The following is a 57,671-nucleotide window of genomic DNA, read 5'->3' as shown; positions in this document are numbered from 1 at the left end:
TTTATGAAACAGAAATTTCCTCATTTTTCGTCGAGTCAGTTTCCAGATTTACAAGAAGAGCGTATGTTGCAGACGATTACATGCAATTTAACAGCTGATGGTTTGTTACATATGAGAGAGGAAGAAATATTGAGGCAAGTTCTTCAATATTCACATGAAGGATTGTTTGAGAAGCATCATTTTTTAGAGATGCTTTCTAAGGCATGCAAAACAAATGTGCAATGGAGTATTTCTCTAGCATATCAATTAGTTAGATATAAAGAAGTGAGTAAAGAAGTGTGGTTTGTATTAATGCGGGAGTGGCGAAATTATCGACAATTAACAAATGAGCAAATACAAGAGATTTTACCACTGTTACATCAATTTGTTCGACATGCTACTTATCATTGGCTTATTAGTAGTTTTCTGTATGAAAAAAGCAATCGTTTAGAAGAATTTCAAGAAGAAACAATTCGGGCAGTAAAACAACTTGCTTTTTCGTTGTTTCCTCATGTAATGAAAGGAGAGCAAGGAAGAAGAAAAGAGCAAACGGATTACTACAATGAGGCTGTTCAGCATCCGGTAGGGAAAATAACAGCAGTTTTATTAAAGTTGCTTGCATATGAACATTTATATGATCGTAATATACATGCGTATTTATATTTATTTGAAGAGCAGATGCGAAAAAAAACATACTACGTAAATATAATGATTGCTAGGTTAACAGCTGATTTAACATTTTTATATCATATCGAGAAGCAATGGTGTAGAAAGTATATGATTCCATATTTAGATTTGCAGCAAAGTGAAGAGGAAACAAAATATGCGTGGGCTGGTTTTGTAAATACTCAAATTAATTTGCCTTTATTCATACAAACAAAGAAATACATTTCTTTTGCGGTTTGCAATTTACATTTGTTAAATAAACAAACACAAGAGGTATTTATGAAATGGCTAAGTTTAGTCTTTTTAAAGTGTATTTTATATTGGGATGAAAAAATAGACTGGTTGTACACTCTTTTTATACAGGAAGAAGAGGTAAGAAAAATAAAGTTTATAGAAAATGTATCATATTATGTAAAAACATTGAGTATAAAAGAACAACAAAAATTTTGGCAAGATTGGCTTGCGAATTTTTTAATAGAACGCCCCAAAATGAGTATGGTATCAGAGAGAGAGTATATCATATTTCTGAGATTTGTATTATATATGGATGCTATTGCTGAAAAAGGGATTGAAGCCGTTTTATCGTATTTTTCTATCTCTTCACTGTATGAGGAAAAACAGGAATTGAAATGTTTGTTCAAACAGATGCTAGAAAAGAGTGAGCTAATTCGTCAAAAACCTTGTATATATGCAAAATTATTCTTCATTTTATTAACAAAGATAAATGATGCAGGGTGTATTGAAAATGAAGTGATTTATCTTCGGCAATTATTTGATGATACAAAGCTCGAAAATATGCTATTTGAGTGTATTCAAAATGAGATGATGCGTATTGGAATGATAAATCAAAATATAAACGATTCGCCTTTATCATTGTGAAATATACGATGCAGCGGGAGAGGGAAATTCAAAAAATAATAAAAAAGTGTTGACATGGTTAAAAATAACACTTTATAATACAAATCAATACTTAATAAAAATAAAGCATTGAAGGGAACAGAGTAGTGTTTATCTCCCTGTTAAAGAGAGCTGATGGTTGGTGGAAATCAGTACAAAGGTAAACGTGAATTACAGTCCTGGAGCATCTTTTTCGTAGTAAAGGCAGATGTCTTTATGAAGGAAAAGACGGTCAATATGATCGTTAACAAAGAAGAGAGGTAGACATATATGTCTACAACTAGGGTGGTACCGCGATAATAATCGTCCCTACTGATTGGATCAGTAGGGACTTTTTGCATATATGCGGACCTACATGAAAATAAAATAATAAGCGCGATGATAGGAAAAAAGAGTAGTGGTTGTTTCCCTGTAACAGAGAGCTGGTGGTTGCTGCGAACCAGTACACAAACAAGCATGAATTACAATCCTGGAGCATCTTTTTCGTAGTAAAGGCAGATGTCTTTATGAAGGGAAAGACGGTCAATACGATCGTTAACAAAAATGAGAGGTAGACACATTTGTCTGCAACTAGGGTGGTACCGCGATAATAATCGTCCCTACTGATTGGATCAGTAGGGGTTTTTTGTATATTTCATACAAGGAATCGTTACCAAACTTGCTTTGTTACAAATGTTAGGTTCAGAAAATAGGGAATTTTCAATCCCTTATTATATATTTTCAAAAGATAAAAGGAGGAATTTTCAATGGGAAATCATGAATTAGAACAATTACGTAAACAGGTGGATGAAATTAATTTACAACTTCTGCACTTATTAAATGAGCGTGCAAAGGTTGTTCAAGAAATTGGTCAACAAAAGAAAATGCAAGGTACGAAACGCTTCGATCCTGTTCGTGAGCGTGAAGTACTTGATATGATTGCTGAACAAAATGAAGGGCCATTTGAAACATCTACAGTGCAACATATTTTCAAAACAATTTTTAAAGCAAGCTTAGAATTACAAGAAGATGATAATCGTAAAGCATTATTAGTTTCACGTAAAAAGAAACAAGAAAATACAATTGTTGATGTAAAGGGTGAATTATTAGGCAGTGGCGCACAAACGTTTATTATGGGACCTTGCGCAGTTGAAAGTTTAGATCAAGTTCGTCAAGTTGCTCAAGCGATGAAAGAACAAGGTATAAAATTAATGCGCGGCGGTGCCTTCAAACCGAGAACATCTCCTTATGATTTCCAAGGATTAGGAGTGGAAGGTTTACAAATTTTACGTCAAGTAGCAGACGAGTTTGACTTAGCGATTATTAGCGAGATTTTAAATCCAAATGATGTAGAAATGGCACTTGATTACGTTGATGTTATTCAAGTCGGCGCTCGCAATATGCAAAATTTTGATTTATTAAGAGCCGTTGGAAAAGTAAATAAACCAGTATTATTAAAACGTGGTTTAGCAGCGACAATTGATGAGTTTGTAAATGCAGCAGAATACATTATTGCACAAGGAAATGATCAAATTATTTTATGTGAGCGCGGTATTCGCACATACGAAAGAGCAACGCGTAATACACTTGATATTTCAGCAGTACCGATTTTAAAGAAAGAAACGCATTTACCGGTTGTTGTGGATGTAACACATTCAACAGGACGAAAAGATTTACTTCTTCCAACTGCGAAAGCAGCACTAGCAATCGGTGCAGATGCAGTTATGGCAGAAGTGCATCCAGACCCAGCGGTTGCATTATCAGATTCTGCACAGCAAATGGATATTCCACAGTTCCATGCATTCATGGAAGAGTTAAAAGGATTTAAAAATAAGTTATCATAATTAAATAGATATTGTGTTGAAAGGGAAACAGTAGCATTTATCTTCCTGTAACAGAGAGCTGATGGCTGGTGGAAATTAGTACAAAGGTAAACGTGAATTACAACCCTGGAGCATCTTTTTCGTAGTAAAGGCAGATGTCTTTATGAAGGGAAAGACGGTCAATATGATCGTTAACAATAAAGAGAAATAGACATACTTGTCTATAATTAGGGTGGTACCGCGATATCATCGCCCCTACTGATTTAATTCAGTAGGGGTTTTTTTATAAAGTGAAACTTTCATCAGTGGAAGTCTTTCTGACCGTTAGGGCGAGATAAAATCGTAAAGGAGAAACAAAAATGAGATATATAACAGCTGGAGAATCACATGGTCCGCAGTTGACAGTTATTTTGGAGGGGGTTCCTTCTGGTCTTTCTTTAACTGCAGAAGATATAAATACAGAGTTATTAAGACGACAAAAAGGTCACGGCCGCGGAAGACGTATGCAAATTGAAACGGATACTGTTGAAATTGTAAGCGGCGTGCGTCATGGTTATACGCTTGGATCACCAATTACATTGGTTGTGAAAAATGATGATTTTAAACATTGGACAAAAGTCATGGGAGCTGAATCTATTTCTGAACAAGAAAGTAAAGAAATGAAACGAACGATTACAAAACCACGCCCAGGGCATGCCGATTTAAATGGAGCAATTAAATATGGCCATCGTGATATACGTAATGTATTAGAGCGTTCTTCTGCTAGAGAGACAACCGTTAGAGTAGCGGCAGGAGCTGTTGCAAAAAAGGTTTTAACAGAATTGGGAGTAACTATCGCAGGGCATGTGCTTGAAATTGGTGGTGTGAAAGTTAATCAAGTTCCACACATCTCATTAGCAGAGATGCAGATTGTTTCAGAAAACTCACCTGTTCGCTGCTTAGATCAAGAAGCAGAGCAAGCGATGATGGAAGCAATTGATGCAGCGAAAAGTAATGGAGATTCCATTGGTGGCATTGTTGAGGTAATTGCTGAAGGAATGCCGGTTGGTGTTGGTAGTTACGTTCATTATGACCGCAAATTAGATGCAAAATTAGCTGCAGCCATCATGAGTATTAATGCATTTAAGGGAGCTGAAATTGGCATTGGTTTTGATGCAGCAAGAAAGCCAGGAAGTGCTGTACATGATGAAATCGTATGGGATAAAGAAACGGGTTACACAAGAAAAACGAATAACGCTGGTGGATTAGAAGGCGGAATGACAACGGGCATGCCAATTATTGTGAGAGGTGTAATGAAACCAATTCCTACATTATATAAACCACTTGCAAGTGTAGATATTGATACGAAGGAAGCATTTCAAGCAAGTATTGAACGTTCAGATAGCTGTGCAGTACCAGCAGCAAGTGTCGTAGCAGAAGCAGTTGTCGCTTGGGAGCTGGCAACTGCATTAGTAGAACAGTTTGGGAAAGATCGTATGGATCTTATTCAACAAAATATTGCTCAGCATAAAAAGTACGCAAAAGAATTTTAAAAAGGAGGAACTTTTATGAAAGTAAAAGAACAATTAGCAACGCTGCAACCCTATAAACCGGGTAAATCAGCAAAACAAATGCAAGAAGATTATGGTGTTCATTCATTTGTAAAATTAGCTTCAAATGAAAATCCATTTGGCTGTTCACCTCTTGTAATAGAAGGATTACAAGAAGAGTGGAATGAACATGCTTTATATCCGGACGGAGGAGCGATTGAACTCCGTCAAACGATTGCGGAAAAACTACATGTTAAGAAGGAAGAAATTTTATGTGGAAGTGGGCTTGATGAAGTCATTCAAATCATTAGCCGAACGCTGCTTTGCCAAGGAGATAACGTTGTTACGGCTGGAGAAACATTCCCGCAATATCGTCATCATGCGATAATTGAGGGGTGTAAAGTGAAAGAAGTTCCGCTCCAAGATGGAGTCTACAATTTGGACGAAATTGCGTCAGTCATGGATGAAAAAACAAAGATTGTTTGGATTTGTAACCCAAATAATCCAACAGGAACATATGTCAATGACCGAAAATTACGTGAATTTATGAAGAAGGTTCATAAAGAAACATTGGTTGTCATTGATGAAGCATATTATGAATATGTCACTGCGAGTGATTTTCCAGATACAATTTCATTGCTGAAAGAGTATAGGAACCTTCTTATATTAAGAACTTTCTCCAAAGCATACGGATTAGCAGCATTTCGAGTTGGTTATGCAATTGGAAATGAAACAATAATCGAGAAATTGAATGTCGTTCGTCTTCCGTTTAATGTGTCTTCACTCGCACAAAAAGCTACAGTACTTGCATGGAATGATGAATCATTTTTACAAAAGACAATTCGGGCAAATCGAGAAGGCCTGGAGCAATATGAGAGCTTTTGCAAAAAAAATGAGATTCCGTTTTATTCATCTCAAACGAATTTTATCTTTATACCGTTAGAAGGTGCGCAAACAGTTTATGAACTTTGTGCACACGCTGGGTATATCATTCGTCCGTTCCTAAATGGTGTTCGGATTACAATTGGCACGAGTGAGCAAAATGAAGGAGTGATTGCAGTGTTAAAACAACACTTTAATAATAGCAGGTCTCGAGATGAGGCGCATGTGTAAAAAAGTTGTATTGATTGGAACAGGATTAATTGGTGGTTCACTTGCCTTAGCAATTAAGCGAGAACATAGTGTGACCATTACGGGTTATGATATTCAAAGTGAACAAGCGGAACGTGCAAAACGATTGAATGTAATCGATGAGGTAGGAGTGGACTTAAAGGCAATGTGTGAAGAAGCGCATTTGATTATCTTTGCATCTCCTGTCGAAGAAACAACTAAGTTACTTAGAAAACTTGCTTCATTCCAATTACGTGAAGATGTTATTGTGACGGATGTTGGAAGTACAAAAGGAACAATTATGAAGGAAGCAGAAAAGTTACTGACAAACGGTGTTACGTTTATTGGTGGACACCCGATGGCAGGATCTCATAAAACGGGTGTAGAAAGTGCAAAGGCACATTTATTTGAAAATGCATACTACATTTTAACGCCAATGAATACTGTTCAGACGGAGAAAGTCGAACAATTAAAAGATTGGTTAAAGGGAACGCATTCACATTTTCTAGTGTTAAATACAGAGGAACATGATTATGTAACAGGTGTTGTGAGTCATTTTCCTCATTTAATTGCTGCAGGATTAGTCAAACAAGTAGAAAAACATGCGGGTGATAATCCATTAATTCATATGTTGGCAGCTGGCGGTTTTAAAGATATTACCCGTATTGCTTCAAGTAGTCCAAAAATGTGGAGCGATATTGTAAGACAAAACCGTCCGCATTTATTACAGTTATTAGAGGAATGGATTATGGAAATGAAGCAATTACAGCATACAGTCGCAGAAGGAGATGCCGAAGTACTACACACTTACTTTGCAAATGCAAAAGAATATCGTGATTCCATGCCAGTTCGTAAAAGTGGGGCGATTCCTGCTTATCATGATCTATACGTTGATGTTTTAGATAAAATAGGGGCGTTAGCGCATATTACAAGCATACTTGCAAGACAAGAGATTAGTATTACGAACTTGCAAATACTAGAAGCGCGTGAAGGATTACTCGGGGTGTTACGTATTAGCTTTCAAACAGAAGAAGACCGTATGAAAGCAACGCAATCTTTACAGCATGAAGAGTATCAAACATATGAAAGTATATAAATGAAAGAAGGTGCCGTAGTAAATATGGAAACTATACAAACAGCTATAGAAGGCTTGCAAGGAACGATCGTTATTCCAGGTGATAAATCAATTTCACATCGTTCTGTTATGTTTGGCGCAATCGCTCACGGAAAAACAACGATTAAAGGCTTTTTACCAGGAGCAGACTGTTTAAGTACGATCTCTTGTTTTCGTGAAATGGGTGTATCGATAACGCAAAATGGAGATGAGGTAGAAGTAATTGGAACAGGAATTGAAGGTTTACAAGAAGCAGAGCGTATACTTGATGTTGGAAACTCTGGTACAACGATTCGTTTATTGCTTGGAATACTAGCGAATACAAACCTTCATTTTTGCTTGCAAGGTGATGCTTCAATCGGAAAACGACCAATGAAACGTGTTACAAAACCGCTTAGTCTAATGGGAGCAATAATTGATGGAAGAGAATGCGGAACGTACACACCGCTAACGATACGAGGAGGAAATCTTCAAGCAATTGATTATATTTCACCTGTTGCAAGTGCTCAAGTGAAATCTGCTATTTTATTAGCAGGTCTAGGAGCGCAGGGTGTAACAAGTGTTACAGAACCTCATATATCACGAGATCATACGGAAAGAATGCTTCAAGCATTTGGTGTACAAGTAAAACGAGATGGAACAAAAGTTTCAATAGAAGGTGGGCAACAGCTTATAGGAACGAACATTCATGTACCAGGAGACATTTCCTCGGCTGCATTTTTCCTAGTAAGTGGTGCCATCACTCCGAATAGCAAACTTACATTAAAAAATGTTGGAATCAATCCAACAAGAACGGGAATTATTGATGTTCTTACAAAAATGGGAGCAAAGTTAACCATTGAACAATGTGATACAGATGCTGCAGAACCTGTTGCTGATCTTATAATTGAAACATCACAGTTAAAAGGGATTGAGATTGGCGGCGATATGATTCCAAGATTAATTGATGAAATTCCAATTATCGCTCTTGCAGCAACACAAGCAGAAGGGATTACTATTATCAAAGATGCACATGAATTAAAGGTGAAGGAAACAAATCGAATTGATACAGTTGTAGAAGAACTAACAAAATTAGGAGCACGTATCGAAGCGACGGATGATGGTATGATTATTTATGGGAAAACATCATTAAAGGGAAATACAGTAAATAGTCATGGTGATCATCGAATTGGAATGATGCTTGCAGTAGCTGGCTGCATTGCAAATGGAGAGACAATGATCCAGGATGCAGAAGCTGTTGGAGTATCGTATCCAAACTTTTTTGAAGAGATTGAGAAGTTGAAGGTAAAAACCCGGTAGATTGATATAGAATCTACCGGGTTTTTGTTTGTAAAGTTTGTATTTTTATATTTTTCTGATTAGTATGTTATATTTAATGTATTGTACATGCGCAGTTAGCGATACGATGAGGGGAGAAGAATAGCATGGAAGTTATTCAATTATCGGAAGAACAACACCGAGAGGCACTCAGACTATCTGAATACGCCTTTCAATATAACGTACCAGAAGATCAAATTGAAAAACGTCTGCAGCTTTTTAAAAAATACCATCAAATATTTGGGATATTAGAAGAAAAAGAGATTGCGGCAAAATTACACCTTATCCCGCTTGAAATATTTTTAGGTGAAGAAAAATTTAAAATGGGTGGAATTGCAGGGGTAGCTACATATCCAGAATTTAGACGAAACGGTTATGTAAAAAAACTATTAAAACATGTTTTAGATACGATGAGACAAGATGGTTATAGCGTTTCAATGCTACACCCATTTTCTGTTTCTTTTTACAGGAAGTATGGATGGGAGTTGTTTGCGAATCACCTTGTATGTTCATTATCAAAAGCTGATTTAATAATGAAAGAACACGTACAAGGAAGAATAAAACGTTTTAATAAGGAATCACATTTGAAAGAGATTGAAATCGTATATGAGCAATTTGGGAAGAAATATTCTGGTATGTTAGTTCGTAATCAGGATTTCTGGTTGGATTTTGTTTATAGTGATCTGCATGCAGCGGTTTATTATAATCAAGTTGATGAGCCTACAGGTTATATGCTTTATAAAATAGAGAGTTCTAAGATGAAAGTAGAAGAATTTGTGCCGTTAAACAGTGAAGCTAGAACGGGTTTATGGAATTTTATTTGCCAGCATGATTCAATGATTAAAGAACTTGAGATAGTTGTTCATGAAAAAGAACCATTGCTGTTTTCACTGCAAGAGCCTCGTATTAAGGCTGAAATAAAACCTTACTTTATGGTTAGAATCGTAGATGTTGAGCGTTTTTTTAAGCAATATCCATTTGTATGGGAGAACAACGAAGAAGAGCTTATTTTACATATTTCTGATTCATTTGCACCTTGGAATAATCAGACAATCATATTCCGAGATAAAGAAGTAGTAATGGTAAGCAAAGAAGAAGCTGAAACATTGAAAGAAAGAGGTATACAACTAAATATTAATGCCTTGTCTACAGTTCTTTTCGGCTATAAAAGTCCATGGGAATTAAATCAAATAGGTACCATTTTTGGAACCGAAAAAGACATAAAACAATTTGAAAACCTAATTCCTTCCGAGCAACCATTTTTTTATGATTTCTTTTAATTGTTGTAAATAGATAAAGAATGTAAAAAGTGCTACGTGAAAGCAGCGCTTTTTACGTTCTTAAAATTAAGCGGTTCATCAATATCTTCTATATATTAAAGGAATATGATGGAAATGATAGATGATTTGTGGATGTGTTATCGATAAGTGAATGGGTGGATATGACCAGATGAATGGCGTTACAACTCCTACAACAGGACTTGCCGTATGAAAAGCGGCAACGTGAACGGAAGGGGTTACTACAGGAGTACCAGCAACAACCTTTGTTGGAAAGAGGTTCATGATAAGTTCACTCCAATGGATCATGTATGAAATAATATATTCATTTGTTTGTTTGAAATGTGCAGGTTAATTTTCGTTAGGATTGTAAAGGTTCTGCTTCTTATTTGTAATTTTTATATTCAGGAAGTGGTTATTTCACTTTTACTCCAAATTTATAATTTTTTTTATCAAAAACCTTTATCTTCTTGTTATAGGAATGCTGTGTAAGAACTGCTAAATATTTCGAATTGCTAATTTAAAACTCTTTTGAAAAAAAATAACACGATTTATGATATAACAAAGAAATATAGGATGGAATTGAGGAGGTAAGTATATGGATGTTTCACATATTGTTGAAAGAATTAATGAACTTTTTAATGTAACAAGTAAGGAAATCTATTCTAGTGAATCTGGGATTACATACCATGCAGATAAAAAAATTAAAAAATTAGGATACTGTGTTAATCTAACGCTTGAAACTATAGAGGAAGCAAGAATTCATGGAGTTGATATGATGGTGACACACCACGATGCATGGGATGAAATATATGGATTAAAAGAGGCATGCATAGAAAAACTAGCAGAGTATGGTATAAGTCACTACTATAATCACTTGCCACTTGATGACTGTAACTTTGGAACAAATGATAGTTTATTAAAAAAATTGAATTTAGAAAATGTTAAAAGAACCCACGAATGGGAAGGGTTATATTTTGGTAGAATCGCAGAATATGATGAAGAAATTGAACTTAATGAATTAGTAAAAAATATTGAAAATCTACTTGAAGAACCAGTTAAATTTTGGCGGTTTAATGACAAAAAGGTGAAGCGAGTGGGCTTAGTCTGTGGTAATGGAGGGTCAACAACTTGCCTTAAGGAAGCAGTTGAAAATAAGTGTGACGTATACATTACAGGTGAATGTAATTTGTATACGATTCAATATGCTAAGTTTAAAGGGATAAATCTTATCATTGGGAGTCATACTTTCACAGAATTCTTTGGAATTCAAAGTTTAGCATTGAAATTGAATGAGAATAAAAAAGAACTTGAAGTAGTGAGACTTAATGAAGAGCATTATGAAGCGAATATAAAATAAGACATAGATAACGCTTTTATATGCTGCCGTTATGAGATTTAATTAAACTTTTTTGTAAATAATACATATAGATATGCTATAAGAGAATCCATTTTGATTATTCTTGATATGCTCCCCATTAGGTAGACAGATAAAAAAATCTGTTTATCTAAGGGGAGTATTTCTTATGACTCGAATGAAATATTCTAAAGCTGAGAAATTAGCGATTTTAGCTCTTTATAAAGATGGTCATCATTCAATAGCTGACATACTGCTAAATTTTCGGTTGATCCTGGGACAATTAGGGATTGGAAGAGAAGGTATGAAGTGAATGGTGAGGATGGCCTAGGGGAGGCGCTTTCTTGGAAGCGTTATTCAAAAGAGTTAAAGTTAGCAGCCGTCAATGATTATCTATCAGGACACTATTCGTTAAGCAAGTTTATCCAAAAATACAATATATCCAGTACTGCAGTTTTGAGAAAATGGATTAAAAAGTATAATAGTCATAGAGAATTAAATGATACCGGTAAAGGAATGACAAACTCTATGACAGATAGAAGAAAAACAACATTAGAAGAACGAATTCAAATTGTGAATTACTGTATACAACATTAGAAAAATTATCAGCTCACAGCCAAAAGCCATGAAGTTTCTTATCAACAAGTATATCAATGGGTAAAGAAGTTTGAAGCACATGGTGAAGAAGCGCTACAAGATAAACGCGGTCGAAAGAAAGAGGAAAATGAATTAACAGATGAAGAAAAATTTAAACTGGAAATGAAACGTTTAGAGCGAGAAAATGAACGATTACGTGCAGAAAATGCTTTTTTTAAGTTAGAAGAATTCGAAAGGAGGCGTCGTTAACAAGCGTTCGTCTACAAAATAAATATAGAGCGATTCAAGATTTACATGCGAACGAAAATCTACCAGTAATCCTTTTATGCAAGATTGCCGGTGTATCTCGTGCTGCTTATCATAAGTGGCTACAGCGTACGCCAACAGCTAGAAAATTAGAGAATGAACATCCATTGATTCATAGCATGTCACGTGTAGGAAAATGTATAGATAATGGACCAATGGAGTCGTTTTTGGGAACGTTGAAATGTGAAAAATATTACCTAAATAAGTATGAAACATTTGAAGCGTTATAACAAGCAATAGATGATTATATCCAGTTTTACAATAACGAACGTTACCAAGAAAGATTAAACGGCTTAAGCCCATTAGAATACAGGGTTCAAGCCGCTTAAAGTATTTTTATTATTTCCAATGTCTACTTGACAGGGAGCTGTTCAAAGATTGATTAAAATGGATTCTTTCTTTGTGATTGGGTGTTCAGTTTTTATAAAAAAGTTTGATTACTTTAATTGGCTTTATTCGAGACACGCTCCCATCTGTTGCATAAAGAATAATTGATAGTTAAACGCTTTTTAATCTTTTCGCGGGGTTTCCAGCTACAATTGTATTAGCTGGTACATCTTTTGTTACAACAGAACCAGCAGCAACAATTGAATTATCGCCAATAGTTACTCCAGCTAAAATTACACAACTTCCACCAATCCATACGTCATTACCTATTGAAATTGGTATGCCGTAACCACTCTTATTCCTATCCTTGGGTTCAATTGAATGCCCAGCAGTATATATACCTACATTTGGTCCAATCATACAATTATGTCCAACTCTAACTTCTGCCATATCTAAAATAGTACAATTATATCCAGCATAAAAGTTATCGCCAACGTGAATATTATAACCTAAGTCACAATGGAAATTATGTTCAATACTAGGGTTTACTCCTATACTTCCAAACAACTCTTTAAGAATTTCTTCTTTCAGTTTGAAATCTTCTATATCACTATTGTTAAATCTTCGAACAAGTTTCTGAGCACGTAAGTTTTTCCATTTTAATTCTTGCGTACCTCGTTCATAATAAATTTTCTCTTTATCACTCACACCTAATCTCCTCCTTTTAACGTAAAACAAATGATATCATCATTTAATAATCTGTATATTAATTCAATTAACAATCATTAGATAAAAAATCTAAGGTAAAAGCATCGCGCGAACCCATAATTTTACGATACATAAATAGAATCCATAAAAAATTAGCCAAAATGGCTTCTTATCTAACAGATTTAATTTTAATTTTCATACAAAAGATTGGTTACTTCTATTATTGTTAAATAGATACTTTAAAGGAATACCGTATTTTCATTTTTAATTCAGTATCATGTTTAACGTTGCGGTCGCTTTAGGCCATCCAACGTAAAAGGCCATATGTGTTATCAAAGCAATAATTTCCTTTTCTTTAATTCCATTTTTTTTTGCTAATTGTAGATGAAATGGCAGTTGTTCAGTATTGCCAATACTAATTAGGGCAGACAGTGTAATCAAACTTCTTTCTTTTGATGTTAAAGTAGGATCTCTCCATACTTTTTCGAATAATATGTTTTCACCGTAATCAACAAAATCGGGAGCAATTTCTCTCATTTTCTTTGGTATATTGGATTCGATGCGATCATTCACTATTCTTTTTCCTCCTTCATATTTACCATTTGTGCTATTCCTTGACCGAATGACCAGTTTTCAGCAGATGTCTCGTTTAATGTAATAAAAATATCAGTTGTAGAGATGTTTAAATGATTATAAAGAGTTTCCGCGATTGATTGATACAAATTCCTTTTCTGATTTATTGTTCTTCCTGGTCCACATGTAATGGAAACATGTATCATTTTATCTGTTCTCTCTTTTTCACCTTTTAAGAGATAGTGAGGATCATAAAAAAGATGATTAGATCGGTAAGGTAAAAACATGTGAAAGTAATCATTTTCTGGGATTTTAAAATGCTCAATCAATGAATGATGAATATTATTGCTTACCTTTTTTAGCTCTTCTTTATTCAATTGACCATCTGGATAATAAATATTAACAAACGGCATATTTTCACTCCCTTTCTTATGACCTTATTTTACTTCCGTAATCTCGATTTGTATAATTGAAAATAAATTATATAATTATCAATAAAATCGATAAAGATGAGGTGTGAGAATGGAAATAAAAGAGTTAAATACATTTAAAATGATTGTAGAAGAAGGTACTTTTTCACTGGCAGCAAAAAAATTAAACTATGCCCAATCAACCGTAACCACACATATAAAAAAACTAGAGAATGAACTTGGTTTCCCTCTATTTGAACGAGGGTGGGATGCTCGATTAACAGATGAAGGTACTTTATTCGCAGAAGAAGTAGATAGCTTGTTAATGCATTGGGATTATTCAATATCTCAAGCACAACGTATAAGTAATGAGGAAAAAGGAACATTAAGAATAGGATTAACAGAATCCATTGCAAAAAAATTAATTCCATCTATATTAAGCTATTTAGATACTGAGAAGCCGTATATACATTGTGATTTTGTTATAGGAAACACAGCACTTTTATCACAAATATTAGAACAAAATAAAATTGATTTTGCTGTTTGTGGAAACAAGAAGAATAGTTCCAATGTGAATTTCACTCCACTATACAATGAACAAATCGAATTTATTGTCAATAACCCTCATCATCCAATTTTACATAAAGAGTCAGTTAAAATATCTGATATCATTAATTACCCTATTTTAATTGGAGAGAATAGTTGTTATTATTATCAATCTGTGAATGCTTTCTTATCAGAAAATAATTTATCTTTTAAAAGAGTTTACAATTGTAGTGCATTACATCTTATTCCACAAATGCTTTTTGGAAATGCAATAGGTATTATTCCTAAGGGAACTATTTTAAACAAAGGTAATATATCATTTAATGTTAAAGGATTTAATCCTCAAATGCCTATAGGATTATTAATTTCTTCTAAAAAAAGAAACTATTTAAATCAGACAAAACAGCAACTTATGAAATTGATTGAATCGTTATTGTTATAAATAATGATTTAGCTATTAATTATCTACATTTGTTTGATTAATTTTTCAAAACAGCTTATTTTTTTAGGGTATTCGGATTATCGTGTGGGAAACCACTTAAAGTTAAATTGTTGCTCATATCATCCTAAATCGGAAAATCGTGTGGATACTCCATTAAAAGAATAAAAGAAGCAATTTTACTTGTCATTCGTATTCAAATAACTGTTTACCTTTTGTAGTATTTGTTGCATTGAAATAAAATTTAATAAAAAGTATCGGGCGAACCCATATTTTACGATAAATAAAAAGAAGCCATTTTGAAAAAAGAATAATTAAAATGGCGTCTTTTCTTCTTGAATGAACATTTCGTTTTATAAAAAAGTTTGATTAAAACTCACTTAGAATTCTTTAATCGAAAAGGAATAAAACGGTGCAACTTTTTAGTAAACGGTATAACTTTCTTTAAAACGGTACATCTTTTTTATAAACAGTACGACTTTATTTCAAAGCTACAATAGACTACAAATATTAGACATATCTAAAATGTGTGGTCCTTTTAATTTCAACTGTTTCACTTATCTAACCTAAATATAATTATAAGTAGCGCTTTTTATGTTCTTAAAATTAAGCGGTTCATCAATATCTTCTATATATTGAAGGAATGTGATGGAAATGATAGATGATTTGTGGATGTGTTACCGATAAGTGAATAGGTGGATATGGCCAGATGAATGGCGTTACAACTCCTACAACAGGACTTGCCGTATGAAAAGCGGCAACGTGAACGGAAGGGGTTACTACAGGAGTACCAGCAACAACCCTTGTTGGAAAGAGGTTCATGATAAGTTCACTCCAAAAGGTTATATATGCAATAGTATATTCTTTTGTTTGATTAAAATGTGCAAGTGAAATTTAGTTAAGCTTATAGAAGTTCTACTCTCTGTTTGTAATCTTCATATTCATTCAAGTGGCAGGTGTTTCGCTTTTACTCCCTATACATAAAAGAGTTCAATTGTCCATCGCTTATTCCTAAAAATTTTATATCTATCTTATATTTTTGTTTATTTTTAATATTTTTTATTTTATAATTATTTTAATTAAATTATATTTCTTATCTGGAGGTGGCGATGAAAAATTATAGATTTTATTCATTTTGGATAGCTCAAACAAGCATTTCGTTAGCTGATGTCGTATACATCATGGTCATTACGACTTACATTTATCAGAAAACGGAATCTGTATTATTCGCTTCTTTATTTCCCTTTTTTAAGGCCCTTACAAGATTACTAGCTGGCTTTTCAGCACCACTAATCCTACAAAATACTTCAATGTCAAAAGCACTTGTAAACTTACAAATTACTAAAACCATTTTGATTACTTTATTACTATTAGGATTTACATTCTTAACTTCTCATATTTATATTTTATTCGCTTATATATTGATACTTTCTTTCGTAGAAGGATGGGGAAGTCCCTTGTTAAATTCTATAGTCCCCCAAATTATTTTAAAGGAAGAACTCGTGAAAGCTAATAGCTTGTTAAGCATTTCCAATCAAGCGGTACAAATTGGCGGTTATACTCTGACAGGATTTATTGTCGTAAAAATAGGACATACTCCTACTTTACTAATAACGGCTGTCTTGTTATGGATTTCTATTGTTTGTTTGTATATAGCAATTCGCTTTCTTTATGATCAGATGACACAAAATCAAGATGCATCCAAATGGACTCTCATGAAGGAAGGGTGGATTCACCTTTGGAGTAACTCAACTCTGCGATTAGTTACGTTAATGGATGTAATTGAAGGGATTGCAGGGCAAATATGGGTTGGTACGATTACATTGGTTTATGTAAAAGAAATACTTCATAAAGGAGAACAATGGTGGGGCTATATTAATGCTTGCTATTATATCGGTACAATTGTAGGAGGGGTTATAACAATATATTTAGCAAAAAAGATTCAAAAAAATCTTATACTCAGTATGGCAGCGGGATCTTTTTTATTTAGCATTTTTACTTTATTATATGGGCTTAGTAGTATTCCTTTCTTATCCCTTGTACTCTGTATTGCGATGGGACCGGCATATCAAATACGAGATGTTGCGCAGCAAACTGCATTTCAAACAAATATAGATGTGTCATTACTTCCAAAAGTATATGCATCTCGCGGCGTTCTATTATCAACGATTTCGAGTCTTTCTATTTTTATAATTGCGCTCATAGCTGAATACTTAGGTATCAGAATGGTGTATATATTTGGCGCTGTACTTATTTGTATATCAGCGGGGTTATCTTTTGTTTTACTTAAAACAAAAAATGAGGAAATAAACGTTCATAATACAATTGGATAGAGCCGAGAAAATACGAATTTACAATGTTAAAGAAATCCTAATTTCTCGTTTATAAAACCGAGAAATTAGGATTTAGTTATTTTTGAAATGCTAAAGTGAAACTTCCATCAGTGGGGGTTTTACTGTCCGTTAATGCGGGGTAAACTTTTTAGCCGAAAGCTTGAGCAGCAATACCATAAAGTGTACCATTTCTTCTTGGTAATTGAATTGAGTTTTTAATCATTATTGGTGGTTGGCTTACTTTTTTAAATCCACATTGTTCTAAGTATGTTATAAATGAACTTTGCCCATCAAGCACATCTATTCTAAGTTTTCCTTTGTAGCTTGTAGCAAGGTGATGAATGATATGAGTTGCTACATCATGATTAAGTGCTACAATGGGGCCAAGAATTAAATGAATTGGTCCCTCTATGCTTAATCCATAGCCAATTAAATCTCCATTTTTTGCTCTGACTACTACTCCTTGTTTTGCTTGTTTAATTCTAGATTTAAGGAACAATTTTCTATCTGCTCCGACTGCATGTTGATCCAATTTATGTACATCATTAAAATGAGTATCAGTTAACGGAACAATGTCGTAATCATGATTTTTTTTGATGTGGTAAAATGAATTATTGTTATCACTTATTAATTTATGTATACAAGTAACGGATTGAAACCCTAATTTTTTATAAAGAGGATAGCCTTCTTCAGTTGCAGCTAACATAATTGTGACATTATTAGGTATTGAATCAATACAAGCTTGTATAACCTTCTTACCTAATCCATATCCTCTGTAATTTTCATTCACAATTACCATTCCTATAGAAGCTAACTTATTTCCATAAGGAATAAGGGCTGCGCTTGAAATAATTTCACCTTGCTCTGTTTTATGCCCATATATAGTACCTGCTGACATAATGGTATAGATTTCATCCTCGTCATAATCCCAACCAACTGAAGCTGAAAGAGCAATAAGACTAAGTATATCTTCTTTATAAAAATTGTATATTTGAAACTCAATTTGACTCTGCACAACAATCCCTCCGCCTTCAATAGGTCTTAATTCATGATAATTTAATTTCACGAAAAATTCAAAAAATAAAATGTCGAAAAACTAGATAAATACAACTAATAGAATTAGTTGTATTTAAATATTCCTTTAGTGGTGTAAAGATGAGTCAATTGTTTACTTATAATAGTTTTCTTCATATCAATAACTTTAGTTATTTAATTTTTTGTTTTTGTGGAAAAGATACGAAAAAAAGTTTTGAAAAGCTTTTTATACGAAAATAGAGGAGAATATTTATAAATAGACTCATATCTCCAAGCATCAAAATTGGAAGTTTTGCGTTGTATCTTTAAAACATTGGAACCATTTCGATTGTTACGATAACTCATACATTAACATCTCCTTTGATCACTTTTTAATTGATACTGATATTTTATGGGAAATAATGTATAATTTACATGCAATTAATAAGTTGTTTTAGTTAGATTACTTTCATTTTATTGTTAAATAAGTGGGTTGAGTTTATAAAAATAAAGGGGAGTTGCATATGGATCAAGTTGATTCAAAGATATTAGAGTTACTACAAAATCACGGTCGGATGTCAATGGTGGACTTGGGAAAAGAAGTAAATATGACTCAGCCAGCCGTTAAGGAAAGGGTTCGGAAGTTAGAAGATAAGGGGATTATTGAGAATTATCAAGCTGTTGTCTCACGAAAAAAGTTAGGGAAAGATACAACTGCATTTATTCTTTTTCAAGCAAATAACTGTAATCAATTTGTTGAGTTTTGTAGACAGTCACCGCATGTCATTGATTTATACAGAATAAGCGGACAATATAATTACTTGCTAAAAGTGGCTACAAGTTCTCCGGAATCACTAGAGACTTTTAGCGATTCATGTAATAAGTATGGTCGTCCAACCATTTTGATGGTATTGTCTACGCGTTTTGAACAAAAAGTTATGCTTCCTGAGGTTCTTTCAAATAGTAATATACATTCATAGGAAGAGAATCGTGTTTAGACGACATTAAATGTATAGTATAGTGAAGCGAAATTTATGAAAGAAAGACGAGGAAATTACTGCTGAAATCTCTTTGATTTCCTTGTAGAAAATGAATCTATAGTCGCTATAAGTGTTACATAAAAGGATGAATAATTGAAGCGTTAAATCACACATAAATTTTTCTATCGCCGAATACGAATTTAATAGTGGTGATAGGGATGGCCAAAAGAAAAACAAAAAATGGCTATAAATTTGTAGTTTTTGAAGTGCCCAATTGATGAAGAGGAAAAACAGAAGCTATACGAAGGATACAAGGAGCTGTTATATAAATTGTTTTTCACACAGGGGAATATAGAAAATCCAAAAAGTATAATGCCTAATTATGCTCTATAGTAAAGTTTTTTACGTACAAAAGAAAAGACACTCCTACGAGTGTCACCATCATATTGCATTCGAGGTTTAAAAAAGGGACGAAAAAGTATTCCTTTTTCAAATTAAATTTAACATATTATGGTATATATAGTAAATTGAGAAATATTTTATAAAAAATTCCTAATGTTTAGTATAGATATTTTTCACTATATATATAGTAGAAAAAGAGATGTTTATTTATATTCCTAAAAAATATTAAAACTTCATTTACAGCAGATTTAAAGCAATGTTTGGAGAGCTTTAACTTCATTAACTATAACCTGGCCCAAATAGGAGAAAAGGAAAATTTTTATGTCATTGATAATAATCAGGAACACTCTATTAGAACTTCTGTTAAATTGCTAACAGAGGTTCTTCTATTCTTGGAAAAGAATTTGTAATCTCTTTAGTATGTCCCTGAAATTCAATTTAATACTTTATTATACTTAGAAGGTGTATGTGTATGATGAAGATGTATCTAGGTTTATTTAATTCAAAGTTTAGGTTTCTATTGAATCTGAATTAAAAAAAAATAATTTTCTATTGGATTTCCTTATTGATAGTTAATCTATGATTGCCTTCCATCTAAGTTCTACTATATAATGGCTATAGTCTAAAATAAGTGAGTTGCAAACTGCGACTTTTAGGACATTCAGTGAGAAAACGCTGGATGCAGCGGTATTACTAGGAGGAACTACATGATTACAGTAAGTAACGTAAGTTTACGTTTTGCAGATCGTGTTTGACTCCGAGTGTAATTTATCGCTCACAAATGCTTATATATCAACGGACAGATTACGTTCATCTTTTTAGCTAGTCGCAAGCTATAAAGGAGGAGTAATCGATGAAGAAAAAACGCAGTCGTTATCTAAACGACGAAGAGTTAGAGTTAGTTGGTGAGGCGAAACATGACTATGTCGGATCATGGGATCAAGCGATATCATCATTTATGAAAGACTGTGAATTGCGTGGTCTCAGAGAGGCAACTTTATTTTATTACGAAAAAGAAATGCGGATGATTTTTCGATACTTAGAAGAGCAAGAATTAATCGATTTACCACCGTATAAGTTTACGAAGACAAACGTAGAAGATAACATAATACTCTACATGAAGAATATAAAAAAGCTTTCTGCAGCAACGATTAATATCCGATTACGTGCGTTTAGGACGGTTGTAAAATGGTTGTATGAAAAGGAAATGATTCCGAATTATCCGATGAAAAACGTTAAGTTACTTAAGGATAGAACAAAGGAAATCATCACGTTTACTCCTCAGCAACTAACACGCTTTTTTAATGCGATAGATAAAACGACATGGACAGGCGTACGTAATTACGCAATATGTATCGTGTTACTTGAATGTGGATTACGTCAGAACGAGTTGTTAAATCTCGAAGTTACTGACGTTTTGTGGGAAGAAAATACGATATTGGTGAAACATACTAAAACCTATCGCATGCGTAAAGTTCCAATCACTGAGGAAACGAAAGCAGCGATTAAACGTTGGTTAAACATTAGAGGAGAATCGTATACAAATCAATTGTTTTGTAATATAGCGGGAGAACCATTAACACAACGTGGGATATACCAGATGATCGCTCGTTATGGCAAAGAGGCGAAAATAGAAAACGTAAGAGTTAGTCCGCATACATTTCGTCACACATGCGCTAAGTTATACTTAAAAAACGGAGGAGATTTATTTTCGCTACAACATATTCTTGGACATACTGACATTGCTATGACGAGACGGTATGTACAATTCATGTACGATGATGTAGCCGCGCTTCATAAACAATTTACTCCGCTTAAGTCGATAAAATTATAGATAGTATAAGAATAAAACGTCACTTTTATAGTGGCGTTATTTGTTTTTTTAAGTACGCAAGATTATAAACTATATTATGTGGAAGAAATATTGTATTGGTCTTAAGTTATTTAAATAATATTGGATTTGTTAAATAGGATTACAGCGTTAGATTTATAAGGAGACTTATAAAACGACTTATAAAATGAATAAAATAAATAATTATAAGTCTATTGACTTATAATTATAGAAGTATTATATTTAATTTATCAAGTAAAATTATATGGAAAGGAGGTAGGACAAATGATAATACTGGAATACATAATTAAACTAAAAGAAATGAAGAAAAAAGATGTTGCTGCAATTGCAGAAGTATACCCGCAAGTATTAAATGATTGGTTAAAACAAAGAAGACCTATTCCAAAAGATAAGTTAATTAAGTTGTCAGATTACTTCGATATTCCAATGGAATACTTTGAAAAAGAATCTAATGCGCAAAACCAAATTGCTGTTAATAGCTTGTTAAATAAGAGTGAAAAGGTCGAAAAACCGTCGAAGTATAATGATGTTATTCCACTGGTATTGGATGATCTTGAAAAGTTACTAAGGAATGATACTCAAGTGGAAAGCTTGTTGATTGATGGGTACAACGTCTCTGATAGAGTGCTGGAGGTCTTAACAGATTTAGCCCTTTTGCTTAACATATATGCAAAAGAAGATGTAAGTAAAATTTTTATAATTGAAAATTTCTTTACCATGTTATTGATGCGTGATACTTCATGGGAAAAAAATGTTGAAGAAAGCAACGATGAACTTTGGAAGGATTTGTTTATTGTCTTAAAAAAACATAAAGTCATATAGCGTTAAGATTTTTAACGCTATTTTTCGAATAAATAACCACCAAAAATAAACATATAAAAGGGGAATTGTCAGAAGAAATGGGGGGGGATTAATTAGATGGACGCATACAACTTATTAATCAGATTCGGCAGATTCTTGGATCAAGGACATGAATTTGAACCAGAAATAGTATTAGCAACAATTGAATTCATTAACAAAAAACTACAATGGACACCTGTAGAGGACTTTTTCAGGGTATTTCCACCGATTAAAGAATTTGAAGATGATGGTTCATGGGACTATAAGTCAACATTAGAATACATAAAAGAAAACTATGGTGAACGATTCGGAAAGGACGACTTTATAGATTTGCTTATGACGCATTGTTATGAAAATAGGTATGTAAGGGAATTGGATTGGCCTTTATGCTTGCCACATCAGCATTGAGGAAACGACAAACAGGCATTGATATGGTTACTGAGTTTTTTACTTACCACAATAAATAAGGAGAAAGAAGATAACTACATCTAATACATTAAATCAATCTAAATCACTACTATTTTTTTAATATATAAAAACACAAAATAACATGCTGAAATGAATAGTATCCATATCTGTCTAAAAAACTGACAATTTCAGATGCTATTCTGCATGTTTTATATACCATATTATATTTCTCTTGTTCCTTTAAAATAAAACATATAGGTAATCTATATTGAAATTATAAGTTCATACAGGATAAATGTCAATAAAAAATTGATGGGAGAACAATATATGAGACAACGTTTATTTAAAATGTATAACTTTGATCGTAACTGTATAGAAAATGGAACTATTAATCCAGAAAATCTTGATCAATACGTAACTACTCTAAATGATAGTTTCCTACTGTTTGCACTTGAAAAATATAAAGATGAAACATTAGAAGACGGTCAATTTATTACTGAGATAATTAAGGTAATGCTACCAGCAAATGAGGATGATGCTAAACATGAGTGGGAAAAAGGACTAATATTCAACGGATACGAATATTATGCTTGGTTTGCCACAACGAATGGTATGAAGAAGGAAAATGGTGCTGGTAAGTGTGAAACAATATTTATACGTGAAGATTACACAAGATTTGCACAGGAATTTGAACACCTAATATCATTGGGGAAGTTTAAGGAGATAGCTGATAGCGGTGAAGAAATCTGTATCAACAAGGACGTTCTTAGCCGCATATCATTAGCAACAAGTAGCTCCTGTATGGCTGGTGATATGCCTAATACTATCGTACTGCCACAACCACAATACAGAATCATAAAGGACTACAAGACTGTTAAAAAGGTAATAAAACGAAAAGATGATAAGGATGTAATTGATTATGATTTAGTAGATCACCATTTCGATGACAAAATTGATGTTTTTGATGGTGGAGGGGTTGCTACTCCTAATGTATTCATGCAGATTCAAGAGGAATTAAAGTTAAAATATCCAGTAGAATTCGCAATCATTCGAGGCTATGGCGTTGCAATGAAAGGCATGATTACCAAGTTTAATATTATAGGCTACCTAGATGAGGTCTATAAAGGGGACACACCGTATTATAGAAAAGTGAATGGTCAGTATCAGTTACTTGATATGTGGAAAGAATGGCAAACTGTAACTGATAATACAATCCTATTAAATGAGAGCATGGTTAAATTAGCTAAGTATTACGATGCTAAGAAAGATGAGAACTGGAGTACATATAAGAAAAGATTAAGTAATGTTGATGCTAAGTATAGGGACATTGTTAACAAACTATACGTAACGAAGGTTAACAAGCATGATGAAGAGATTGAAGACTATCGAAGAACAAACTATCAGCTAATCAATGCACTAGCAATTAGCAAATGGGACTACATTCAACTCATCAAGGAGGATGTACGTACATACAAAAAAATAGTATCACCATTTGAAAGGGACACTACGGATGAATGGATAATTAATGCGGATGCGATTAGATTATTTTTCAAAAATATTGTTAATCATGTGGATGATGAAGAGATAGATCGTGTGAATCTTAACATTGCAACAAAGACACACGAACTACTAAATATATCCGAAGAATTCGTTAAATTGAAAACTGTGAAAAATAATCTAGCGTCAATTGTTAAAAAGAGAAGTAGAGATATTGCGTGTGGAAAGTTCACAATCAAAGCTAAGTATCAATACATAGGGATATGCCCAATCTCATACATAAACTTTGCAATGTATCGTGATCAAGGTGACGAAGGATTGCAATCTGGTCAATTTTATAGTGGAGACTGTAATAATGGGGATGTACGTACAATAGCTCGCAATCCACTATGTGCATATAGCGAGGTACATAATGTAACTTTTGTGAGAAATAAATTGTTTGATAATTGGTTAAGCTCATGTCGTGAACTTATCTATTTCAATCAGAAGTCAGATATTTTGTCACTGATGTCTGGAGCTGATACAGACGGAGATGCAATTATGTCAATAGATAACGAAATGATTAAACGCTCTGTAGTTGTACCACAAGATGGTAAATACTTCATCAATACAGATGACGGTCAAGCGGTAAAGATGAAATACACAACTGAAAATAGATTCATATCAACGTACAGAGCAAGTGGTAATCTAATTGGTTCTATTTCTTTGAAATCAGCATACATTAACTCTTTAGCTCAACATTCTCCTGCTTTTTATGATACTGTCAACGATACATTTTTTAGAAAGTATGACGTTGGTGTTGAGCAGGGTGAACGCGAAGCATATATTCAAGAGAAACTTGATAATGGTGAGTGGACATTTACACGTAATCCGGATATTAGTGAACGGCATAGGAAGTATGTTAAGAAGAGATTCTATGAGTATGAAAAGGATATATATATTGTACTGTACAACTCAATGGTTGCGATAGATGCTCCCAAAACTCTGTATTTTCCTAGTAATGAAGACATGAAGATTCTTGATGATAAGTATTATAAAAAGGCTGCATTCCTTAAATATAAGGAGAATGAGGATGATGTGAATGACGATCAATATAAAAATACATTTGGGTTACTAGATTCGATGACTTGGATTGTGGAGAATAGACTATTGGATAAGATAAAAGCCACATCTAAAAAATTTGAGGATAGATCAGACATTATACAAAGTGAACTGGTAAATGTAGAATACGATGTTAACCGATACAGTGTTTGTTTAGATGAGATAAGTGATTTATACAGTAAGTATACTAATGAGCGTGAGGAGGCTAATAGACGTTATATGAGCTTAAAAGGAAAGGAAAATAAACGTATAAACAGATTAGAGCGTGAGGGACGAATGGATAATTTTGAGGATGCTCAGCATAAGTTTAACTTATGCAAGTTTAGAGCTGACAGAAATACTGCTTACAAGGTGATTGACGCTAAGTATTTACCGATTGCTGACGTTATTATTAGTAAATATGACATGTCTACAGTAGCAAATGTACTCGGTAATCTTAAAAACTGTACAGAAGGCTTCATTATTAATCTATTCTATCCAGTGTTCGAGTATCTAAATAGCAAACTGAATTGTAATAGATACGTATATAAAAAGGGTGTCAACGGAGATATCAAATATCTGCATGAAAACTATATTAAGATTCCGGTTGCTAACGTAAATAACCGTGGTATTGTGCGTAAGTTACATATTATTGATAAGCAAAGATTAAAGCTTATTGATGTGAAAGCTGATATTCGTGCTAAAGTACTTAATGATAACACTATTGATGTCATTGAAACAGAATTTAACAACAATGGAAAAATTACATTTGATGTAAAGGTTAAAGAAAATAGGGTTATATTAACACTCGATGGAGTTGATTTGCTAGGAGTGTTTAATGATCAGACACAGATTGATGAGTATAACTTATTTAATTGTAGCAAAGTCAAAGCTGAAATGTTAGTTGACATTGCTAAAAGTAGGAAGAGTTTAAAACTAACTGTTACTGAAATTGTTGCATAAAAATGGGGGTGGTAAGCCCCATTTTTATGCAGTGAACATATCAACTAGGAGGAAATAAACGTGAATTATGATGTGTTAAATATATTATTACAATACGATGATGCTGAATCAAAAGTATTTATGCCGAATGAAACTTTTGAAGATTTAAAGAGTGCTATTACTAATAGCCCGCATATTGGATTTGCATATTCTTATATTTACTTTATTACTTGGCAGTATAGATATGTTAAACACATGGGTAATGATGGACTAATTAACAATTGTAAAATAAAGGAGATTCTTGGCTATAATCCAACTACAAAAGGACTTGACTATCTTACTAAAAAGAATGGTCTACTTGATAAATTAGAATATACAAAAACTGTAAAGGATTTCCCTGTTTCGTGGGAATATAAAGAATTAGAAGGATTGGAATTTAGTATGCTTTCTGAACATGAAGAGTTATTAGGGTTTTGGAAATTACCTAGAAAGTATACTATTAAATTTCCTGTAAAAGCATTTTACCGACACTCTAATGATGAAGAAATGAAAAATGAATATAATGAAGGTTATGAAGACGGAACGTTTTATGATGTAAGCAATACTCATATGATTCCATTTGAGGTATTCATGTATTGTATGAGTAATAAAGAAGTAAGTTGTACTGGATTCTATTTGTATTCGTACTTGAAATATAAGAATGATAAATATAGAGCTGGATATGACGTTTCACTTGATAAATTGGCAGATGAAACCGGTATCAGTAGAAGTACAATTAATAGATACCTTGATTCATTGAAAAAGTTTAATCTTATCAGATTTATAATCAACCAAGAATTTGTAATAGGATTATCAGAAGAATATAGACGTGCCAATACATACAGTGTTAATGAATATTTTGCATTTGAGGATTTACCACAAAAGTACATCACAAGAAATGTAATAGATAGTAAGACATATTTTAAACGATTAGAGGAATCAGAACGGATAAAACAACAAGTTGATGAACGAATGGATTTCTTACCAGCTAACTTCTAACTAAAAAATAAAAAAGTTACATTTTGGAACTATATATAATCTTACATAATTGTTTTTTTGAAAAAGTTATAAATTGATACTATATATAATACTATATTTTAAATTATAATAAATATAGTTAAATATATAATACTATATTATATATAGTGTCAAAACGTAACTTTTTTGATTTTCAATTAAATATACCTTTTATTAGAAATAACGGCGTACTATTTGGTACGTCTTTTTTATTTAACGAATAGCTATATAGAAATGATTAGGGTGCTACCGCACCCATTTTTGTGAAGTATATCCGTAAAGTTTAAATTTGCAACAAGTAACTGTTTACTGAACTGCTTGCTGGAGATTTGGATACCTAGAAAAGGAGGGAAATGAATGGAGGATTAGGATATAACGTCAGTAGTGTTTGATTTAATATACAATTACTAAAAATATCATGATTGTAATACATAAGCTATAAATAGATTCAAATTTGAATTTATTTATCCAAGCTAAATTTGGATTGATAAATTGAGGTTTGACAGAGAGGTCAGAGTTGGTGAAAGGCGGCTCAAAGGAGTGTCGTGATGATATGCCTTCAATTTATCAGTGTAGAGAGACTCCTATTTTGGGAGTCTTTTTGTATTTATTAATATAAAAATTGGAGGAGAAATATAGATGGAAAATAAATTTAGAGAAGACACAATTTTAGTTGATGAAAAGGAATTGTATCCGATTCCAAACTATCCGGGATATTTTGCAGATATTGAAGAAGGAAGAGTGTTTAATACATTCACTGAGAAGTGGTTAGGTGAAGGTTCTAAAGGTTCTAAGCGCACAGGATATATTTATATTACAATGAAGGATGCTAACGGTAAAAAAAGTCCTATCAGTTTGCATGCTGCTATTTTCACAGCTTATATGGGAATAACGAAAGATTTCTATTTGGATAAAGGAATGACGTTACATCATATTTCAGGTGATAAGACAGATAACAGTTATTTTAATTTAATTCCTGTGTTACATAAGCATCAATATAATGATATTGAAACAAAGAAACGATTAAAAAGTAGAAGTACACGAAGATTAACACCATCAGAAAAAGACGACTTGGAAACTGCATGGGAATCATTAGAGAATCCAAAACGATCTGATTTTGTAAATGAATGGTCTGATAAACTAGATGTTTCGTGGCGAACAATTGATAATTATGTTAAAAGATATCTTATTGATGAATACATAGAGGATTAAGATTTAATCATTAACATATACATAAGTCTATTAATCTCCGAATATAGATTAATAGAGGTGATAGATTTATGGGAAAACGTAAGCCTAAAGAATATAAAGTGTTCTTTATTGAAAGTGAAGAAAAAATTAGTGATGAAGAATTGTTAGAAAGATACAGAAGATATGAAAATTTGTTATATCGACTTCTTTTTAAAGGAGAATTTAGAAAATCAAAAGAGGATAAATTCAATACCTGACCCTGCTGTATGGCGGTGTCTTGTTTATATAAAAAGAAAAGACACCCGCTAACGAGTGTCACTACCAAATTACTTTCGAGGTTTGATAAGGGACGAATGAAAAAGTAGCCTTTTTCAAATATAATTTAACATATTATGGAATGTTTAGTGAATTGATAAAAATTATACGGAAGATTTAGTATAAATACTTTTCACTATCAGTATAGTGGAAAATAATGATGTGTTTTTTGTTCAAAATAAAAAAAGGAACTCAATATGAGCACCCTTTTTTAACTATAAGATCACTTATGTATTTAGGACTTTCATCCTATGAATATTTTATTAGATTTATCCCATAATTGTATAATTTTTAATATGGAGAAAAAACTAATGCATAAAATTAAGAAGCTACCCCAAAGTTTTACGTATACATTTAGATTTTTTCTAAAAAAGATTATATTAGCAATAAGTGCTATGATAAAAGAAATAGCGAATATAGTTCCATAGTGAGCCACAAAATGATTAACGTTTGAATCACCAATGTTAATGTTAAAATTCATAAAAAATTCCTTTCTATCCTACAACTAGTTTAAATGTCTGATACATACAAAACAGCATAACGAGCGCTGCTATTTTACCAGCAATTGATTCATTTATCACTTTCATAAGGATGATTTTAACAAGTAACCCTATAAATAGTGGGACAAATAGTATAATTGCAAGTTTCATAGCCATGTTGTTTATGATTGGATGAAGTGGTTCAAAGTTTATTTGCATGATTTTCTACCTTTCTATTTATAATCTATTTATTTTTATAATACAATTATATGTTTTTTGTCTACTAAAAAAGGAAAAAGATGAGTGAAATTCAAGTTTATTACCATTTTATATGTTAATATATAAATAAAAAGTAAGATGGTGGTAATAAATGTATATACGAAAAGAACCGAAATTTATTAAAACTGTTGCATATATGGACGAGAAAGTAAAAGAGTATATAGATACCAAGTGTACATTCCGCAATATAACCTTTACACAATGTGAAGAACTAATTAAGAAATTAAGAAATAATCACTCTGATGAGCAATTATACCTCTTAAGAGATAGTTTAGAGATTGAGAATGAAATGAATAAACAAACTGGACTATTACAGTCTATGTTAAATATTATAAGTACAGTTCTTCTTGGGATGACTGTTACTATATTTACTTTTTTTACTGCGAATTTTCAAATTATCTTCAATTTATTTGGAAAGGCAACTTTAGATTTAACTCCTGACAAAGATAAAGTAAAAACAATTAATGAAATACAAAAAATGTTAACTGATTCAGTTAACATTTCTCTTGATCAAGTGTTAGGGAAATTATTTATAGGTTTACTTATAGGTGTAATTGGTATGTGTTATTTTGTAAATAAGGCGCACAATCAGATTAGTAGAAAAGCTTTGTTCTATCATAAAATAATTGAGAGGAGTATTGAACTTCAAGTGCCTAGGCAAGTAAATGAAGAAAATTAGCATCCTTTTATTTGGGTGCTTTTTTATTTTAGATAGGTTTTTCATGTAGCACATGATATATCCTTATTTACTGTTTAAAATCTCATTCATTATTTCTTTTATACTTTTTAAGTTTGATTGATTAATATGTGAAAAATGGTAATTTTCATTTCTAACAAGCATATTTTTTACTTTTGAATTTAGAAAGGGAAATACATGTCCTGCATAATCATCAAGGGATTTGCAATTAATGTCTTCTTCCATGAAAATACTATATTTACATGTCAGTTCTAATAGTGGATTACCTTCATAATCAAACTTATTTTTAGATTCGATAATTTCTATAAGTGCATTATTATCTTTAAAATAAATTTTGTCTTTGATATTTAGATCATAAGAAATGATGACAGCTATACCTATTGCATTAATCATATATTTCCTCCTTTAGTAGTCATATTTACTAAATTATACCAAGTTATGTTGAAAGTAAATAGTGAAAGGGAAACTGATGCATGGTTGCTCTTTTATTATGTAAAAAGTGTATAAGTCGTGTGAGAGTTGAAAAAAAGTATATTATCTTTCTCAATGTACATATTAAGTAAAGTGTTTAATATCATACATAAAAGGCGGGGTAATATGAGTGAAAATAAGAAAAATGAAGAATTAAATAAGGTGAAGAAGTATTATTTTAATGAGGATAATCAACCAGTAGCTGGTATAGAGTTAACTTTGCCGCCTGATATAGGAAGCTTGTTAGACCCGAAATCAGTTAATGATGAAAGTAGAGATATTGATAATGAATAAGTTTAATCTAAGCATCCATTCGGGTGCTTTTTATTATGTCTAAATAAGTGAGGTGAAAGACAATGACTAACTTCTATAAAATAAAACGCTGAAAGAGTAAGCGATCAAGGATACTAAAGCGTGATGAGTATCGTTGTCAGGAATGTAAACGATATGGAAGGAACAAAGAAGCTACAACTGTACATCATATCCATCCATTAAGTAATAGACCCGAGTTACGTTTAACAACATGGAATCTAATTAGTCTCTGCAATAAATGTCACGAAAAGATGCATGATCGAGTGACAGATGAGTTGACAGGGCTAGGAAAGCAATGGCAAGAAAGAGTAGAAAGGATGAGTGGAAATGGATAAAATCAATACAGATTTGCAAAGGAAGATTAATGCGCTTGGTCTTCTGTCTGTAGGAACTACAATACATAATGAATATCTTAAGGAACGTGATGTAGTAGGAAGTGATGTAAGTCATTTCGAGTATTACAAAATGTATGGTAAACAACCTATGTTTTATTCAAGAGAATATCTTATCAGTTCAACAATCGAAGAACTATTGAAGAAGGATAAAAAGAATTATCAACAATTCTGTCCTTCTTTTTTTGTTCCATTAAAAAGAAAGTTTGGTGTAGAAATTAAGATTGTGGGAGAAGAAACGTATCCCCCTAGCTAAGTTTTAAAAATAAAACCACTCTGGGGAACGAGGAGGGGAGGTTTTTCCAATAGAGCAAATGCTAGAGAAAAAGGGGTGATGACATGGCGAAAACGAAACGAGCAGTCGAAAATGAAATAAAACGAAAAATGAAAGAACTTGGAATTTACAAAAAAGAGTATGATCAAGTTATTAAAATTTATGCTGGAATGTTATATCAATACCAAATATTTGAAAATAAATTTGAAGAGTCAGGATTTCAAATCACAGAATCGTACACAAATAAAGCTGGTGCCACAAATGAAAGGAAAGTCCCACTTCTGACGGCGATGGAGAGTTTAAGGAAAGATATTGCTTCCTATTCGGATCGTCTTTGTTTGAATCCTAAATCTCTTGAAACAGTAACTGTTGAAAATAATACAAAATCTAAATTAGCAAGTGTGTTGAATAGACTTGAATAAAAAATACAAAAATTATGATTTAGTAATGGAATATGCCAAAAGTATTGTTGAAGGAAAAAAGTTAGCAAATAAAGAACAAATTCAAGGTTGTGAACGTTTTTTCAACGATTTAGAGAATCCTGAGTATGAATTTAATCCAAAAGATGCTGAATTTGTTATAGGAATCATTGAAAAAACATTTGTACATGCTCAAGGTGAGATGTTAGATGGTACGCCATTACGTGGAACGCCTTTTTTGTTAGAACCATTCCATAAATACCAGGTTTATAATTTGCTTGGTTTTTATCATAAAGGAACAAAAATTAGACGCTTTAAAGAAGCGTTTATTTATATTCCACGGAAAAATATAAAAACATCGTTTGCTGCTGCATTAGCTTGGGCTTTGGGTTTATTGAATCGAAAGTCAGGGAGTAAAGTTTATATTGTGGCTGCTGCGTTGAAACAATCGCTTGAAAGTTTCAACTTTATTAATTTCAACTTAGATCAAATGGGAGAAAAAGAAAATTTCCGCGTTATCGATAACAATCAAGAACATTCTATTTCTGGTGATCTTGGTGATGGTTCTCTTTATATTCAAGCGCTGGCGGCAAATCCTGATAAACAGGATTCATTAAACTGTAATATTGCAATTGCCGATGAGTTACACGCTTATAAAACGCCAAAACAATATAACATCATCAAAGAAGCCATGAAAGCTTATACAAATAAGCTAATGATTGGTATAACAACAGCCGGAGATGATATGACAAGCTTTTGTTACCAGCGCTTACAGTATTGTAAAAAGATACTTGATGGCACTGTGAAAGACGAAGCTTATTTTGTATTCATTGCAAAGGCTGATGAGGATGAAAAGGGAAATGTGGACTACACAAATCCAATTGAACATCAAAAAGCAAATCCTGCTTACGGTGTTTCTATTCGTCCAAATGACATTATGAACGATGCATTACAAGCGCAAAACGATCCACAACAACGAAAGGACTTTTTAGCGAAATCATTAAACATTTATACTTCTGCAATTCGTGCTTATTTCAACTTGGATGAGTTTAAAGCTTCTGATAAAAAGTATAATTGGACGCTTGAAGAATTATCTAAGTTAAAAATTGATTGGTTTGGCGGTGCTGACTTATCAAAAATGCATGATTTAACGGCAGCCGCTTTATATGGAAATTATCAAGGAGTAGATATTGTTATTACTCATGCATGGTTCCCAATTGTGGCTGCGACTCAAAAAGCTGAAGATGATAACATTCCATTATTCGGCTGGAAAGATGATGGTTGGTTGACAATGTGTAATACACCAACTGTAAATCATTCCGATATTGTTAATTGGTTTATCGAAATGAAGAAAAAAGGATTCAAAATTAAGCAAGTCGGTTTTGATAGAAAGTTTAGTCGTGAGTTTTTCCTTGCGATGAAAAAGAAAGGCTTTGCAATGATTGACCAGCCACAATATTTTCATAAAAAGTCTGAGGGATTCAGACGTATTGAAAAGAAAACGAAGGATGGAGAGTTTTATTACTTACATTCACAAGCGTTTGAGTATTGTGTGCAAAACGTTTCTGCCATTGAAAAGACAGACGACATGATCCAATACGAAAAAGTTATGCCAAACCAACGCATTGATATCTTTGATGCATCTGTTTTTGGTGCAATTCGTATGCTTGAAAACTTTGAGAAATCCGTTGATGCTTCAACATGGCTAGAAAATTAATTGTGGAAGGAGGTGTAACCTTTGAAATTTTGGAGAAAGAAAAAAACACGTTCATCTGTTACGATTCCATTTGCAATTGGTGACGTTGAAACAGTTGGCTATACAAGGCTTTCGGATAATCCAGACGTATTAATAGCAGTAGATAAAATTGCGGATTTAGTTTCAAATATGACCATTCATCTCATGGAAAACACCGATGAAGGTGATAAACGTTTGCGAAATCAATTGTCTAGGAAGATAGATATTGAACCACATCGAAATATGACGCGTAAGAGCTGGATTTATAAGATTGTCAGCGACTTATTACTTCATGGCGATGGTAATTCTATCGTCCACATTGGTATTGATCCAAAAACGACTTTGATTAATGATTTAACGCCATTTCAAATGCAAGCTGTGAGCTATGAAGATGTGGAGGGCAACTACCTCATCAACTTCAACGGCACAACATACACGCCAGACGAGGTGATTCACTTTGTAATTAATCCTCATCCGAATTATCCATATCGAGGGACCGGGTACAAAGTGGCGTTAAAAGAAATTGTTAAAAATTTAAATCAGGCTACAAAAACAAAGAATAACTTTATGAGTGGTAAATATATGCCATCACTTATCATTTCTGTGGATGCCATGACAGAAGAACTTTCTAGTAAAGAAGGTCGGGAAAATATCATGGCTAAATATTTTGCGGAGACAGAAGGCGGCAAGCCTTGGATTATTCCAGCTGATTTAATCAAAGTTGAACAAGTTAAACCTTTATCACTAAAGGATATCGCCATTAATGAAGGTGTTGAATTAGATAAGAAAACTGTTGCTGGACTCTTTGGGATTCCGGCTTTTTTCTTAGGTATTGGTGAGTTTAACAAAGAAGAATATAACAACTTCATTAATACTCGTATTTTCTCGATAGGACAAATCATATCGCAAACATTAACACGTGATTTATTATTCAGTCCGAATTGGTTCTTTCGCTTAAATCCACGCAGCTTGTATTCATATGATTTAAGTGAAATGGTGACAGCTGGTACACAAATGGTTGACCGTAATGCAATGAGAAGAAATGAATTACGTGATTGGATTGGACTAGATCCTGATAAAGAAATGCAAGAACTTATCATTTTAGAAAACTATATTCCAGCTAACAAGATTGGTAGTCAAAACAAATTGAAAGGTGGTGATAACAATGGATAAACGTCATATGCATTTCACTTCCGAGTTAAAAACAAGGGCTAGTGAAAATGAAAATGAAGCTGTGATTGAAGGCTATTTTGTTGTTTACAACCAAGAAACAGAATTATGGCCAGGAGCATTTGAAGAAGTTGCACCGGGAGCATTTGGAGCAAGCTTACGTAGCAATGACATTATGTGCTTGGATAATCATGATTCGAGAATGGTTTTAGCAAGCATTGGAAGCAATACGCTTGAATTAAAATCTGATAATCATGGATTATGGGGACGAGCAATCATTGATTTAGAAGATCCAAATGCAAAAAGTGCATATCGAAAAGTGCAGACAGGTAAAGTGCGTGGTTGTTCATTCGGTTTTTATCCAACAAAAGAAGAACAAATTACACGCGATGATGGAACAATGAAATGGAGAATCACTGAAGCTGAATTACATGAAGTTTCAATTACTGCATTTCCGGCATATCCACAAACAGATATTGCAGCACGACAAAAAGATGTTGAAAGTATTAAAAAACAAAAGTTAGAACAAAGAAAAAAACAATTAAAGGAGCGATTAACCAATGCCTAATCCAGTATTAATTGGTGCGAAATTAAACATGAAACGTAATTCCTTATCATCTGTGGAAGGAAAACTAACTGAATTACTTGCAAAACGTAGTGAACTAGAAGCTTCTATTGATGGCATCGATAATGAAGAAGATTTAACAGTGCTTGAAGCAAATATTAAAGAAAATGATGATGCTATTACTTCCGCAGAAGATGAAAAAACGACATTAACTGAAGAAATCGAGGAACTTGAAAAGGAACTGGAAGCATCTAATCGTAAATCACCAAACAAAGGAGCGAAACGAAATATGCCAAAACAAACTGAAACACGCGAAGCAATTAATGCTTATGTGCGTACTAAAGACCAAACACGCGCTGGATTCACATCTGTGGAAGGTGGAGCATTAATTCCAGAAGAGTTATTAGCTCCAAAGAAAGAACTTGTTGATACAGTCGATTTAACACAATATATTCGTACGATTTCAGTAAATCGTGGTTCTGGTAAGTATCCAATTATCAAAAAATCAAATGGAAAAATGGTTTCTGTTGCAGAACTTGCGAAAAATCCGGAGCTTGCAAAACCAACTTTTGAAGAAGTGACGTATGATATCGCGACATACCGTGGTTACATTCCTGTTTCTCAAGAGGTAATCGATGATGCAGATTATGATATCACGGGTTTAATTGCAGAAGATATTCAAGATCAAGATTTAAATACAAAAAATGCTCAAATTGCAGCTATTTTCAAATCAGCAACGGCTAAACCTGTTACTGGACTAGATGGAATTGTTACTTTATTAAATACTGGATTTAAAAATGTATACAATGTAAAAGCCTATGTATCATCATCACTATTTAACGCATTGGACCTATTAAAAGATAAAAATGGTCGTTATTTATTACAAGATGATATTACTGTTGCATCCGGTAAACGTATTAAAGATAAAGAAGTAGTTGTTTTAGATGATGATATCATCGGAACAAAAGTTGGTGACTTAGTTGGTTTCGTAGGAGATGCTAAAGAGTTCTGTACTTTATTCAATCGTAAACAAGCTTCTGTTAAATGGATTGATAATGACATTTACGGTCAATTATTAGCTGGTTTTGTACGCTTCGATGTTAAAAAAGTTGATGCGCAAGCTGGATATTACATCACATATACACCAGCTGGAGTATAAGGAAAGGGTGATTATAAATGACTAAGTATGTAGTCTTAGAAGATTTTACAGACTTACAAGATGAGAATCATGTTTATCGCAAAGGAGATCATTATCCCCACAAGGGACGAGCTAAGAAAGAACGAGTAGAAGAACTTTCTGGGAGCGAAAACCTTAGAGGTGAGCCTTTAATCAAGGAATTAGAAGGCAATGAATGAGAAAGTAAAATCTACTCTATTAAATCTATTAAAACTTGATTTAGGCATCACTCACGATTTGAGGGATGCTTATTTTAATAATTTATTAGTTAGTTCACAAAATGAGATTGAGAGAACAGGAATTGTATTAGACTTTGAAAACATCGATGATCAAATGTTAACTGTTGATTATGCAGCGTGGTCCTATCGAAATAGGCAAGAGGATACACCTTTATCTCGAAATCTACAATTGAGAATTAATAATAGAGTTATCAAGAAGGCGGGGATTACTAATGCCGTCACTTAAATCCAGTGTAGGAAATTCGAAGCGCATATCATTAGATGATGTGTGCTTTTTGATTTCTCCAAAAATAATTAATGATGATCTTGGCCAGGCAATCGTAGATGGTGAAGAAGAAAGGCAAATTTTTTGTTCTAAATTAAGCATTACTCAATCAGAGTTTTATTCGGCAGGACAATTGAATCGTAAACCACAAATCATGCTGGTGGCAGATTCAGATGAGTATGACGAAGAAGAAAAATTGAAATATGAGAAAAAGAAATATTCCATTTACAGGACATTTATGCGATCAGATGGTCTTACAGAACTGTACTGTGAGGTGAAAGCTAGTGACTAGTATTAGTAACTTAGCTAATGAAATCGCTAGACAAGTAGAGATGTATACAAAAGAAGTTCAAGAAAAAGTTGAAGAAGCAAAGGTTGAAGTTGCCCAAAATGCTGTTAGTGAATTGAAATCAAAAAGTCCTAAACTTAGTGGTAAATATAGTAAAGGATGGAGAGTTAAGAAAGTTGGTAATGATGTTGTTGTTCATAATGCAACAAACTACCAACTAACGCACTTGCTTGAATACGGACACGTTAAAAAGAACGGCGGCCGCGTCGCTGGAAAACCACATATTAGACCAGTTGAACAAGCAGCTATAGAAGAGTTTACAGCGAAGGTAGAAGGAGCAATAAGAGGATGACGCTTGCTGAATTAAAAAAGATACTTGATGCCACGGGATATCCGGTGGCTTATTCGCATTTCACAGGAACAACTACTAATCCTGTACCAACTCCACCTTATATTACGTATTTAGTCGCTTACTCATCAAACATTATTGCTGATAACAAGGTACACAAGAAAATAGACAATCTCCAAATTGAACTATACACAATAAAAAAAGACTTAACAGCTGAAAGTAAACTCGAAACTGTTTTAGAACAAAACGAGATAGTTTGGCAATCAACAGAAACCTTTATAGAAAGTGAAAATTTATTCCAAAAAAATTATGAAGTGAGGTTAATTTAATATGGCTGAAAACAAAGTAGTATTTGGTTTAAAGAATGTTCGCTATTCTGTAATTACAGAAGATGCCACAGGCAAACACACATATGGAACACCTTCTCCATTACCTGGTGCGGTGGAAATGAAGCTAGATCCAAAAGGAGAACAAACAGACTTCTATGCTGATGATAGTAATTACTATACAGAGTCGAGCAATCAGGGTTATGAAGGGACTCTTACTATTGCTAGAATTACAGAGGCATTTCGTACAGAAGTCCTAGGAGAAGTTTTAGATTCTGTTGATAAAGTAATCACAGAAAATGCTAACGCTAAAATTAAGAAAATCGCTCTTATGTTTGAGTTTGATGGTGATGTGAAAGCTACACGTCATTTGCTATATAACGTATCTGTTTCCCGACCTGGTGCATCTTCTTCAACGAAGAGTGATAAAACAGAACCGAATACAACTGAGCTATCATTCGTTGCAGCGCAACGTCCATCTGATGGAGCCGTAAAAGTATCAACAACAGCAACTACAACTTCTGCTATTTATGATGCTTGGTATACAAAAGTGTATGAAAAATCAGTACAAGGAGCCTAATTAGATGGAAAAAACAATAGTAATTGATGATAAAGAGGTTAGATTTAAGTCTACAGGTGCAACTCCTATACGCTTTAAAGCACAATTCTGTAAAGATTATTTTGCGGAAATAATGAAATTAAGCAGCCTTGATATGCTAAGAAATTTAAATTCTGAGAATATAAAATCTGCTGACTTAGATGGTTTAGATTTTGAGATATTTTACGAGATTGCATGGACCATGGCAAAAACTGCAGATAATAGTATACAAGACCCTATTACATGGTTAGATACTTTCGAGGTATTTCCAATGCTTGAAATTATTCCAGAATTAATGGACATGATTATGTCATCCATTCAATCTAAAAAAAAGATGTAAACGATAAGCAAGGAAATGACAGTGGTGAAGAATTCACAACCGAAACATTCCTTGCTTTATGTTACGCATGTAAGTTAACAAGGGATAATTTAGAGGACATGACAATTGGAATGTGTCTGGACTACATTTCAGAGTATATGGAATTGAAAAATCCACAAAAAGAGAAAGCAAAAGTAAGAACAGCGAATCAAGATGATTTTGATTTATTCTAAAACGACTACCAGCTAGTATTGGTGGTCGTTTTATTTTTTGTTGAAAGTTGGTGAATGCATGGATAAATCCATAAAAGGTATTACGATAGAACTTGGAGCAGATACAACCAGTCTTGGTGATGCATTAAAAGATATAACCAAACAATCTGTTTCTTTATCACAAGAATTGAAACAGGTTGAAAAGGGTTTAAAGTTTGATCCTGGTAATGCTGAACTAGTTGCACAAAAACAGCAGATATTAGCCGAACAAGTGGCTACAACTACTGAAAAATTGAACAAATTAAAAGATGCGCAAGCTCAAGTTGAACAAAAGTTTTCAGAAGGCAAAATTTCTGCTGAACAATATAGAGCATTTAACCGTGAAGTTGTTGCAACTGAAACTGCTTTAAAGAGTCTTCAAACTCAAATGAGCGCAATAGAAACGGAACAAGATCAAGCTGCTAAATCCACAAAACAGTTGGAAACACTTTTTGAAGCCACAGGAACCAGTGTAGATAACTTCGCAAGCGTCTTAGGTGGTAGGCTTGTGAATGCCATTAAAGATGGTACAGCAACATCCAAACAACTTGATGATGCAATTAATAAAATTGGTGTGGAAGCATTAGGAACTAAAACGGATTTAGAAAAAATGAAAACCACTTTAGATTCTGTGGATGATGGTAATTCTGTAGAGAATGTAAGAAAAGAATTAGGGAAATTATCACAAGAAGCTGAACAAACTAAAAGTAAAATTAAAGAATTAGATATAGATTTAGAAAATATGTTGGGTGCAGCAATTGCTGGTGGAGGTATATCCGGGGCAATTGAACAAGCACTTGATACTTCAAAGTTAAAGACGAAGATTGATATAACATTTAATGTTCCAGAGGAGTCTAAAAAATCTGTAGAGGAAGCTGTGCGAGGTATTGAAGCATATGGAGTTGATGCTGAAGCCTCTTTAGAAGGTGTAAGAAAACAATGGGCTCTTAATAAAACAGCTTCAGATGAAGCAAATACAGCAATTGTTAAGAGTGCGGCTGTTATTGCTAGTTCATATGATGGAATTGATTTTACTGAATTGATTCAAGAGACAAACGAAATCGCTAGTGAATTAGGGATATCACAAGAAGGAGCCTTAGGTTTAGTTGATGCTCTATTTAAGATAGGTTTTCCACCAGATCAGCTAGATATCGTAGCTGAATATGGGTCGCAATTAACACGCGCTGGTTATAGTGCTGAAGAAGTCCAAGCGATAATGGCGGCTGGAGTCGAAACAGGAACCTGGAATATCGATAATCTCTTAGATGGTTTGAAGGAAGGGCGTATAAAAGCGGCTGAATTCGGACAAGGTGTTGACGATGCTATGAAGCAAACCCTTGAAGGCACTAACATTTCCGCTGAACAGTTGGAAAAATGGGGGCAATCTGTAGCTAAAGGCGGTAAAGAAGGTTCTACTGCTATGACAGAGATTGCTAAAGCATTAGTTAACGTCGAAGATGAAACGAAACGAAATGAGTTAGGGGTAAAACTCTTCGGTACAATGTGGGAAGATCAAGGACAGAACATCACAAATACATTAATTGATGCATCGAATAAAACTATTGATTTTAAGAAAAATCAAGATGATTTAAATGAATCTGTAAAAAAGATGGATGCTTCTCCTGCTGTTAAAATGCAGCAAGCATTCGCTAATTTAAAAATTGCTCTTGAACCAGTATTAGAAGTAGTTACAAGTGTAATAAGTAAATTCGCTGAGTTTATTTCAGAAAATCCAAAGCTCGCAGCAACATTAGCAACAATCGCCACGATAGTCGGAATTGTTGCAGGTGCCGCAATGGCTCTTGCTCCTATTTTCGTAACATTAACAAGTGTAATGACAGCATTAGGTGTAGGAGCTGGTATTGCTGCTGGAATTGTTGCGCTCGTGCCAATTATTATAGCTGCCGTTATCGCATTGGTCGTTGCTATAACCCAAAATTGGGATTCAATCAGAGAATGGACGATAAATACTTGGAATGCTATTGTTGAGTTTCTAACTAATTTATGGAATTCGATTGTGGAAATAGCGACTACAGTTTGGACAGCTATTGTCGAAGCGATAAAAAGTGTTTGGATATCTTTATCTGAATTCTTCACAACATTGTGGACTGGAATAGTAGAATTTTTAATACAGATCTTTCAAGGTATTTCTGATTTGTTTGTTCAAATATGGACTGGTATTTCAGAATTTTTCATGGGAATTTGGAATGGTATCATTGCATTTCTTACACCAATTGTACAAGGTATAGCTTCATTTTTAGAAGCGACATGGAACGTTATTTCAACAGTTGTACAATCGGTTTGGAATTTTATTTCTCAATATTTACAAGCAATTTGGAATGCCATTTTATACTTTGTTAAACCTGTTTTTGAAGATATGAAAAATTTCTTATCTGGAATATGGGATGCTATCAAAACAGCTACAAGTACAGCATGGGATGCAATTAAGCGTTTCTTAGAAACATGCTGGAATGCTATTTCTTCAGTAATGAAGCCTATTTTTGATGCGATAAAAAGCTTTATATCAGATATTTGGGATAAGATTAAATCAACGACAAGTTCTGTATGGGATTCGATTTCTAGCGTTTTAAGTGGCGTTTGGAATGGAATAAAAACAGCAGCTTCATCTGTATTTGATGGAATTAAAACGGTTATTACGACTGTTTGGGATACCGTAAGTAATGCAAGCAGTAATGTTTGGAATGGTATTAAATCAACATTATCAGGCATCTGGGATGGAATTAAATCAGCAGCATCGACTGTTTGGGATGGTGTAAAAAGTGCAATAATGACACCTGTTGATGCAATAGCTTCAGCAGTACCTAAAGCATTTGATGGTATGAAGTCAAGTGCTATTAATGCGTGGGAAGGATTAAAATCTGGAATTAAAGTAGTTATAAACGGAATTATCAGCATAATTAATGCATTTATTGATGGATTTAATACACCAGCTAATCTATTGAATAAAATACCTGGTGTAGATGCGCCAACTATTCCACATGTTCCGATGTTGGCTACAGGTGGTCATGTTCTTGGAGATGGTCAATTCATAGCGGGTGAAGCTGGCCCAGAGTTATTCACTAAAAAGGGAAACAAGGTATCTGTTACGCCATTATCATCAAGAGAGAAATCGTTAGGTATTACTGGCAGTATTAATCAACTAGTTAACGATATGAGAAAAATAATTGGAGATGCGAGTAAAACGATGAGAAGTAACAATAGTATTACTTCAAATCAAAGCATAACAATACCAAACAATACAACTATTGAAAATAACTATAATATGACTTTTAACTCTCCAAAAGCTCTTGATCCATACGAAACGGCACGTATGAATAGAAATGCATTAAGAGAATTAGCGTTGCAAGTGTAGGAGGTGGTTACTTGGAATCATTTAGCCGAAAAGAAAAATTAATATTCGATAATAATCAAGGGCAAACATTTGAAATATCAGTGTTGAGCCCTTTTTTCTTGGATTCAGCAGATGGTTTAGAATCCATGGAAAACTCATTCTATACAACTAAAGGCTATGCTGAAGATGGTGTATCTGTCACAGGGTCTAATGTTAAGGATAGAAATATTGTTATCAAAGGGCGTATTCGCTTTGATAAAGAAATTAATCGCTCAAAGATGATTCGTTTTTTTAATCCAAAACATGACTTTACATTAAAGTATACAAATGGTGAGATTGAAAGATTTATAAAATGTAAGATTGAGAAAACACCTGTGATTAATAAAGAACCATTTCCATCGTTTATGATTTCATTGCTGTGCCCTAAGCCTTGGTGGTATACAAAGGAGATCAAAACAGATATCGCTTTATGGGTAGGGACTTTTGAATTTCCGTTGGAAATACCACAAGATATAGGCATACAGATGGGATACAGGGAACCAAGCCTTATTGTCAATGTTAATAATACAAGTGATAATATCGCGCCTTTAAGGCTCGAATTTAAATCGTTAGGTACATTAACTAACCCTTCTATTATTAATGTTGAAACTCGTGAATTGATAATGATTGAGAAAGAAATGATTGCTGGTGATGTAATCAGCATAAATACCGAACGAGGAAATGAGTATGTGAGACTCACAAGAAATGGAGTCACAACAAATGCATTTAATTACTTGGCATTAGAATCTAATCCACACTTAGCAATAAATGTAGGAGATAATTTATTGCGTTATGACGCAGCAACAAATGCAAATAATTTAGAGGTCAGCATCTACTTCACACCTCAGTATGTGGGGGTGTAATCGTGGAACTTTATGTATGTGATTCAAATTTTAATAGACTTGGTATGGTTGGTAAGTTTTCTTATCTGTTATGGCGAAAACGTTATAGTAAACATGGTGAAGCTGAATTACATGTTGATGCGACTACAGATAATATAAATCTTTTAAGAAAAGGTAATATCTTATTTCGCAAAGATGATAATGAAGCTATGTTTATCTATTATCGTGGGTTTGATGAAGATGATGAAGGAAATGATCAATTAGTTGTTAAATGTTTTTCACTTGTCAGATGGCTAGATAGACGAGTATTGTGGGGAAGGTATAACTATAATGATACACCAGAGAAAATTATTCGAAGCATGATTACGAGTGAATGTATTAATCCAAGTGATAGTAAACGAAAGATAGCGCAAATTCAATTAGCTGCAGCAAAAGGATTTGGAACCGTTGTACAACTACAAGTCTCATATGCTAATTTACTTGATCAAGGTGAAGCGCTTTGTAACACATATGAAATCGGAATAAGATCACAGTTTGATGGTAGAAAGTTGTTTTACGACCTTTACAAAGGGGTAGATCGTACAGTTAATCAAAGTGTAAATCCTCGTTGTATTTTATCAAAAGACTTTTCGAATATTTTAAAACGAAATTTCGAGGAAGCTGACAATGACTTTAAAAACACCTGTCTAGTAGCAGGAGCTGGCGAGGGGATGGCTAGAAAATTTACTAGTATTGAACAAGGAACAGGTCTTGATCGTCGTGAACTATTTGTAGATGCTCGCGATATATCTGATAAAAAGACCGTAAATAATATAGAAGAGTCAATACCCGATGCTGAATACAATTTATTGCTTCGTCAGCGTGGACTAGAAAAACTTCTCGATTATGAGGAGTTTATTTCATTTGATTGTGAGATGGATGTTACAAAAGAAAATACAAAATACGGTCGTGACTTTTTTCTAGGTGACATCATTACAATTCGAGACGACAAGTTAGGGATTATCATGAATAGCAGAGTTGTAGAAGCTGATGAGGTTTTCAAGAAAACAAAAGAGACATTCGTTAAAGTTGGTAAGTCAGTTCCTACACTTACAGAAAAGGTTAGAAAGATGGTGAAAAAGTGATAAAAAGCGGAATATTTAATAGTGTGAATGGTGATAGACGTTACAAAGCGGAAGATTTCGCGGCCTATTTTGCTAGTTTTATAGGTAATGGAGTATTTCCTAATCCAAACACAGGATTTCAAGTAATCGCTAATGGGGATATGAATGTATTGTTAAAAGCAGGACAAGCATGGATTAATGGATATTATATCACGAATACAGATGACTATTTCATGAAGATTGACGTAGCTGACGGTGTTTTGAATCGAATTGACCGCATTGTATTACAACTCAATTACCTAAACAGAAGTATTGCGCCTGTTATTAAAAAAGGTACATTCGCATCAAGTCCTGTTGCTCCAACTTTGAAACGTGATGCCGATGTGTATGAAATAGCGCTTGCTGATATTTATGTAGGTAAAGGTGTACTAAGTATCTCCCAAGCCAATATCATTGATTTACGTCTGAACAAAGACTTGTGTGGAATTGTACATGGAACTGTAGATCAAGTGGATACAACAGCAATTTTCAATCAATTTCAATCATGGTTTGAAATGACAAAACAAAAGAGTGAGACTGATATATCTACATGGACATCTCTCAAACAACAAGAGTTTCAAATTTGGTTTGACAGTGTTAAGGGTACCTTGTCCGGCGATGTAGCCGGTAACTTAGCTAATCAAATTAGTACTCATGAAGCTGATACTACCAAGCATATAACAGCAGCAGAACGAAAATCTTGGAATGAAAAAGAAACCCCTTCTGGTGCGACAGCAAAAGTAGAACAAACCTCGTATAAAACGACAAAGAGCAACAAAGATTCAAACGGCATTTATACAACAGTTGAAAAACGTAGAAAGTCTGACGGAACATTAGCTAAAAAATCTGTTTTAAGTGGTGGTACAAGCCCACGATATACAACAAGAACAATAACATATTACAAACCAGACGGAATCACAGTTGATAAAACAGAAACTTTTTCTCTTACGTATGATGCCGATGATGACTTAGTAAATGAGGTGTAATCATGATTGATATTCGAGAGCATGGTGGTAATTTCGGTGGAGGTAATTTATTAAAGCCTATCGGAAATGAATTATCTTTGTTAGCGGGAAACAATATAAAAAAAGGTGAGTTCGTAGGGTTATATAGTGATATTAACCAGCCTACTAACGCACCTACATTTACTTATATACACACCCCATATGATTATATGTCACCAAATAATTATAGTTTAGATTTTAGTAAATTGTATTCATTAACATCAGATTCAGGAAAAATGATAATGTTAAGAACATATAATGCTTCTATATACGTTTTAAAACCTTATTATGATGCAAATAATAAGTTATCTGCGAAAAATTATGCATTTTCATTTGATGGTATGATTTATTCAGTAACTAAACTAGATGGAAATACATTTGCTATTTTTCATGCAAATAAAACAGATACTTCAACAGGAGTAACAGCAACTATTATTAGAATTGATGATATAACAGGACAGCCAATCCGTATAAAAGATATTGTATTATTTTCAGATATTTACTATAAAACATTTTACTATATTCCAATGAGTGATAATAATTTAACTGGATTTATCATTTATGGTAAAGGGAATAATTCCTATGGATATGGTGATAATACAACTACTTATTATGGAAAAATTTCTGTAAGTTCTGATTTTTCATCTATAAGCATTTTATCGTCTAATAATACGATAAAATATACTCCATCAGAGGCTTATGGTTTTTACTATAATATTCGATATTCAGATGATGGAACGAAGTTATTTTTTATGACAGTTAATGCGGATTATTCTTTAGACTGGAATAATGGCACGCCAATATTAACTGTATTAAAATCAACAGGTGCAACCAATGGATATAGTACGCTTAAATCATTCATTTGGTTTAACGGAAGTAGTGCTTTAACGTTCGATTTTCAAGGTGCTGTATTTAAATATTCGCACAATAAAACAACAAATGAGGTAACTAAAACAACTATAGGAACACCATCAGTGGTTTATAAACTTCTTCTTGGTCAATTAATGGATACTGTAGACAGAAAATATATGACTAAAGGAATTAACGTTTTAAATCCACAAGCAAAAAATATAATAAAACCTGTCGGTAATAATGCTTTTATTACAGTTGCAGGAAATGAAGGTTCGTCATCTCCGCCTACTCAAGTATTTCCGATTATTTATTATTTTAGTTCGGATATGAATTCACTTTTAGCTGCAAAAAGAAGTGTTCAACAGCTAATAAGCTTCAGTGATTATATAGATGGCACTGTTTTTGTAAATATTGATGATAATTTAAAAGCAGAAGTTTTTGGAACACAATATTCTTATTATAGTGGGTCAGGTTCATTTAGAGCTAAAATTTCTGCTGCAGCACAACTTTCTGCTGTTATAAGCCCAGCTATGGTTATATCAAAACCTGATATAATACATGGAATTGCCCTTAAGAACGCAACACAAGGTAGTGCAGTAAAGTGCATTTTAAGTGAAATGATAAATTCAAAGTTTTTATTAGGAGGATGATATTAATGGCAAAAAGTATTCTTATAAATAATGATGGTTTAGTAATTGGATATTCTGACAATATACAAATAATAGATGAAAATACAGTAGCGGTTTCTCCAAATAAGCGATTTGCAAAATCAGCTTATAGCGAAATAGTTGAGGTTATTGATGTTCCGGGGGATTACGAAGATTATAAATATAAGTATAATAAAATAAACGGATTTACTTTAAATGAAAGTTGGATAGACCCTAACTTTGCAGTTGATCCTATTGAAATGCAGAAAAAATTAAGTCAATTATCCGATGAAAATAATTCTTTAAAGAATCAATTAGCTCGAACTAATGCGGATTTTCAGGGATTTATGGACTTAGTATTTAATAGTGGGGTGATTCAATAATGGCAACTATTTACTCATTTCGAACAGGCACATATTCTAGAAATATTTATCTTTACGGTAACACTAAATTTGAAGAGATTGATCAAAACTATATTGAATCGGCTAAACAATATGGAGCTAACAATTTTACTAATGAACAAATTGGCTACGCATTGTCACAAGGATGGATTACTCAGCAAGAATATGACGACACAATGACATATAACAGAGTGCTTAATGTCAAAGTAGGACAATAAAGTGACACAAACACCACATTCAATGTAGGTGTATTTTTTATGCCAAAAACACAACAAAATACGGCATTTAAAACAAAAGAGTGGCTCCGGCTGCTCTTTTTATTTTGAATTGTGGAAGGAGATGAAGCAATGCATGTAACGAAAGATACAGCGATTGTTGGGCCAATTATTGGTTTTCTAGGAGGGTTTATGGATGTTATTTATGGTACGCAAAATTTTTTAATGATTTTAGCGCTCGGAACGGTCATCGGTTTCGACTGGATCACCGGAACAGAAGCCGCACACAAAGATGGAAGTTATGCAAGCAGCTATGGAATCAAAGGAATTAAGCGTACTATCACAATCCTATACATTCCATTCATGGGCCATGTTTTAGACCTGGCATTTGGTTTAGAAGGAGTAATCACATTCTTTAATTTACTTGCTGGTGGGTTGATTTGGCATATCCTTAAAAGCGCCATTGCCAATTGCTCACGCGCGGGTTGGGATAAATGGATTTCTCGAAAAACATTAGAAAAACTTTCTTCTGAAATTGAAGCAAAAACAACTCGTTCAGAAGAACGTAAAAAAGAAATCAGAGGGGATGTTGAATAATGATTTATCATACTCGTAATATGGAAAACTTGGAAAAACTTGCTCCACATACTCGTGCTAAGGCGAAACAATTTTATCAATATTGTCTTGATAATGGTGTAGAAGTTCTCATTTATGAAACACTTAGAACATTAGAACAGCAAAAGAAAAACGTAGCAAATGGCGCTTCTCAAACAATGAAAAGTTATCATTTAGTTGGCCAAGCTCTTGATTTCGTTCCGATTAATTCAAATGGTAAAGAAGATTGGAACGGATATTGGAAAGAGCCTTGGGCTTCTGCAATCAAATATGCGAAACAAGTTGGCTTCGAATGGGGTGGTGACTGGACAGGTGACTTCGTAGACTCTCCGCACCTACAATATAATTATAACGGTTACGGTACAGATACTTTTGGAAGTGGAAATGTAAGTGTAGAACAACCAGCAGAAAGTAAACCAAATCAAGCAAGCGGTATCGGTATTGCAACATCTAAATATCCTGAAGGATACGGAATTAATACTTATTCTGATCCTGTAAATGGAACATACACAGGTACTATCACTGATCCGATTCCTTATTTAATCTTAGCCGGACATTGGTTAGGCGGAGACAATAACATGCTTTGCTTAGGTAATCGTCAATGGGTAAAACAAGAGCATTTCAAAGTGCAATGGTTCTATGCTTACTCCAAGTTCCCTGAAGGATATGGGATTAATACATACGATGCGCCAAACGGAAACTATACAGGGTCAATTTCTTCTACTACCAGTTATGCTATTTGGGCTAGACAAAATGGCTGGCTGTGTTTGGGTAATAATTGTTGGGTAAAAGAAGAGCATTTTAACATTAAATAGACCTATAGATTCATATTATTAGGAAATCCTTATTTCTATTTGTATATCTTCATGTTATGATTTTTCTTGCATGAAAGTTAAGAATGAAAGAGGGTAGCCTGGTATGGATTTTGAATTAAATAGTTTAAAGAATTTTATTCCATTTGGAAGTGCTATAGTTGGTGCTTTAACAGGTGGTTTTGTTACATACAGAGTATCTAAGGCTACAGAAAGAAGACTATTAAGAGAAAAACGTTTAGAGTCGATATTTGAATTAGAGACTACGTTATTAAAACTAGTTGATCCATTGAAGGACATACAAATTGATATATTGGTATGCAGGAGAATGGAGGAAAATGCTAAGAGTGAACAGATATCAGAAATAGTTGGGAAAATGAAATCTTATTTAGGCGAGTTATATAAATTGAGACCAAAATGTTATTCTTATGCAGTACATATAAGCCCAGAAGTGTTAAGGGAATTAAAGAAGATTTACTCGTCAATTATAGAGCAAATTGTTGATAGACTAAATAATTGCAATGTACAATCTAGTGATTGGATGACGAATGAGTATATAAAAAAAATAGAACAAATTGCTTATGTGCTACATTCATTTATCAAATTTTTAAATACACAACAAGAAATCTATGTAAATAAATACATGACAAAACTTTCTAAAATTTAAATCAAAAGTATATTGTTAGTAAATAAAAGAAAACCGCCTATTACGGGCGGTCGATTTTTTTATTTTTCATTCAACATAGTTTCCAAATTATCTAATTCAATCACTAAAGGATCATCGTAGCCTTTTACAAGAGCTGTATCAAGATAAGCTCTTAATGCTCCTTTGACCTTTCGAAATTCTAATTCATCATTAGTACGATTTCCATTTTGTAAATAATTAAGTAAAGTGTCTAAGCGCTTTAATACATTATCATAAAAGGGATGTTCTTCTTCCAGTTTCTTACTCTTTACGATTTGAATGACTACTTCAATTTGATCGGATAATGATTTTGTACTTTTATACATTTATAAGTCCTCCTACTTGCTTGGAATTTTTCTTACCTCTTGTATCCATTCTAAAGGATATCCTAAAGGTAATAATACTTGATCTTCATCACCTTTTAATATAGTTCCAGCCATAGTTTCTTGTTTTTCAGCTCGTCCTATTTGTAATATTGTACCTTTTGGAGCTTTTATGACAGCTTCATATTGTCTTGTGTTTTTCCATTCTGGCAGTAATGCTAAGTCTATTTTAGCTTGAATTTTATTTGAGGCAGGAGCAGTAGTAACAAATGTTCCTCCTGCGTCAGCATGTCCGCCAAATGCTCGATAAAAGGTAACATCTTCTGTGGTTTTCACTGTTCTATAATTGCTATCTTTAAAAGTTGAAGCAAGGCTTCCCGGTATATTTTGTTTTTCAATGTCTATAATTTTATTTTCAATACGTGTAGAGTATTTTGTGGCGTTACGTAGTTGCTCTGCTTTTTTTGCTATATTAACAACTTCAGCTGCTTCAGCAGTCATTTTCACACCTTTACCAACTTTTGCAATCTTTCCGACAGGTGTAAGACCAGCCACTGCCATTCCACCAGCTAAAAACCTGTCCCAAGTAGACAATTTTTCTCCAGTAGATGGATCAACACCATCCCAAGCACGACGAACATCATATTCACCACTTATCTCACCAGCTATATCCCTAGCTAACTTTTTACCATCAAAATCTTTTTTTTTCGATTCTGATGAAGTTTCATCATTTATTGTTTCTTCTCCAGCTAAATCACTATACGCAAGTTTCTCAACTTCACGAGCCTTATCCTCTGTAATCTTTTGAATAGATGCCGTCCATCCCATATTCAATTCTTGTATACTAAATGTACCGCTTGCGACATTAAAACCTTTCCCGCCTTGAACTTGCGCAAGACCTTGCGCGACGCTGGTAGCTAGTTGGAGTGCTGTATCATAGTTACTACTAGAAGTATAATTGAATGCATACAGATGTTCCAACTTTTCTTGAAGCTTTCGTTTCATCGCATAATAGATCTGTAGCATCGCCTGCGTGCCCGGCATGTATGCACTTATTGCTTCCAGCGCTGCTATCTCTTGCTCAAGCTCTCGAATTTGATCTCGTATTTCTTGTTCGATGACATCTGTTGAGGCTACCTGTGATTGAAAGTCATTCGGAAAAGCATCATTTTGACGAATTAGTTCTTCACATAAGTAAATAATCCCTTGCGCTAAAGTACGAAAGGTTTGTGCAAAGAATGTTTTTGCACTGTCGTAAGTTTGTCCTTGCAAAACAGAATCGAAGACAAAAGCGTCAATCGAATTGATGGCTTGTTCCATGCCTTGAATGGTTGCAACGCACAACGCATTCATACTTTGTGATTGAGCTCGCACTTCTCCTAGATACATGTTTAAACTCATGCCTTCACCTCTTGTGCTAATTTTTGACGTTGATGGTGAAGGACAGTTTCTAAACTTTCTACTACTTCCAATTTTTCATGCGTCACTTTTATTTGTACCATGAAATTCACCCTTGTCTAAGTATTTGCCAAGAAAATTATACCATATTAGTAAATAATAGATAGGTAGTTATATTAATGGAAAATTTATACTACATTTACAGCTTGTTAATATTTGTTCGCTAAAATTTTACATGTAACTAATTACAGTAAAAGGAGACGAAACAAATGAATCAAACACAAATGTACGATGTATCCGTATCAGAAGGGCAAGAGTTAATATGGCACATTGCAGAAGTTAAACGTGGTAACAGTACATATCGTTTCGAAATTCATAAAGCTACTGATGGTATCACAGTGTATTTTATTGGTGAAGATCATAGTAGATTCATGATTACTAGTCTTGAAGAAATGCTTATGATGATACCAAACGAGATAGATCAGAAACGTTATCGAAATATAGTAGGTAATGCGGAATGGTTGTTATTAAACGGCATACATGATTATCGTGGTATGACCAAGGAAGAGGTAGCAGCACTTTTATATTTGAAGGAAAATGTGTTAGATGAGATGGAAGCGAGTTTAGAAGAAATAAATGTAAATTAAAACCGCCTTTGGAGGCGGCTTCTTTTTTACTTATTTTAATCTATCACGAATAGCTTTTACTACGGAATCAAGATTATAGTCTGGAATGTTACGGATTGTGCGTTTTTTGCCTCCGAAAAGTCCTTTCATTTCTAAATATATAATACCTGTATTCATTAAGGACACACCGAAAGGACCTTGTATAATATCGAAGTCTACGTTTTTAATATCTTTATATTTTACAAGTTCCGCATCAGCTCCGCCAAATAGACCGCCTTTCATCGTAACGAAATAAAGATTATGCTCTCCGACTACAATAAAGCCCGTTTTCGTCAACTTTGGGTGAGCGACTTCAAACGTGTAAATCTTTTCATTTTTCTTCATTACCTTATTCAAAGCGTTAAATGCAAACTCATAAAATTTACGTTCTGTTTTCGGAAACTCTTTCGAGATATCTCCCATTTCTACAAGTGTTACAGGGTATTCAATAACTCCATACTGTTCATTTAACTTCGTAAAATTTGATCCCATTTAAAGTCAACCACCTTATATATTCGTTTAAGTATGAATTAATTATAGAAAAAGTTGGTAATTTATTTTAGGAGAATTTGTATTTAAAAAGATAGGACGCTTAAGTAGGGGTATCAATTTTAGAGTGATTGATGGTATAAGCGAAAAAGAAACCGCCTACAAGAGCGGTTTCTTTTTGTCTTTTTATTTTAACACTTTGTGTCTCTTCATTTTTTTTAAGATGTATTTTGTATTCTGTATAGAGTAACGAATCATAACAATTATAAAAATGACCATCATAATACAATAAAATATTCTCCAAGCTGTACCGAATTTTGTATATTTTAAGCCACTATTAATAATCCAGTTGTCAAATAACATTCCACCAAAATAAATTGACATGAATAATGTACTTTTATCCTTTTTGTCACTTGAGAGGAAAAGAATAAAAAATAAAATAGCAAGACACAATGGTAAAATTGTATCAGTAAAAATCATCATGGAAAATCACCTTCTTTCTAAAGCTGCATATAGGTTAATTATATCAAAAATGAGGTAATTTTATCCATACTCAAAAAGTTAGATTAACAAGTAGCTTTTGAGGAGTTGATTTTTATGATTGAGACATACCCTTAATGTAAAATTTCACGTATAAATAATAATTTTATTTATTAACTGAATATTTTGATAAATAGATATAATTTATTGTACAATCCTATTGAATTTTTAGTATCTTTAGGAGGTGTAATATTTGATTAAAAAAAATTGGACAGTTAATGAGGAAAGGATTTTAAAAGGAAATTTTGTTGATACACCATGGGAAGAAATGTTGGATAAATTGCCACACAAAACTGACAAGCAAATACTAAGGAAAGCACATAAGTTAGGTTTAAAGAAAAAGAATGAGAAAATTAGAGTATATTACGATAAGGAAAAGTCTTCATGGATAGAAGAAGAACGATGTTTTGTTGGAGATTCAGTATTCACATTAAAAGTATCATATGAGCATCCAAGTGGGGAAGAACATACTTATGCTGAAGTACAAGAAGAGTTCTCTCAGGCTGTTAGTTATCAATTTTATGAACTTTTTGTAAAAGAAAAGTATATTCACTTATTACGTGCATTTGGTATAAATCATAATAAGGAATTATTTAATTTTTGTTGGGATTCCTTTGTTTGTTCATTAAATGGAGAAGAACTTCCAAAGATAGAAGACCATATAAACGAGATTACTGAATCAATTAAACTTCAAAAGAAACAAGAAGCAGAACAAATAATGAAAGAAATAAAAGGAAATGATAAATGAAGACCATCAACTATTCGATGGTCTTTTTTGTTAAACTGACTAAATAATAATTTTATTTATAAAGCAAAAATTTAAAATCATCAAATTATTGGTGATTTTTTTATTGTTTTTAATGATTGTAATGGTGTCTTTGATATTTCTACATAAAATAAGGATACATTATTCAGAGTCTTGCTGATGAATCTCTTCTAAAATTATAAGTTCGCCAATATCTACTATATGCAACTCAGCAGAAATTTTCTCTATAGCCTTTATAGGAAGCTGTTTGCTTTTATTATGATACAGATCGTGGATAGTAGCTGCCCTTATTCCGGTTGCTTCAGATAAATCCTTCTGTGTTAATCCTCGTTTTTCTAGTTGTTCTCTTAGTAATATTTTAATTTTCATCACTAAAAACCTCCTCTTTATCTAAATTATAAATTAAATTACGAAAATCGTAAAATTATACTTGAAAATTACGAAAATCGGAATTATACTAATAGTAAGATTCCGATTTTCGTAAATGAAATGATTAATAATTATCTAATATTATTTTATTTAAAAGGGAGAGATTCACATGACAAAGGTTATTGAAGATGTAAAAAGAGTATTCGTTTATGACACTATTGAAGAATGGGGTATTACAAAAAACGAGGAAGAAGCAAAGCAAATTGATTCTACATACAAATTAGCAACAGTGGAAGATTTACATACTCTTGTTGCATTTTGCGGTCACATTTTTAAAGATAAACTTTTAACAGCGGATGGTGTTGTTGAATGGCATGAAAAATGGGAATCTGATGAGTTATCTGGTATTGAGGAAGCGTATGATGAAAGCGAATATAAACTAGTTAATTAATAAACATTTTATTTATAAACATCAAGGGTACGTCTTTTAATAATCAACAAGAAGATGTACCTTTATTTAACTATGTCCAAATTTAAGGAAAGGAGGGGAAAAGGATGCAACCGGGAAACATTAATCAATATGCAGAGTTATCACAGTTTCGTGATTTGAAAAATTTCAATGACCATATTGAAATGTGGATGATTGATGTCAAAAAATTATTCACTAAGTCTGAACTAGTAGCATTGAAGAGATTGATCAGATATTGTAGCAAGTTTCCCGGTGTATCCAATGCAAAGATACAAACTATCGTTTCAGCCACTCATAAAGATGATGCTGGGATATCACGTAGTAGTTTCGAACGTATGCTCCGAAAAGCAAAGAATTTAGGTATGATTGTTGTTAATAACACCTTTTCTAAGGGGAAACAATGTCATAATGTTTATGTATTTCAACCATATCCAGCACAAAGAGAGAAGGGAGATTTTGATTCACAACAAGCTGACGTACTGAATGATGAGAAAATTGGCGGAGTAGAAACTAGTAATCTTTCTGAAACTAGCAACAAAAAATATATAAATAAACGTAATATAGACGATACTATAGCTAATCAATCTGAATGTGTAAAAGTAAATGAAGAACAACAAGAACTGACAGCAGAATTCACATCTGAGCGAGTACCAAGTGAATTTACTAAACTAGCAAGTTGTTTTTGGAACTCTGCTAGAACAATCGAGTCATTGTGGCAACGTGTGGAAATCTGTGCGTATAAGAATGCTTATGAGAATGAATATGACATAAAGCTTGATATAGGATTGCAGAGCCTTAAGCAAGCGATCAGAGGGATTAAGATGGGAAAAGTGAGAGACTTCAAGGGATACATGTATGGAATTATACGTAAGAAGTTTCAGGAGCGATACTTTGAGGAATTGTATACGTATGATGGTGGTAAGAGTGTTGCTATATAGATAAGACGAGGGTTCAAGATGAACCTGCGTTTAAAGGTGAGCTGCAAAATGAAACTCTGTTTTGATTAGCTTAGGTTCAGTGTGAACCCGGGTCAAAATTTGTAGGGTTGATTAAATTTCGTCCCCCTTTAGAAATGATAGTATTCGTGCTTAAGGATAATTACTTTGAACTTAGGGACAGTGTGTCCCTCACACTAAATTTGATGTAAGGTTTGTGTACATTATTTTTCCTGCTTTTGAGAATAACGAGAATGGGTGCAATAGTTATTCTGAAATAACGATAGTATAATCCGTAAATAGTAGGTTGTAAGCTATTAATATAAAAATAATGTTGAGTTACTAGTGTAAACATTTCACAAATAACTCAGTAAAATCAAGCGTTTAATATATCTATTGTCTTTCCTATATTTACTACTGTATAATGTGAGTACAGTTTAAAATACGTGAATCGTAATCTGTCTTTTTTTATTTAACGCGTGAGAAAACGCTGGATGCAGCGGTATTACTAGGAGGAACTACATGATTACAGTAAGTAACGTAAGTTTACGTTTTGCAGATCGTAAGCTTTTTGAAGATGTTAACATAAAATTTACACCAGGTAACTGTTACGGTTTAATTGGAGCAAACGGTGCTGGTAAATCTACATTCTTGAAAATTCTATCTGGTGAAATTGATCCATCAACAGGAGATGTTCATATTACACCAGGTGAGCGTTTAGCTGTTTTAAAACAGAATCACTTTGAATATGAAGAATTCCCTGTATTAGAAACAGTTATTATGGGGCATACACGTCTTTATGAAGTAATGCAAGAGAAGAATGCGATTTATATGAAGGAAGATTTCAGTGATGAAGACGGTATGCGCGCAGCTGAGTTAGAAGGCGAATTTGCTGAATTAAATGGTTGGGAAGCAGAATCAGAAGCTGCAATCCTTTTAAAAGGGCTAGGCATTGGTGAAGACCTTCATGCGAAAAAAATGTCTGAGTTAACAGGGGCAGAGAAAGTAAAAGTATTACTTGCACAAGCGTTATTTGGTCAGCCAGATATTCTATTACTAGATGAGCCTACCAACCATTTAGACTTAAAAGCAATTCAGTGGTTAGAAAACTTCTTAATGAACTTTGAAAACACAGTTATCGTTGTATCCCATGACCGTCACTTCTTAAATAAAGTATGTACGCATATGGCGGATCTTGACTTTGGCAAAATTCAACTTTATGTTGGTAACTACGACTTCTGGTATGAGTCTAGCCAATTAGCATTAAAGTTAACACAAGATGCTAATAAGAAAAAAGAAGAGAAAGTAAAAGAATTACAAAACTTTATTGCACGCTTTAGTTCGAACGCATCAAAAGCGAAGCAAGCAACTTCTCGTAAAAAATTATTAGAAAAAATCACATTAGATGATATTAAACCATCTTCTCGCCGTTATCCATTCGTTGGTTTTACACCAGAGCGTGAAGTAGGTAATGATTTATTAACAGTTGAAGGCATCTCAAAAACAATTGATGGTGAAAAAGTATTAGATAACGTGTATTTCACTTTAAATAAAGGTGATAAAGTTGCATTTATCGGTCGTAATGATATTGCGATGACAACACTATTCAAAATCCTGATGGGTGAAATGGAGCCGGATAGC

62 protein-coding genes, 1 pseudogene and 3 other annotated features (2 of these 66 running past the window's edge) are annotated in these 57,671 nt (G+C 33.3%); of the genes and pseudogenes, 50 read left to right on the top strand and 13 right to left on the bottom strand.

Going from position 1 to position 57,671, the window contains the following annotated elements; translation table 11 throughout:
• The 7 genes from AB1284_RS11080 to AB1284_RS11050 form a co-directional block, all read left to right on the top strand.
• On the top strand, positions 1-1,524 hold the end of the coding sequence (locus tag AB1284_RS11080; protein WP_429749402.1) for a DUF4020 domain-containing protein. Its footprint begins 1,992 nt before the window's first position; 1,524 of the gene's 3,516 nt are visible here — the last part of the coding sequence; its start codon lies beyond the left edge, outside the window; it ends in the stop codon at positions 1,522-1,524.
• Positions 1,525-1,623: 99 nt separating this feature from the next.
• Positions 1,624-1,856: a binding site (T-box leader), on the top strand.
• A gap of 55 nt (positions 1,857-1,911) precedes the next feature.
• Positions 1,912-2,146 (top strand) — a binding site (T-box leader).
• Positions 2,147-2,288: 142 nt separating this feature from the next.
• Entirely contained in the window at positions 2,289-3,365 is a 1,077-nt protein-coding gene (locus AB1284_RS11075; RefSeq protein ID WP_429749404.1) for a bifunctional 3-deoxy-7-phosphoheptulonate synthase/chorismate mutase, read from the top strand.
• A gap of 7 nt (positions 3,366-3,372) precedes the next feature.
• Positions 3,373-3,604: a binding site (T-box leader), on the top strand.
• A 99-nt stretch (positions 3,605-3,703) separates the two neighbouring features.
• Entirely contained in the window at positions 3,704-4,876 is a 1,173-nt protein-coding gene (gene aroC / locus AB1284_RS11070) for a chorismate synthase (RefSeq protein WP_429749405.1), read from the top strand.
• 15 nt (positions 4,877-4,891) lie between these two features.
• Positions 4,892-5,986, top strand: coding sequence for a histidinol-phosphate transaminase (gene hisC / locus AB1284_RS11065; RefSeq protein ID WP_429749406.1), 1,095 nt, complete (start codon positions 4,892-4,894; stop codon positions 5,984-5,986).
• Positions 5,979-7,079: a prephenate dehydrogenase gene (locus AB1284_RS11060; RefSeq protein ID WP_429754293.1), complete on the top strand. Its 1,101-nt coding sequence runs from the start codon at positions 5,979-5,981 to the stop codon at positions 7,077-7,079. The genes hisC and AB1284_RS11060 overlap by 8 nt, the downstream gene beginning before the upstream one ends.
• Positions 7,080-8,396, top strand: a complete 1,317-nt coding sequence (gene aroA / locus AB1284_RS11055) for a 3-phosphoshikimate 1-carboxyvinyltransferase (protein WP_429749407.1) — start codon at positions 7,080-7,082, stop codon at positions 8,394-8,396.
• Positions 8,397-8,521: 125 nt separating this feature from the next.
• Complete coding sequence (locus AB1284_RS11050) at positions 8,522-9,694, top strand: GNAT family N-acetyltransferase (protein ID WP_429749409.1); 1,173 nt, start codon at positions 8,522-8,524, stop codon at positions 9,692-9,694.
• Between the two features lie 78 nt (positions 9,695-9,772).
• Here AB1284_RS11050 and AB1284_RS11045 read toward each other — a convergent pair whose 3' ends face one another.
• Entirely contained in the window at positions 9,773-9,976 is a 204-nt protein-coding gene (locus AB1284_RS11045; RefSeq protein ID WP_429749411.1) for a hypothetical protein, read from the bottom strand.
• 313 nt (positions 9,977-10,289) lie between these two features.
• Between AB1284_RS11045 and AB1284_RS11040 the strand changes: the two genes are divergently transcribed.
• Positions 10,290-11,051, top strand: coding sequence for a Nif3-like dinuclear metal center hexameric protein (locus AB1284_RS11040; protein WP_429749413.1), 762 nt, complete (start codon positions 10,290-10,292; stop codon positions 11,049-11,051).
• A gap of 166 nt (positions 11,052-11,217) precedes the next feature.
• Positions 11,218-12,280 (top strand): annotated as a pseudogene (locus AB1284_RS11035) (helix-turn-helix domain-containing protein).
• Positions 12,281-12,449: 169 nt separating this feature from the next.
• Here the strand turns inward: AB1284_RS11035 and AB1284_RS11030 are convergent.
• The 3 genes from AB1284_RS11030 to AB1284_RS11020 form a co-directional block, all read right to left on the bottom strand.
• Positions 12,450-12,986, bottom strand: a complete 537-nt coding sequence (locus AB1284_RS11030) for a sugar O-acetyltransferase (protein ID WP_429749414.1) — start codon at positions 12,984-12,986, stop codon at positions 12,450-12,452.
• Between the two features lie 264 nt (positions 12,987-13,250).
• Positions 13,251-13,559, bottom strand: coding sequence for a carboxymuconolactone decarboxylase family protein (locus AB1284_RS11025; protein ID WP_429749415.1), 309 nt, complete (start codon positions 13,557-13,559; stop codon positions 13,251-13,253).
• Positions 13,559-13,972: a tautomerase family protein gene (locus AB1284_RS11020; RefSeq protein ID WP_429749417.1), complete on the bottom strand. Its 414-nt coding sequence runs from the start codon at positions 13,970-13,972 to the stop codon at positions 13,559-13,561. Before AB1284_RS11020 ends, AB1284_RS11025 begins: the two co-directional genes overlap by 1 nt.
• A gap of 109 nt (positions 13,973-14,081) precedes the next feature.
• Here AB1284_RS11020 and AB1284_RS11015 point away from each other — a divergent pair, with 109 nt between their 5' ends.
• A complete protein-coding gene (locus tag AB1284_RS11015) occupies positions 14,082-14,957 on the top strand; it encodes a LysR family transcriptional regulator (RefSeq protein ID WP_429749419.1) in 876 nt (291 codons plus the stop codon).
• Between the two features lie 615 nt (positions 14,958-15,572).
• Here the strand turns inward: AB1284_RS11015 and AB1284_RS11010 are convergent.
• Positions 15,573-15,776: a hypothetical protein gene (locus AB1284_RS11010; RefSeq protein ID WP_429749421.1), complete on the bottom strand. Its 204-nt coding sequence runs from the start codon at positions 15,774-15,776 to the stop codon at positions 15,573-15,575.
• 287 nt (positions 15,777-16,063) lie between these two features.
• Between AB1284_RS11010 and AB1284_RS11005 the strand changes: the two genes are divergently transcribed.
• The gene (locus tag AB1284_RS11005) at positions 16,064-17,287 is read left to right on the top strand and encodes an MFS transporter (RefSeq protein ID WP_429749423.1); all 1,224 of its coding nucleotides are present in this window, start codon (positions 16,064-16,066) and stop codon (positions 17,285-17,287) included.
• A 148-nt stretch (positions 17,288-17,435) separates the two neighbouring features.
• On the opposite strand, the gene AB1284_RS11000 is transcribed toward AB1284_RS11005, so the two are convergent.
• Positions 17,436-18,302, bottom strand: coding sequence for a GNAT family N-acetyltransferase (locus AB1284_RS11000; RefSeq protein WP_429749424.1), 867 nt, complete (start codon positions 18,300-18,302; stop codon positions 17,436-17,438).
• 523 nt (positions 18,303-18,825) lie between these two features.
• Here AB1284_RS11000 and AB1284_RS10995 point away from each other — a divergent pair.
• From AB1284_RS10995 to AB1284_RS10960, 8 genes are all read left to right on the top strand, one after another.
• Positions 18,826-19,281, top strand: coding sequence for an Lrp/AsnC family transcriptional regulator (locus AB1284_RS10995; RefSeq protein ID WP_429749425.1), 456 nt, complete (start codon positions 18,826-18,828; stop codon positions 19,279-19,281).
• Positions 19,282-20,536: 1,255 nt separating this feature from the next.
• On the top strand, positions 20,537-21,517 hold the full coding sequence (locus AB1284_RS10990; RefSeq protein WP_429749426.1) for a tyrosine-type recombinase/integrase: 981 nt from the start codon (positions 20,537-20,539) through the stop codon (positions 21,515-21,517).
• A 282-nt stretch (positions 21,518-21,799) separates the two neighbouring features.
• Positions 21,800-22,357 (top strand): helix-turn-helix domain-containing protein, encoded by a 558-nt coding sequence (locus AB1284_RS10985; RefSeq protein ID WP_429749427.1) that lies wholly within the window; start codon positions 21,800-21,802, stop codon positions 22,355-22,357.
• Between the two features lie 96 nt (positions 22,358-22,453).
• A complete protein-coding gene (locus tag AB1284_RS10980) occupies positions 22,454-22,783 on the top strand; it encodes a hypothetical protein (RefSeq protein WP_429749428.1) in 330 nt (109 codons plus the stop codon).
• 327 nt (positions 22,784-23,110) lie between these two features.
• A complete protein-coding gene (locus AB1284_RS10975; protein WP_429749429.1) occupies positions 23,111-26,323 on the top strand; it encodes a hypothetical protein in 3,213 nt (1,070 codons plus the stop codon).
• A gap of 60 nt (positions 26,324-26,383) precedes the next feature.
• Positions 26,384-27,340 (top strand): helix-turn-helix domain-containing protein, encoded by a 957-nt coding sequence (locus tag AB1284_RS10970; protein ID WP_429749430.1) that lies wholly within the window; start codon positions 26,384-26,386, stop codon positions 27,338-27,340.
• A gap of 657 nt (positions 27,341-27,997) precedes the next feature.
• Positions 27,998-28,570, top strand: a complete 573-nt coding sequence (locus AB1284_RS10965; RefSeq protein ID WP_429749431.1) for a hypothetical protein — start codon at positions 27,998-28,000, stop codon at positions 28,568-28,570.
• A gap of 68 nt (positions 28,571-28,638) precedes the next feature.
• Positions 28,639-28,806, top strand: a complete 168-nt coding sequence (locus AB1284_RS10960; RefSeq protein WP_429749432.1) for a hypothetical protein — start codon at positions 28,639-28,641, stop codon at positions 28,804-28,806.
• Between the two features lie 552 nt (positions 28,807-29,358).
• On the opposite strand, the gene AB1284_RS10955 is transcribed toward AB1284_RS10960, so the two are convergent.
• Positions 29,359-29,562 (bottom strand): hypothetical protein, encoded by a 204-nt coding sequence (locus AB1284_RS10955; protein WP_429749434.1) that lies wholly within the window; start codon positions 29,560-29,562, stop codon positions 29,359-29,361.
• A gap of 151 nt (positions 29,563-29,713) precedes the next feature.
• Between AB1284_RS10955 and AB1284_RS10950 the strand changes: the two genes are divergently transcribed.
• On the top strand, positions 29,714-30,301 hold the full coding sequence (locus AB1284_RS10950; RefSeq protein ID WP_429749436.1) for a hypothetical protein: 588 nt from the start codon (positions 29,714-29,716) through the stop codon (positions 30,299-30,301).
• Between the two features lie 63 nt (positions 30,302-30,364).
• Here the strand turns inward: AB1284_RS10950 and AB1284_RS10945 are convergent, their stop codons facing one another.
• Positions 30,365-30,712, bottom strand: a complete 348-nt coding sequence (locus AB1284_RS10945) for a cytoplasmic protein (protein WP_429749438.1) — start codon at positions 30,710-30,712, stop codon at positions 30,365-30,367.
• A 204-nt stretch (positions 30,713-30,916) separates the two neighbouring features.
• Between AB1284_RS10945 and AB1284_RS10940 the strand changes: the two genes are divergently transcribed.
• The 25 genes from AB1284_RS10940 (at position 30,917) to AB1284_RS10820 (ending at position 50,058) form a co-directional block, all read left to right on the top strand.
• Positions 30,917-31,084: a hypothetical protein gene (locus AB1284_RS10940; RefSeq protein ID WP_044441988.1), complete on the top strand. Its 168-nt coding sequence runs from the start codon at positions 30,917-30,919 to the stop codon at positions 31,082-31,084.
• 110 nt (positions 31,085-31,194) lie between these two features.
• Entirely contained in the window at positions 31,195-31,437 is a 243-nt protein-coding gene (locus AB1284_RS10935; protein ID WP_429754294.1) for an HNH endonuclease, read from the top strand.
• Positions 31,430-31,750 (top strand): hypothetical protein, encoded by a 321-nt coding sequence (locus AB1284_RS10930; protein WP_429749440.1) that lies wholly within the window; start codon positions 31,430-31,432, stop codon positions 31,748-31,750. The genes AB1284_RS10935 and AB1284_RS10930 overlap by 8 nt, the downstream gene beginning before the upstream one ends.
• A gap of 83 nt (positions 31,751-31,833) precedes the next feature.
• Positions 31,834-32,190 carry a P27 family phage terminase small subunit gene (locus tag AB1284_RS10925; RefSeq protein WP_429749441.1) on the top strand — a complete coding sequence of 119 codons (357 nt, stop codon included), beginning with the start codon at positions 31,834-31,836 and terminating at the stop codon, positions 32,188-32,190.
• A gap of 25 nt (positions 32,191-32,215) precedes the next feature.
• Positions 32,216-33,904: a terminase large subunit gene (locus AB1284_RS10920; protein ID WP_429754295.1), complete on the top strand. Its 1,689-nt coding sequence runs from the start codon at positions 32,216-32,218 to the stop codon at positions 33,902-33,904.
• Between the two features lie 21 nt (positions 33,905-33,925).
• Positions 33,926-35,095: a phage portal protein gene (locus tag AB1284_RS10915; RefSeq protein WP_429749443.1), complete on the top strand. Its 1,170-nt coding sequence runs from the start codon at positions 33,926-33,928 to the stop codon at positions 35,093-35,095.
• Entirely contained in the window at positions 35,088-35,660 is a 573-nt protein-coding gene (locus AB1284_RS10910; protein WP_429749444.1) for an HK97 family phage prohead protease, read from the top strand. Before AB1284_RS10915 ends, AB1284_RS10910 begins: the two co-directional genes overlap by 8 nt.
• Positions 35,653-36,816: a phage major capsid protein gene (locus AB1284_RS10905; protein WP_429749446.1), complete on the top strand. Its 1,164-nt coding sequence runs from the start codon at positions 35,653-35,655 to the stop codon at positions 36,814-36,816. The genes AB1284_RS10910 and AB1284_RS10905 overlap by 8 nt, the downstream gene beginning before the upstream one ends.
• Positions 36,817-36,833: 17 nt before the next feature.
• A complete protein-coding gene (locus AB1284_RS10900) occupies positions 36,834-37,013 on the top strand; it encodes a hypothetical protein (protein WP_429749447.1) in 180 nt (59 codons plus the stop codon).
• Positions 37,006-37,299: a hypothetical protein gene (locus tag AB1284_RS10895; RefSeq protein ID WP_429749448.1), complete on the top strand. Its 294-nt coding sequence runs from the start codon at positions 37,006-37,008 to the stop codon at positions 37,297-37,299. The genes AB1284_RS10900 and AB1284_RS10895 overlap by 8 nt, the downstream gene beginning before the upstream one ends.
• Positions 37,286-37,630, top strand: coding sequence for a phage head closure protein (locus AB1284_RS10890; protein WP_429749449.1), 345 nt, complete (start codon positions 37,286-37,288; stop codon positions 37,628-37,630). The genes AB1284_RS10895 and AB1284_RS10890 overlap by 14 nt, the downstream gene beginning before the upstream one ends.
• Positions 37,623-37,979 carry an HK97 gp10 family phage protein gene (locus tag AB1284_RS10885; protein ID WP_429749451.1) on the top strand — a complete coding sequence of 119 codons (357 nt, stop codon included), beginning with the start codon at positions 37,623-37,625 and terminating at the stop codon, positions 37,977-37,979. Before AB1284_RS10890 ends, AB1284_RS10885 begins: the two co-directional genes overlap by 8 nt.
• Entirely contained in the window at positions 37,976-38,305 is a 330-nt protein-coding gene (locus tag AB1284_RS10880; protein ID WP_429749453.1) for a hypothetical protein, read from the top strand. The genes AB1284_RS10885 and AB1284_RS10880 overlap by 4 nt, the downstream gene beginning before the upstream one ends.
• Position 38,306: 1 nt before the next feature.
• Entirely contained in the window at positions 38,307-38,882 is a 576-nt protein-coding gene (locus AB1284_RS10875) for a major tail protein (protein WP_429749454.1), read from the top strand.
• Between the two features lie 4 nt (positions 38,883-38,886).
• Complete coding sequence (locus AB1284_RS10870) at positions 38,887-39,240, top strand: hypothetical protein (protein WP_429749457.1); 354 nt, start codon at positions 38,887-38,889, stop codon at positions 39,238-39,240.
• Between the two features lie 270 nt (positions 39,241-39,510).
• Positions 39,511-42,843: a DUF2207 domain-containing protein gene (locus AB1284_RS10865; protein ID WP_429754296.1), complete on the top strand. Its 3,333-nt coding sequence runs from the start codon at positions 39,511-39,513 to the stop codon at positions 42,841-42,843.
• Between the two features lie 11 nt (positions 42,844-42,854).
• The gene (locus AB1284_RS10860; RefSeq protein WP_429749459.1) at positions 42,855-43,724 is read left to right on the top strand and encodes a phage tail family protein; all 870 of its coding nucleotides are present in this window, start codon (positions 42,855-42,857) and stop codon (positions 43,722-43,724) included.
• A 2-nt stretch (positions 43,725-43,726) separates the two neighbouring features.
• Positions 43,727-44,827 carry a siphovirus ReqiPepy6 Gp37-like family protein gene (locus tag AB1284_RS10855; RefSeq protein ID WP_429749461.1) on the top strand — a complete coding sequence of 367 codons (1,101 nt, stop codon included), beginning with the start codon at positions 43,727-43,729 and terminating at the stop codon, positions 44,825-44,827.
• On the top strand, positions 44,824-45,831 hold the full coding sequence (locus AB1284_RS10850) for a hypothetical protein (protein WP_429749463.1): 1,008 nt from the start codon (positions 44,824-44,826) through the stop codon (positions 45,829-45,831). Before AB1284_RS10855 ends, AB1284_RS10850 begins: the two co-directional genes overlap by 4 nt.
• Positions 45,832-45,833: 2 nt before the next feature.
• Positions 45,834-47,351, top strand: a complete 1,518-nt coding sequence (locus AB1284_RS10845; RefSeq protein WP_429749464.1) for a hypothetical protein — start codon at positions 45,834-45,836, stop codon at positions 47,349-47,351.
• Positions 47,352-47,356: 5 nt separating this feature from the next.
• The gene (locus tag AB1284_RS10840) at positions 47,357-47,731 is read left to right on the top strand and encodes a hypothetical protein (protein WP_429749466.1); all 375 of its coding nucleotides are present in this window, start codon (positions 47,357-47,359) and stop codon (positions 47,729-47,731) included.
• Complete coding sequence (locus AB1284_RS10835) at positions 47,731-47,967, top strand: hypothetical protein (RefSeq protein WP_429749468.1); 237 nt, start codon at positions 47,731-47,733, stop codon at positions 47,965-47,967. Before AB1284_RS10840 ends, AB1284_RS10835 begins: the two co-directional genes overlap by 1 nt.
• Before the next feature lie 129 nt (positions 47,968-48,096).
• Complete coding sequence (locus AB1284_RS10830) at positions 48,097-48,561, top strand: phage holin family protein (RefSeq protein ID WP_429749469.1); 465 nt, start codon at positions 48,097-48,099, stop codon at positions 48,559-48,561.
• Positions 48,561-49,394, top strand: a complete 834-nt coding sequence (locus AB1284_RS10825) for a M15 family metallopeptidase (RefSeq protein ID WP_429749471.1) — start codon at positions 48,561-48,563, stop codon at positions 49,392-49,394. The genes AB1284_RS10830 and AB1284_RS10825 overlap by 1 nt, the downstream gene beginning before the upstream one ends.
• A gap of 103 nt (positions 49,395-49,497) precedes the next feature.
• On the top strand, positions 49,498-50,058 hold the full coding sequence (locus tag AB1284_RS10820) for a hypothetical protein (RefSeq protein WP_429749473.1): 561 nt from the start codon (positions 49,498-49,500) through the stop codon (positions 50,056-50,058).
• 59 nt (positions 50,059-50,117) lie between these two features.
• On the opposite strand, the gene AB1284_RS10815 is transcribed toward AB1284_RS10820, so the two are convergent.
• Together AB1284_RS10815 and AB1284_RS10810 are read right to left on the bottom strand one after the other, a co-directional pair.
• Complete coding sequence (locus AB1284_RS10815) at positions 50,118-50,402, bottom strand: hypothetical protein (RefSeq protein WP_429749475.1); 285 nt, start codon at positions 50,400-50,402, stop codon at positions 50,118-50,120.
• Between the two features lie 12 nt (positions 50,403-50,414).
• Positions 50,415-51,800, bottom strand: coding sequence for a pre-toxin TG domain-containing protein (locus tag AB1284_RS10810; RefSeq protein WP_429749477.1), 1,386 nt, complete (start codon positions 51,798-51,800; stop codon positions 50,415-50,417).
• Between the two features lie 266 nt (positions 51,801-52,066).
• Between AB1284_RS10810 and AB1284_RS10805 the strand changes: the two genes are divergently transcribed.
• Entirely contained in the window at positions 52,067-52,444 is a 378-nt protein-coding gene (locus tag AB1284_RS10805; protein WP_429749479.1) for a hypothetical protein, read from the top strand.
• A 30-nt stretch (positions 52,445-52,474) separates the two neighbouring features.
• On the opposite strand, the gene AB1284_RS10800 is transcribed toward AB1284_RS10805, so the two are convergent.
• Both AB1284_RS10800 and AB1284_RS10795 read right to left on the bottom strand, forming a co-directional pair.
• The gene (locus AB1284_RS10800; RefSeq protein WP_429749481.1) at positions 52,475-52,954 is read right to left on the bottom strand and encodes a PH domain-containing protein; all 480 of its coding nucleotides are present in this window, start codon (positions 52,952-52,954) and stop codon (positions 52,475-52,477) included.
• A 100-nt stretch (positions 52,955-53,054) separates the two neighbouring features.
• The gene (locus AB1284_RS10795; RefSeq protein WP_429749483.1) at positions 53,055-53,240 is read right to left on the bottom strand and encodes a hypothetical protein; all 186 of its coding nucleotides are present in this window, start codon (positions 53,238-53,240) and stop codon (positions 53,055-53,057) included.
• A gap of 444 nt (positions 53,241-53,684) precedes the next feature.
• Here AB1284_RS10795 and AB1284_RS10790 point away from each other — a divergent pair, with 444 nt between their 5' ends.
• Complete coding sequence (locus AB1284_RS10790) at positions 53,685-54,239, top strand: hypothetical protein (RefSeq protein WP_429749485.1); 555 nt, start codon at positions 53,685-53,687, stop codon at positions 54,237-54,239.
• Positions 54,240-54,398: 159 nt separating this feature from the next.
• Here the strand turns inward: AB1284_RS10790 and AB1284_RS10785 are convergent, their stop codons facing one another.
• Positions 54,399-54,626, bottom strand: a complete 228-nt coding sequence (locus AB1284_RS10785; protein WP_429749487.1) for a helix-turn-helix domain-containing protein — start codon at positions 54,624-54,626, stop codon at positions 54,399-54,401.
• Positions 54,627-54,795: 169 nt separating this feature from the next.
• Here AB1284_RS10785 and AB1284_RS10780 point away from each other — a divergent pair, with 169 nt between their 5' ends.
• The 3 genes from AB1284_RS10780 to AB1284_RS10770 all read left to right on the top strand — a co-directional run.
• The gene (locus AB1284_RS10780; protein ID WP_429749489.1) at positions 54,796-55,077 is read left to right on the top strand and encodes a hypothetical protein; all 282 of its coding nucleotides are present in this window, start codon (positions 54,796-54,798) and stop codon (positions 55,075-55,077) included.
• Between the two features lie 104 nt (positions 55,078-55,181).
• Positions 55,182-56,033: a hypothetical protein gene (locus AB1284_RS10775; RefSeq protein ID WP_429749491.1), complete on the top strand. Its 852-nt coding sequence runs from the start codon at positions 55,182-55,184 to the stop codon at positions 56,031-56,033.
• 519 nt (positions 56,034-56,552) lie between these two features.
• Positions 56,553-57,671: the 5' portion of an ABC-F family ATP-binding cassette domain-containing protein gene (locus AB1284_RS10770; protein WP_429749492.1), read on the top strand. 510 nt of this gene lie beyond the right edge of the window; the window shows 1,119 of its 1,629 coding nt (coding positions 1-1,119); it begins with the start codon at positions 56,553-56,555; its stop codon lies off the right edge, out of view.

The sequence above is a fragment of the Bacillus sp. S2(2024) genome (assembly GCF_050474045.1).
Taxonomy (GTDB): Bacteria; Bacillota; Bacilli; order Bacillales; family Bacillaceae_G; genus Bacillus_A; species Bacillus_A yunxiaonensis.
This window is presented reverse-complemented; position numbering and strand designations above follow the sequence as displayed.

Bases quoted from the DNA above. Each gene is read 5' to 3' on its own strand.
- hisC (WP_429749406.1), top strand. From the start codon at position 4,892: ATGAAAGTAAAAGAACAATTAGCAACGCTGCAACCCTATAAACCGGGT.
- AB1284_RS10825 (WP_429749471.1), top strand. From the start codon at position 48,561: ATGATTTATCATACTCGTAATATGGAAAACTTGGAAAAACTTGCTCCA.
- AB1284_RS10830 (WP_429749469.1), top strand. From the start codon at position 48,097: ATGCATGTAACGAAAGATACAGCGATTGTTGGGCCAATTATTGGTTTT.
- AB1284_RS10975 (WP_429749429.1), top strand. From the start codon at position 23,111: ATGAGACAACGTTTATTTAAAATGTATAACTTTGATCGTAACTGTATA.
- AB1284_RS10920 (WP_429754295.1), top strand. From the start codon at position 32,216: ATGGAATATGCCAAAAGTATTGTTGAAGGAAAAAAGTTAGCAAATAAA.
- AB1284_RS10875 (WP_429749454.1), top strand. From the start codon at position 38,307: ATGGCTGAAAACAAAGTAGTATTTGGTTTAAAGAATGTTCGCTATTCT.
- AB1284_RS10890 (WP_429749449.1), top strand. From the start codon at position 37,286: ATGCCGTCACTTAAATCCAGTGTAGGAAATTCGAAGCGCATATCATTA.
- aroC (WP_429749405.1), top strand. From the start codon at position 3,704: ATGAGATATATAACAGCTGGAGAATCACATGGTCCGCAGTTGACAGTT.
- AB1284_RS10780 (WP_429749489.1), top strand. From the start codon at position 54,796: ATGACAAAGGTTATTGAAGATGTAAAAAGAGTATTCGTTTATGACACT.
- AB1284_RS10930 (WP_429749440.1), top strand. From the start codon at position 31,430: ATGGATAAAATCAATACAGATTTGCAAAGGAAGATTAATGCGCTTGGT.
- AB1284_RS10955 (WP_429749434.1), bottom strand. From the start codon at position 29,562: ATGCAAATAAACTTTGAACCACTTCATCCAATCATAAACAACATGGCT.
- AB1284_RS10810 (WP_429749477.1), bottom strand. From the start codon at position 51,800: ATGAGTTTAAACATGTATCTAGGAGAAGTGCGAGCTCAATCACAAAGT.
- AB1284_RS11005 (WP_429749423.1), top strand. From the start codon at position 16,064: ATGAAAAATTATAGATTTTATTCATTTTGGATAGCTCAAACAAGCATT.
- AB1284_RS10820 (WP_429749473.1), top strand. From the start codon at position 49,498: ATGGATTTTGAATTAAATAGTTTAAAGAATTTTATTCCATTTGGAAGT.
- AB1284_RS10910 (WP_429749444.1), top strand. From the start codon at position 35,088: ATGGATAAACGTCATATGCATTTCACTTCCGAGTTAAAAACAAGGGCT.
- AB1284_RS11060 (WP_429754293.1), top strand. From the start codon at position 5,979: ATGTGTAAAAAAGTTGTATTGATTGGAACAGGATTAATTGGTGGTTCA.
- AB1284_RS10845 (WP_429749464.1), top strand. From the start codon at position 45,834: ATGATTGATATTCGAGAGCATGGTGGTAATTTCGGTGGAGGTAATTTA.
- AB1284_RS10900 (WP_429749447.1), top strand. From the start codon at position 36,834: ATGACTAAGTATGTAGTCTTAGAAGATTTTACAGACTTACAAGATGAG.
- AB1284_RS11010 (WP_429749421.1), bottom strand. From the start codon at position 15,776: ATGAACCTCTTTCCAACAAGGGTTGTTGCTGGTACTCCTGTAGTAACC.
- AB1284_RS10960 (WP_429749432.1), top strand. From the start codon at position 28,639: ATGGGAAAACGTAAGCCTAAAGAATATAAAGTGTTCTTTATTGAAAGT.
- aroA (WP_429749407.1), top strand. From the start codon at position 7,080: ATGAAAGAAGGTGCCGTAGTAAATATGGAAACTATACAAACAGCTATA.
- AB1284_RS10965 (WP_429749431.1), top strand. From the start codon at position 27,998: ATGGAAAATAAATTTAGAGAAGACACAATTTTAGTTGATGAAAAGGAA.
- AB1284_RS11045 (WP_429749411.1), bottom strand. From the start codon at position 9,976: ATGAACCTCTTTCCAACAAAGGTTGTTGCTGGTACTCCTGTAGTAACC.
- AB1284_RS10880 (WP_429749453.1), top strand. From the start codon at position 37,976: ATGACGCTTGCTGAATTAAAAAAGATACTTGATGCCACGGGATATCCG.
- AB1284_RS11015 (WP_429749419.1), top strand. From the start codon at position 14,082: ATGGAAATAAAAGAGTTAAATACATTTAAAATGATTGTAGAAGAAGGT.
- AB1284_RS10865 (WP_429754296.1), top strand. From the start codon at position 39,511: ATGGATAAATCCATAAAAGGTATTACGATAGAACTTGGAGCAGATACA.
- AB1284_RS10905 (WP_429749446.1), top strand. From the start codon at position 35,653: ATGCCTAATCCAGTATTAATTGGTGCGAAATTAAACATGAAACGTAAT.
- AB1284_RS11050 (WP_429749409.1), top strand. From the start codon at position 8,522: ATGGAAGTTATTCAATTATCGGAAGAACAACACCGAGAGGCACTCAGA.
- AB1284_RS10940 (WP_044441988.1), top strand. From the start codon at position 30,917: ATGAGTGAAAATAAGAAAAATGAAGAATTAAATAAGGTGAAGAAGTAT.
- AB1284_RS10925 (WP_429749441.1), top strand. From the start codon at position 31,834: ATGGCGAAAACGAAACGAGCAGTCGAAAATGAAATAAAACGAAAAATG.
- AB1284_RS11040 (WP_429749413.1), top strand. From the start codon at position 10,290: ATGGATGTTTCACATATTGTTGAAAGAATTAATGAACTTTTTAATGTA.
- AB1284_RS10985 (WP_429749427.1), top strand. From the start codon at position 21,800: ATGATAATACTGGAATACATAATTAAACTAAAAGAAATGAAGAAAAAA.
- AB1284_RS10990 (WP_429749426.1), top strand. From the start codon at position 20,537: ATGAAGAAAAAACGCAGTCGTTATCTAAACGACGAAGAGTTAGAGTTA.
- AB1284_RS10785 (WP_429749487.1), bottom strand. From the start codon at position 54,626: ATGAAAATTAAAATATTACTAAGAGAACAACTAGAAAAACGAGGATTA.
- AB1284_RS10950 (WP_429749436.1), top strand. From the start codon at position 29,714: ATGTATATACGAAAAGAACCGAAATTTATTAAAACTGTTGCATATATG.
- AB1284_RS11020 (WP_429749417.1), bottom strand. From the start codon at position 13,972: ATGCCGTTTGTTAATATTTATTATCCAGATGGTCAATTGAATAAAGAA.
- AB1284_RS11075 (WP_429749404.1), top strand. From the start codon at position 2,289: ATGGGAAATCATGAATTAGAACAATTACGTAAACAGGTGGATGAAATT.
- AB1284_RS10805 (WP_429749479.1), top strand. From the start codon at position 52,067: ATGAATCAAACACAAATGTACGATGTATCCGTATCAGAAGGGCAAGAG.
- AB1284_RS10870 (WP_429749457.1), top strand. From the start codon at position 38,887: ATGGAAAAAACAATAGTAATTGATGATAAAGAGGTTAGATTTAAGTCT.
- AB1284_RS10775 (WP_429749491.1), top strand. From the start codon at position 55,182: ATGCAACCGGGAAACATTAATCAATATGCAGAGTTATCACAGTTTCGT.
- AB1284_RS10980 (WP_429749428.1), top strand. From the start codon at position 22,454: ATGGACGCATACAACTTATTAATCAGATTCGGCAGATTCTTGGATCAA.
- AB1284_RS10815 (WP_429749475.1), bottom strand. From the start codon at position 50,402: ATGTATAAAAGTACAAAATCATTATCCGATCAAATTGAAGTAGTCATT.
- AB1284_RS10945 (WP_429749438.1), bottom strand. From the start codon at position 30,712: ATGATTAATGCAATAGGTATAGCTGTCATCATTTCTTATGATCTAAAT.
- AB1284_RS10800 (WP_429749481.1), bottom strand. From the start codon at position 52,954: ATGGGATCAAATTTTACGAAGTTAAATGAACAGTATGGAGTTATTGAA.
- AB1284_RS10895 (WP_429749448.1), top strand. From the start codon at position 37,006: ATGAATGAGAAAGTAAAATCTACTCTATTAAATCTATTAAAACTTGAT.
- AB1284_RS10995 (WP_429749425.1), top strand. From the start codon at position 18,826: ATGGATCAAGTTGATTCAAAGATATTAGAGTTACTACAAAATCACGGT.
- AB1284_RS10840 (WP_429749466.1), top strand. From the start codon at position 47,357: ATGGCAAAAAGTATTCTTATAAATAATGATGGTTTAGTAATTGGATAT.
- AB1284_RS10835 (WP_429749468.1), top strand. From the start codon at position 47,731: ATGGCAACTATTTACTCATTTCGAACAGGCACATATTCTAGAAATATT.